The 55,013-nt window shown below is 68.9% G+C and carries 55 protein-coding genes (1 of these 55 only partly in view); 27 read left to right on the top strand and 28 right to left on the bottom strand.

Annotated features, from left to right (window positions below):
- Positions 1-51: 51 nt before the first annotated feature.
- The gene (locus CSX12_RS06865; protein WP_124895306.1) at positions 52-2,394 is read left to right on the top strand and encodes an arylsulfatase; all 2,343 of its coding nucleotides are present in this window, start codon (positions 52-54) and stop codon (positions 2,392-2,394) included.
- 18 nt (positions 2,395-2,412) lie between these two features.
- Here CSX12_RS06865 and CSX12_RS06860 read toward each other — a convergent pair whose 3' ends face one another.
- From CSX12_RS06860 to CSX12_RS06850, 3 genes are all read right to left on the bottom strand, one after another.
- A complete protein-coding gene (locus tag CSX12_RS06860; RefSeq protein ID WP_164479548.1) occupies positions 2,413-4,953 on the bottom strand; it encodes a LuxR C-terminal-related transcriptional regulator in 2,541 nt (846 codons plus the stop codon).
- A 140-nt stretch (positions 4,954-5,093) separates the two neighbouring features.
- Complete coding sequence (locus CSX12_RS06855; protein WP_124895304.1) at positions 5,094-6,119, bottom strand: FUSC family protein; 1,026 nt, start codon at positions 6,117-6,119, stop codon at positions 5,094-5,096.
- Positions 6,120-6,229: 110 nt separating this feature from the next.
- Complete coding sequence (locus CSX12_RS06850) at positions 6,230-7,837, bottom strand: SulP family inorganic anion transporter (RefSeq protein ID WP_124895303.1); 1,608 nt, start codon at positions 7,835-7,837, stop codon at positions 6,230-6,232.
- Positions 7,838-7,999: 162 nt separating this feature from the next.
- Between CSX12_RS06850 and CSX12_RS06845 the strand changes: the two genes are divergently transcribed.
- The 3 genes from CSX12_RS06845 to CSX12_RS06835 are packed head-to-tail and all read left to right on the top strand — an operon-like array spanning position 8,000 to position 9,923.
- A complete protein-coding gene (locus CSX12_RS06845; RefSeq protein ID WP_017203182.1) occupies positions 8,000-8,458 on the top strand; it encodes a MarR family transcriptional regulator in 459 nt (152 codons plus the stop codon).
- A gap of 27 nt (positions 8,459-8,485) precedes the next feature.
- Positions 8,486-9,463 (top strand): zinc-binding dehydrogenase, encoded by a 978-nt coding sequence (locus tag CSX12_RS06840; protein WP_124895302.1) that lies wholly within the window; start codon positions 8,486-8,488, stop codon positions 9,461-9,463.
- 58 nt (positions 9,464-9,521) lie between these two features.
- On the top strand, positions 9,522-9,923 hold the full coding sequence (locus CSX12_RS06835; protein ID WP_124895301.1) for a RidA family protein: 402 nt from the start codon (positions 9,522-9,524) through the stop codon (positions 9,921-9,923).
- A 21-nt stretch (positions 9,924-9,944) separates the two neighbouring features.
- Here CSX12_RS06835 and CSX12_RS06830 read toward each other — a convergent pair whose 3' ends face one another.
- The 5 genes from CSX12_RS06830 to CSX12_RS06810 form a co-directional block, all read right to left on the bottom strand.
- Positions 9,945-11,021 carry a DNA polymerase IV gene (locus CSX12_RS06830; RefSeq protein ID WP_192576739.1) on the bottom strand — a complete coding sequence of 359 codons (1,077 nt, stop codon included), beginning with the start codon at positions 11,019-11,021 and terminating at the stop codon, positions 9,945-9,947.
- A gap of 49 nt (positions 11,022-11,070) precedes the next feature.
- Positions 11,071-11,463 (bottom strand): DUF1304 domain-containing protein, encoded by a 393-nt coding sequence (locus tag CSX12_RS06825; protein WP_124895300.1) that lies wholly within the window; start codon positions 11,461-11,463, stop codon positions 11,071-11,073.
- Between the two features lie 204 nt (positions 11,464-11,667).
- Complete coding sequence (locus CSX12_RS06820; protein WP_124895299.1) at positions 11,668-12,522, bottom strand: CPBP family intramembrane glutamic endopeptidase; 855 nt, start codon at positions 12,520-12,522, stop codon at positions 11,668-11,670.
- Positions 12,519-13,244 (bottom strand): tRNA (guanosine(46)-N7)-methyltransferase TrmB, encoded by a 726-nt coding sequence (gene trmB / locus CSX12_RS06815; RefSeq protein ID WP_124895298.1) that lies wholly within the window; start codon positions 13,242-13,244, stop codon positions 12,519-12,521. Before trmB ends, CSX12_RS06820 begins: the two co-directional genes overlap by 4 nt.
- Before the next feature lie 56 nt (positions 13,245-13,300).
- Positions 13,301-14,140: a DUF3097 domain-containing protein gene (locus CSX12_RS06810; RefSeq protein WP_124895297.1), complete on the bottom strand. Its 840-nt coding sequence runs from the start codon at positions 14,138-14,140 to the stop codon at positions 13,301-13,303.
- A gap of 122 nt (positions 14,141-14,262) precedes the next feature.
- Between CSX12_RS06810 and CSX12_RS06805 the strand changes: the two genes are divergently transcribed.
- The 4 genes from CSX12_RS06805 to CSX12_RS06790 all read left to right on the top strand — a co-directional run bounded on the left by CSX12_RS06805 (position 14,263) and on the right by CSX12_RS06790 (position 18,407).
- Positions 14,263-16,296: a TPM domain-containing protein gene (locus CSX12_RS06805; RefSeq protein WP_124895296.1), complete on the top strand. Its 2,034-nt coding sequence runs from the start codon at positions 14,263-14,265 to the stop codon at positions 16,294-16,296.
- Positions 16,297-16,354: 58 nt separating this feature from the next.
- On the top strand, positions 16,355-17,098 hold the full coding sequence (locus CSX12_RS06800) for a PspA/IM30 family protein (RefSeq protein ID WP_017203190.1): 744 nt from the start codon (positions 16,355-16,357) through the stop codon (positions 17,096-17,098).
- 65 nt (positions 17,099-17,163) lie between these two features.
- Complete coding sequence (locus tag CSX12_RS06795; RefSeq protein WP_124895295.1) at positions 17,164-17,970, top strand: arginase family protein; 807 nt, start codon at positions 17,164-17,166, stop codon at positions 17,968-17,970.
- Positions 17,967-18,407, top strand: coding sequence for a hypothetical protein (locus tag CSX12_RS06790; RefSeq protein ID WP_017203191.1), 441 nt, complete (start codon positions 17,967-17,969; stop codon positions 18,405-18,407). Before CSX12_RS06795 ends, CSX12_RS06790 begins: the two co-directional genes overlap by 4 nt.
- A 4-nt stretch (positions 18,408-18,411) precedes the next feature.
- Here CSX12_RS06790 and CSX12_RS06785 read toward each other — a convergent pair whose 3' ends face one another.
- From CSX12_RS06785 to CSX12_RS06775, 3 genes are all read right to left on the bottom strand, one after another.
- Positions 18,412-18,882 carry an SIP domain-containing protein gene (locus CSX12_RS06785; protein WP_124895294.1) on the bottom strand — a complete coding sequence of 157 codons (471 nt, stop codon included), beginning with the start codon at positions 18,880-18,882 and terminating at the stop codon, positions 18,412-18,414.
- Between the two features lie 64 nt (positions 18,883-18,946).
- Entirely contained in the window at positions 18,947-19,660 is a 714-nt protein-coding gene (locus tag CSX12_RS06780) for a tyrosine-protein phosphatase (RefSeq protein ID WP_124895293.1), read from the bottom strand.
- Positions 19,657-20,133, bottom strand: a complete 477-nt coding sequence (locus CSX12_RS06775; RefSeq protein ID WP_017203194.1) for a carboxymuconolactone decarboxylase family protein — start codon at positions 20,131-20,133, stop codon at positions 19,657-19,659. The genes CSX12_RS06780 and CSX12_RS06775 overlap by 4 nt, the downstream gene beginning before the upstream one ends.
- A 171-nt stretch (positions 20,134-20,304) precedes the next feature.
- Here CSX12_RS06775 and CSX12_RS06770 point away from each other — a divergent pair, with 171 nt between their 5' ends.
- The 6 genes from CSX12_RS06770 (at position 20,305) to CSX12_RS06745 (ending at position 26,245) form a co-directional block, all read left to right on the top strand.
- Positions 20,305-21,228 carry an alpha/beta hydrolase gene (locus CSX12_RS06770; protein ID WP_124896828.1) on the top strand — a complete coding sequence of 308 codons (924 nt, stop codon included), beginning with the start codon at positions 20,305-20,307 and terminating at the stop codon, positions 21,226-21,228.
- Between the two features lie 90 nt (positions 21,229-21,318).
- Complete coding sequence (locus CSX12_RS06765; RefSeq protein WP_017203196.1) at positions 21,319-22,839, top strand: ABC transporter substrate-binding protein; 1,521 nt, start codon at positions 21,319-21,321, stop codon at positions 22,837-22,839.
- A gap of 16 nt (positions 22,840-22,855) precedes the next feature.
- The gene (locus tag CSX12_RS06760) at positions 22,856-23,806 is read left to right on the top strand and encodes an ABC transporter permease (RefSeq protein WP_124895292.1); all 951 of its coding nucleotides are present in this window, start codon (positions 22,856-22,858) and stop codon (positions 23,804-23,806) included.
- Positions 23,803-24,672, top strand: coding sequence for an ABC transporter permease (locus CSX12_RS06755; protein ID WP_124895291.1), 870 nt, complete (start codon positions 23,803-23,805; stop codon positions 24,670-24,672). The genes CSX12_RS06760 and CSX12_RS06755 overlap by 4 nt, the downstream gene beginning before the upstream one ends.
- Entirely contained in the window at positions 24,669-25,460 is a 792-nt protein-coding gene (locus CSX12_RS06750) for an ABC transporter ATP-binding protein (protein ID WP_124895290.1), read from the top strand. Before CSX12_RS06755 ends, CSX12_RS06750 begins: the two co-directional genes overlap by 4 nt.
- Entirely contained in the window at positions 25,457-26,245 is a 789-nt protein-coding gene (locus CSX12_RS06745; RefSeq protein ID WP_206427144.1) for an ABC transporter ATP-binding protein, read from the top strand. The genes CSX12_RS06750 and CSX12_RS06745 overlap by 4 nt, the downstream gene beginning before the upstream one ends.
- 16 nt (positions 26,246-26,261) lie before the next feature.
- On the opposite strand, the gene CSX12_RS06740 is transcribed toward CSX12_RS06745, so the two are convergent.
- From CSX12_RS06740 to CSX12_RS06730, 3 genes are read right to left on the bottom strand one after another with little or no spacing between them, the layout of a single operon-like run.
- The gene (locus CSX12_RS06740; RefSeq protein WP_017203201.1) at positions 26,262-26,879 is read right to left on the bottom strand and encodes a GNAT family N-acetyltransferase; all 618 of its coding nucleotides are present in this window, start codon (positions 26,877-26,879) and stop codon (positions 26,262-26,264) included.
- Positions 26,880-26,883: 4 nt separating this feature from the next.
- A complete protein-coding gene (locus tag CSX12_RS06735) occupies positions 26,884-27,597 on the bottom strand; it encodes a uracil-DNA glycosylase (RefSeq protein WP_124895289.1) in 714 nt (237 codons plus the stop codon).
- Positions 27,598-27,599: 2 nt separating this feature from the next.
- Positions 27,600-28,382: an SDR family oxidoreductase gene (locus tag CSX12_RS06730; protein ID WP_017203203.1), complete on the bottom strand. Its 783-nt coding sequence runs from the start codon at positions 28,380-28,382 to the stop codon at positions 27,600-27,602.
- 297 nt (positions 28,383-28,679) lie between these two features.
- Here CSX12_RS06730 and CSX12_RS06725 point away from each other — a divergent pair, with 297 nt between their 5' ends.
- The 7 genes from CSX12_RS06725 (at position 28,680) to CSX12_RS06695 (ending at position 33,662) form a co-directional block, all read left to right on the top strand.
- Positions 28,680-29,789 carry a site-specific integrase gene (locus CSX12_RS06725; RefSeq protein WP_164479547.1) on the top strand — a complete coding sequence of 370 codons (1,110 nt, stop codon included), beginning with the start codon at positions 28,680-28,682 and terminating at the stop codon, positions 29,787-29,789.
- A gap of 728 nt (positions 29,790-30,517) precedes the next feature.
- Positions 30,518-31,150 (top strand): hypothetical protein, encoded by a 633-nt coding sequence (locus tag CSX12_RS06720; protein ID WP_124895287.1) that lies wholly within the window; start codon positions 30,518-30,520, stop codon positions 31,148-31,150.
- Positions 31,147-31,344 carry a DUF3072 domain-containing protein gene (locus CSX12_RS06715; protein WP_124895286.1) on the top strand — a complete coding sequence of 66 codons (198 nt, stop codon included), beginning with the start codon at positions 31,147-31,149 and terminating at the stop codon, positions 31,342-31,344. The genes CSX12_RS06720 and CSX12_RS06715 overlap by 4 nt, the downstream gene beginning before the upstream one ends.
- Positions 31,345-31,696: 352 nt before the next feature.
- Positions 31,697-32,152, top strand: a complete 456-nt coding sequence (locus CSX12_RS06710; protein WP_124895285.1) for a hypothetical protein — start codon at positions 31,697-31,699, stop codon at positions 32,150-32,152.
- Positions 32,149-32,586 (top strand): hypothetical protein, encoded by a 438-nt coding sequence (locus tag CSX12_RS06705; RefSeq protein ID WP_124895284.1) that lies wholly within the window; start codon positions 32,149-32,151, stop codon positions 32,584-32,586. The genes CSX12_RS06710 and CSX12_RS06705 overlap by 4 nt, the downstream gene beginning before the upstream one ends.
- The gene (locus tag CSX12_RS06700; RefSeq protein ID WP_124895283.1) at positions 32,586-32,807 is read left to right on the top strand and encodes a hypothetical protein; all 222 of its coding nucleotides are present in this window, start codon (positions 32,586-32,588) and stop codon (positions 32,805-32,807) included. The genes CSX12_RS06705 and CSX12_RS06700 overlap by 1 nt, the downstream gene beginning before the upstream one ends.
- Before the next feature lie 279 nt (positions 32,808-33,086).
- On the top strand, positions 33,087-33,662 hold the full coding sequence (locus CSX12_RS06695) for a recombinase family protein (protein WP_124895282.1): 576 nt from the start codon (positions 33,087-33,089) through the stop codon (positions 33,660-33,662).
- A gap of 46 nt (positions 33,663-33,708) precedes the next feature.
- On the opposite strand, the gene CSX12_RS06690 is transcribed toward CSX12_RS06695, so the two are convergent.
- Both CSX12_RS06690 and CSX12_RS06685 read right to left on the bottom strand, forming a co-directional pair.
- Complete coding sequence (locus CSX12_RS06690; protein ID WP_124895281.1) at positions 33,709-33,897, bottom strand: hypothetical protein; 189 nt, start codon at positions 33,895-33,897, stop codon at positions 33,709-33,711.
- Positions 33,887-34,204 (bottom strand): hypothetical protein, encoded by a 318-nt coding sequence (locus CSX12_RS06685; protein WP_124895280.1) that lies wholly within the window; start codon positions 34,202-34,204, stop codon positions 33,887-33,889. The genes CSX12_RS06690 and CSX12_RS06685 overlap by 11 nt, the downstream gene beginning before the upstream one ends.
- 815 nt (positions 34,205-35,019) lie before the next feature.
- Between CSX12_RS06685 and CSX12_RS06680 the strand changes: the two genes are divergently transcribed.
- From CSX12_RS06680 to CSX12_RS06670, 3 genes are all read left to right on the top strand, one after another.
- Complete coding sequence (locus tag CSX12_RS06680) at positions 35,020-36,342, top strand: bifunctional o-acetylhomoserine/o-acetylserine sulfhydrylase (RefSeq protein ID WP_124895279.1); 1,323 nt, start codon at positions 35,020-35,022, stop codon at positions 36,340-36,342.
- Positions 36,343-36,459: 117 nt separating this feature from the next.
- Positions 36,460-37,398, top strand: coding sequence for an endonuclease/exonuclease/phosphatase family protein (locus tag CSX12_RS06675; protein WP_124895278.1), 939 nt, complete (start codon positions 36,460-36,462; stop codon positions 37,396-37,398).
- A 98-nt stretch (positions 37,399-37,496) separates the two neighbouring features.
- Positions 37,497-38,702 (top strand): homoserine O-acetyltransferase, encoded by a 1,206-nt coding sequence (locus CSX12_RS06670; RefSeq protein WP_124895277.1) that lies wholly within the window; start codon positions 37,497-37,499, stop codon positions 38,700-38,702.
- Between the two features lie 10 nt (positions 38,703-38,712).
- Here the strand turns inward: CSX12_RS06670 and CSX12_RS06665 are convergent, their stop codons facing one another.
- From CSX12_RS06665 to CSX12_RS06645, 6 genes are read right to left on the bottom strand one after another with little or no spacing between them, the layout of a single operon-like run.
- Positions 38,713-39,321: an NUDIX domain-containing protein gene (locus CSX12_RS06665; RefSeq protein WP_124895276.1), complete on the bottom strand. Its 609-nt coding sequence runs from the start codon at positions 39,319-39,321 to the stop codon at positions 38,713-38,715.
- A gap of 9 nt (positions 39,322-39,330) precedes the next feature.
- The gene (locus tag CSX12_RS06660; protein WP_124895275.1) at positions 39,331-40,560 is read right to left on the bottom strand and encodes an MFS transporter; all 1,230 of its coding nucleotides are present in this window, start codon (positions 40,558-40,560) and stop codon (positions 39,331-39,333) included.
- A 9-nt stretch (positions 40,561-40,569) separates the two neighbouring features.
- Positions 40,570-40,704 carry a hypothetical protein gene (locus CSX12_RS18840; RefSeq protein WP_017203208.1) on the bottom strand — a complete coding sequence of 45 codons (135 nt, stop codon included), beginning with the start codon at positions 40,702-40,704 and terminating at the stop codon, positions 40,570-40,572.
- Positions 40,697-41,041, bottom strand: coding sequence for a thiamine-binding protein (locus CSX12_RS06655; protein WP_124895274.1), 345 nt, complete (start codon positions 41,039-41,041; stop codon positions 40,697-40,699). Before CSX12_RS06655 ends, CSX12_RS18840 begins: the two co-directional genes overlap by 8 nt.
- Positions 41,042-41,045: 4 nt before the next feature.
- On the bottom strand, positions 41,046-42,281 hold the full coding sequence (locus CSX12_RS06650) for a hypothetical protein (protein WP_124895273.1): 1,236 nt from the start codon (positions 42,279-42,281) through the stop codon (positions 41,046-41,048).
- Positions 42,278-43,108: an ADP/ATP-dependent (S)-NAD(P)H-hydrate dehydratase gene (locus CSX12_RS06645; protein WP_124895272.1), complete on the bottom strand. Its 831-nt coding sequence runs from the start codon at positions 43,106-43,108 to the stop codon at positions 42,278-42,280. The genes CSX12_RS06650 and CSX12_RS06645 overlap by 4 nt, the downstream gene beginning before the upstream one ends.
- A gap of 56 nt (positions 43,109-43,164) precedes the next feature.
- On the opposite strand from CSX12_RS06645, the gene CSX12_RS06640 reads away from it, so the two are divergent.
- Complete coding sequence (locus CSX12_RS06640; protein ID WP_124895271.1) at positions 43,165-44,232, top strand: NADH:flavin oxidoreductase/NADH oxidase; 1,068 nt, start codon at positions 43,165-43,167, stop codon at positions 44,230-44,232.
- 65 nt (positions 44,233-44,297) lie between these two features.
- Here the strand turns inward: CSX12_RS06640 and CSX12_RS06635 are convergent, their stop codons facing one another.
- The 3 genes from CSX12_RS06635 to CSX12_RS06625 all read right to left on the bottom strand — a co-directional run bounded on the left by CSX12_RS06635 (position 44,298) and on the right by CSX12_RS06625 (position 48,239).
- On the bottom strand, positions 44,298-45,359 hold the full coding sequence (locus tag CSX12_RS06635) for a hemolysin family protein (protein ID WP_124895270.1): 1,062 nt from the start codon (positions 45,357-45,359) through the stop codon (positions 44,298-44,300).
- Complete coding sequence (locus CSX12_RS06630; RefSeq protein WP_017203213.1) at positions 45,356-46,672, bottom strand: hemolysin family protein; 1,317 nt, start codon at positions 46,670-46,672, stop codon at positions 45,356-45,358. Before CSX12_RS06630 ends, CSX12_RS06635 begins: the two co-directional genes overlap by 4 nt.
- Positions 46,673-46,784: 112 nt before the next feature.
- Positions 46,785-48,239, bottom strand: a complete 1,455-nt coding sequence (locus tag CSX12_RS06625; RefSeq protein WP_124895269.1) for a GuaB1 family IMP dehydrogenase-related protein — start codon at positions 48,237-48,239, stop codon at positions 46,785-46,787.
- A gap of 160 nt (positions 48,240-48,399) precedes the next feature.
- On the opposite strand from CSX12_RS06625, the gene CSX12_RS06620 reads away from it, so the two are divergent.
- Positions 48,400-52,083, top strand: a complete 3,684-nt coding sequence (locus CSX12_RS06620) for a multifunctional oxoglutarate decarboxylase/oxoglutarate dehydrogenase thiamine pyrophosphate-binding subunit/dihydrolipoyllysine-residue succinyltransferase subunit (protein WP_124895268.1) — start codon at positions 48,400-48,402, stop codon at positions 52,081-52,083.
- Between the two features lie 66 nt (positions 52,084-52,149).
- Here CSX12_RS06620 and CSX12_RS06615 read toward each other — a convergent pair whose 3' ends face one another.
- From CSX12_RS06615 to CSX12_RS06605, 3 genes are read right to left on the bottom strand one after another with little or no spacing between them, the layout of a single operon-like run.
- Positions 52,150-53,454: a GNAT family N-acetyltransferase gene (locus CSX12_RS06615; protein ID WP_124895267.1), complete on the bottom strand. Its 1,305-nt coding sequence runs from the start codon at positions 53,452-53,454 to the stop codon at positions 52,150-52,152.
- Between the two features lie 49 nt (positions 53,455-53,503).
- Positions 53,504-53,749, bottom strand: coding sequence for a zf-HC2 domain-containing protein (locus tag CSX12_RS06610; RefSeq protein ID WP_017203218.1), 246 nt, complete (start codon positions 53,747-53,749; stop codon positions 53,504-53,506).
- Positions 53,746-54,351: a sigma-70 family RNA polymerase sigma factor gene (locus CSX12_RS06605; protein WP_241160604.1), complete on the bottom strand. Its 606-nt coding sequence runs from the start codon at positions 54,349-54,351 to the stop codon at positions 53,746-53,748. The genes CSX12_RS06610 and CSX12_RS06605 overlap by 4 nt, the downstream gene beginning before the upstream one ends.
- Positions 54,352-54,478: 127 nt before the next feature.
- On the opposite strand from CSX12_RS06605, the gene aroA reads away from it, so the two are divergent.
- Positions 54,479-55,013, top strand: the 5' portion of a protein-coding gene (gene aroA, locus CSX12_RS06600; RefSeq protein ID WP_124895266.1) for a 3-phosphoshikimate 1-carboxyvinyltransferase. 782 nt of this gene lie beyond the right edge of the window; the window shows 535 of its 1,317 coding nt (coding positions 1-535); the start codon lies at positions 54,479-54,481; its stop codon lies off the right edge, out of view.

Genomic DNA, 55,013 nt, shown 5'->3' with positions numbered 1-55,013 from the left:
GCGGCAGTACCGTACGGGTAATGCACGTTCCGGAAGATGAAGGAGACCGTCATGACCCGTGATTTCCAGGGCAGGATCGAACTCGACGTCCGCGATTCCGTCGCGGACTGGGATGCTTTCCTCCCCGCGAAGCCCCGGCAGGGCGCTCCGAACGTGCTGGTCGTGCTCTACGACGACACCGGCATGGCAGCCTGGTCCCCGTACGGCGGACGGATCAACATGCCGACCATGGACCGCCTCGCGCAGAACGGTCTGACCTACTCCCAGTGGCACACCACGGCGCTCTGCTCGCCCACCCGCTCGACCTTCCTCACCGGACGCAACCACCACCTCAACGGCTTCGCGACGATCTCCGAGTCCTCGACGGGATTCCCCGGCTACAACTCCCACATCCCGGACTCGAACGCGACGATGGCGCACGTCCTCCGCGACGCCGGCTGGTCGACCTTCTGGGTGGGCAAGAACCACAACGTGCCGATCGACGAGTGGACGGCCGGCGCCTCGAAGAAGCACTGGCCTCTCGCCCAGGGCTACGACCGGTTCTACGGATTCATCGGCGGCGAGACCAACAACTGGTACCCGTCGCTCGCGGAGGACAACCACTACATCGACCAGCCGTACCTCCCGGAGGACGGCTACCACCTCTCGAAGGATCTCGCCGACCAGGCGCTGTCGATGATCCGCGATGTCAAGCAGACCGAGCCGGACAAGCCGTGGTACCTGTGGTTCTGCCCCGGCGCGAACCACGCCCCGCACCACGCACCGCAGGAGTACATCGACAAGTACAAGGGCGCGTTCGACGACGGCTACGAGGCGTACCGCGAGTGGGTGCTGGCGCGGATGGTCGAGAAGGGCATCCTCCCGAAGGACACGGAGCTCACCGCGCTGAACCCCATGCCGGAGGGCTCGTTCTCGCCTGCCGACGAGGTGCGGCCGTGGGACTCGCTGAACGACGAGGAGAAGGCCATGTTCTCGCGCATGGCCGAGGTCTACGCCGGTTTCAGCGAGTACACCGATGCCCAGGTCGGCCGCATCGTCGACTACCTCGAGGAGTCGGGGCAGCTCGACAACACGCTGATCATCTACTGCGCAGACAACGGCGCCTCCGGAGAGGGCAGCCCGAACGGCTCGGTCAACGAGGGCAAGATCTTCGGCGGGTACCCGGACGACGAGGCCGAGAACCTCCGTATGGTCGACAAGCTCGGCTCGCCCGACACCTACAACCACTACCCGACCGGGTGGGCCGCCGCCTTCTCCACGCCGTACAAGATGTTCAAGCGCTACACCTACCAGGGCGGCGTGTGCGATCCGCTCGTGATCCACTGGCCCGCCGGGATCCGCGCCCGCGGGGAGGTGCGCCATCAGTACCACCACTCCACCGACATCGTGCCGACGATCCTCGAGGCCTGCGGGATCGAGTTCCCCGACGTCTACAACGGAGTCGAGCAGACGCCGCTCTCCGGCGTCTCGATGAAGTACTCGTTCGATGCCGCGCCGGATGCCCCGACGCACAAGCAGACCCAGTACTACGAGATGTTCGGTCAGCGCGGGATCTGGCACGAGGGGTGGAAGGCGGTGACGGTGCACGGCCCGATCAGCGGCAAGGGCAACTTCGAGGAAGACGAATGGGAGCTCTACCACACCGACGTCGACCGTGCGGAGGCCGAGAACATCGCGGACCAGCACCCGGAGAAGGTCGAGGAGCTCAAGGCGCTCTGGATGGAGGAGGCGAAGGCGAACGCGGTCCTGCCCCTCAACGACCTGCAGATCATCGGCAACCCGAAGGACTTCGAGACGTTCGTCGCGATGGAGTTCCACCAGCCCGCGCCGCCCTCCGGTCAGTTCGTGTACTACCCGGGCACGAGCGAGGTCCCGGAGCGCTCAGCGGCGAACACGCACGGCGTCTCCTTCAAGATCGCCGCGGAGGTCGAGTTCACCGCGGAGACCGAGGGCGTCATCTTCGCTCACGGCTCCCGGTTCGGCGGTCATGCTCTCGTGGTCAAGGACGGCCAGGTGCACTACGTCTACAACTTCCTGGGGATCCCGCCCGAGGACCGCGTCTCGGCCCCCGTGCCCGTCTCCGGCACGCATATCATCGGCGTGGAGTTCACCAAGGAAGGCACGGGCGAGCACCGCGAAGGCGTCGGGCCGGTGAAGCTCTACATCGACGACCAGCAGGTCGGGGAGAAGCAGATCCGCACCGTGCTCGGCCATTTCTCCCTGTGCGGTGAGGGACTGACGATCGGCCGCGACAGCGCCGATCCGGTCTCGTCGCTGTACGGCTACGGGTTCGACTTCGCAGGCGGGGAGATCACCAAGGTCGTGTTCGACATCGCCGACGACGCGTACCTGGACCTCGAGGCGCACCTGGCCGCGGCGATGGCCCGCGACTGACGCCGCCCGCGCACGCACTCAGCCGATGCCGAGTGCGTGCGCGGCGGCGGTCACTGCCTCTCGATCCGAGACACCCAGCTTGCGGTAGATGTTCCGCACATGCGTCTTCACCGTGTTCGGCGAGATGAACTCCTGCTGGGCGATCTGGCGCAGCGTTGCGCGGCGGGTCAACGCGGCGAGGACCACGCGCTCGCGCTCGGTCAGCTCCTCCTCGACCAGCACCCCTGCCGTCGCGAGGCGCTCCCGCACCTCGTCGGCGAACCGCGTGCGCGAGCCCGGTGTGGCTCTGGCGGCGAGCAGACGGCCGATCACGGGGTCGGCCAACGCCACGCGCCGGGCGTGCCCCTCGGGCTCAGCGAGAGCGAGCGCGGTGGCTAGCGAGAGCTGGGCTCGATCCGGCTCCCCGGCATGGACATCGAGTGCCGCCTCGACGAGCCACGCGTCGATCAGGGAGGCCGGGAGCAGGCACGGTGCCGCTCCCTCGAGCACGGTCGCGAGCTCCTCGCGCGCGAGGCCGTGGCGGCGGTCGTGGAGTGCGGCCATCGCGCGCATCACACCGGCGTCTCCGGCGGCGCCCAGCCCGCGGGTCATCGCCTCCAGGAAGCAGTCGCGCAGGGTGGGCTCCTCCAGGCGGTGGAAGGCATGCACCGCGAACGAGCCCATCATGGCGTACCAGTGCACCGGCAACGGCGCGTCGTCACGCGGTGCGAGGGTGTCCAGCAGTTCCAGCGCGACGTCGTGCGGGCCGTCGGTCCTCTCCGCACGCACGAGCGAGAGCATGCCGCGGAGTCCTCGCGCGATCGCCGGCTCGCTGCCGTTGTCGATGACCGCAGCGGCGGCGATCAATGCGCACTCAGCGTCGTCCTCGCGCATCGCCTCGTACGGCACCCAGTACCGCCAGACGCGCGTGACCTCGTAGAACGGGCTCTCCGGACGACCCAGCGCCTGCCAGCGATCATCGAGCCGGGTGGCCGAGTCGACCACGTCGCGCAGGCGACCGCGGAAGAGGGCGCTGGTATTGAGGATCGCTCCGGCCTGCAGCTCCGCCGCCGCCATCCCCGTCGTGCGCGCCTGATCGGATGCGAGTCTGGCGAACTCGTCCGCGCGGTCCAGGCGCCCCACGTAGAGCTCGCCCATCGCCGCCTGCAGGTGGGCGTACGTGTCCAGCGGCGCTTCTCCGATGGGTTCGTCCAGATCCGGCTCGCCCCGGTCGAGCGCCTCGAGGAGGCCGCCGCGCCGCAGTGCCGTGTGCAGGTCGATCCCCGTCCGCCACCGTCGCGCAGCGACGGATTCGCCCGCTCCCGCGAGCGAGGGCAGAGCAGCCGCCGCAGCCGACGCGTCTCCGAGATCGAGTTCGGCCGCGGCCAGCAGCATCCGCACCGCCGGGTCCGCGCGCAACCGCGGCGACACGTGAGTGATCGCCTCGAGGACGGCGGCCGCGTGACCGGTCAGGATCAGGTGCATCCCGCAGCGCCTCAGGATCACCTCGATGCATTCCGGATCTCCGCTGAGGATCGCGTGACGGAGGGCGGCGGGATGGTCCTGCCGCCCGGCGAACCACTCCGCCGCGATCGCCTCGAGCGCCTCGACCGTCGACCGTCCTCGAGCCCGCAGCCGGGCGAGGAGGAACTCACGCAGCACCGGGTGGTAGTGGTACTCCACCGCCTCGTCGCCGGGCTGCGCCGCCACGACGCTCAGACGCACGAGGCGGTCGATCGGCATCGTCGTCGGCGTGCACTTCGACAGCGCCTGCGCGAGCTCGAGCGTGAAGACCTCGGGGACAGACGTCACCAGCAGGAACTCCCTCAGCTCTTCATCGAGGTCGGCGAGCACTTCCTCGAGGAAGTAGTCGGCCACCGCCTGCGCGTCGCCACGCAGGGGCAGGGGCGTGAGGTGGGACTCGTCGATGGCCGGCACGACCATCAGCTGCAATCCGGTCGCCCATCCCTCCGTGCGCCGCAGGATGGCGCTGATCTCCCCCTGCGAGACGCGGATGTCCCGCGCGCGGAAGAACGAGCGGATCTCGTCCGCCGCGAAGGCGAGGTCGCGGACCCCGAGTTCGAGGGCCACACCCGTGATGCGTCTTCTGGCCACCGGGACCGCTCCGGTGCCGCGCCCGGACAGGACGACGTGGGCGTTGCCTGGAACGGCCTGGACGAACGCGGAGAGCAGCAGACCGAGCTGCGTCGACTCAGCATGGTGCACGTCGTCGATGATCACCACCACACGGCGATCGGTCGCGCTCAGCGCGCGCGCGAGAGCACGCGCGGCGTCGGCCGTGGCCGCACCGGACACCCTCTCGAGCGCCGTGGTCAGGCGCCGGTCCGCGACCCGCGCGATGGCGGATCGCAGCTCGCCGAGGTCCACCGCCCCTCGCGGCAGCGCGAGCCAGACCACGTCCGTCACCGGATCGTCCCCCACCTCGTGCGCCCACTGGCAGAGGAGGCGCGTCTTGCCCGCTCCGGCCGGTGCGCTGACGAGGGTCAGCGTCCACGGCTGGTTCAAGGCGGCGGACAGCCGCGAGAGCAGAGCAGGTCGACGAACGTCGTTGTCGATCATGACGGGGATGCGAGTCCACGGCGCGCCGGAATCTCGATCGTCCTCATCCATCGGAACCCCCCGAATGAATTGACTAGAGCCTCCCCGCCCTTACCGGGCAGTATGGCATCTCGGACCGGGGCGCTCAACCCTGCGCGGGATCACGGGCAGGTCCGACCGCGACGGCGTGCCGCGAACGAGAGCGCGGCGGGCACGAGCGCGCCGAAGAACAGCGCGAGCGCCACGCCGAGCAGCGTCTCGACGGAACGTTCGACGAAGCGCTGAGACGGCGAGGAGGACGAGGTCGAGAGGATCAGCGTCAGCGCGAGGAAGGTGGTGAACCCCGGGGCGATGTACCAGCGGCTCTCCTGCGTCGCGGACAACGCTCCGACGACGAGCAGGATCAGGGCCGCGTTGAGCAGGGGGCCCGGCCCGACGAGCGCGAAGCACGCCGCGGCGAGCGCGCCGAGCATCACGGAGATCGCCCGTCCCGCGCTGCGCAGGATGAGCTGCCCGCGCACCGGGCGCATGACCAGCAGGACAGCGCCGGTCGCCCACCCGACGTGCTCGAGGCCGAGGGCGAATCCGACGGCGGCCGCCGTGGCCGCGGCCGTGCCGAGGAGGACGCCGTAGACGACCATCGCCCGACCGCGGGGCACCGGTGCCGGCGACAGTGCCGGCGAGGTCCGCTCGGGCCAGGCGAGCGCCACCAGCCAGGCGTACAGCGAACCGGCCGCCATGCAGCCCGCGAGCGCGAGCACCGCCGCTCCCCACGGGAAGCTCAGCCCGATCCCGAACATCGGCAGGCCGAGGAGGAGGAACAGCTGCGCGAGCCGGCCGCTGGTCGCGGTGATGCTCGCCGCGACGGCGAGGGCGAACACGGCGACCACGGCGATCACGGGCGTGGAGGCGACCAGCGAGCCCAGGAGGAGTCCCAGCGCGCTCAGGGCTCCCACGACGGGGATGACCGCGCGCCCCGGGCGCCGCGGCGGCAGACCGAAGGCAGCGGCGGGAAGCACGCCCACCGCGACCGCCAGGCCCAGCGTCGGAGACCACGCGGCCACGACCACGGCAGGGACGGCGTAGGCGGCACCGAGTCCGAACCGGGACCAGCGCCAGGTGATGCCGCCGTCCGGCACGAGGCGCCCCCCTTCCCGACGTGCGTGGTTCGGCGCGCCGTCCGGCATGGTGTCCCCCGTTCGGTGTGTTCGCGGGCGCGACCCCGCCGTGCCGGTCAGCCTAGGCACCGCCTCGCCGATCGTCACGGCGCGTCGGCGAGTTCACCAGGGTGAACGGCTCAGGCGGGTGCGCCTTCGGACGCCGCCGTCATCCCCGCCCGAACGGAGTCGTGCACGCGACCGCTGGAGGCGAGGCGAGCGAACCAGGCCGTGCGCCCCGCGACGTCGGTCGCGGCGGAGGGAAGCGCCGCGAGGTGGAGCACGACTCCGAGCTGGGCGAGTTCGCGATCGAGGTTCTCCAGCGCGTCGAGCACCGTGATGGTCACGACCTCCTGCTGCGCCAGTCCCAGGACCACGGCCCGCACCGGAGGCGACTGCGCCGCGACCAGGTTCAGGATCACGCGTTCGTTGGCCAGGGCGTTGGCGGTGTACAGGCCGCGCTCCAACGCGATTCCGAGGACGCCGTCGGTCGGACCGACGACCGAGGTTCGGGGGATGTTCAGCTCCCGCAGGACGAGCACCAGCGTCACCACCACGCCGACGGCCACGGCCGGGAGCAGACCGGCGGTGAGTCCGATGACCGCCACCGCCAGCGCGACCCAGAAGTCCACCCGACTGATCCGCGCCCAGCGCACGAGCTCGGGGATGTTGATGAGGCTCGCGACCGCGACGAAGACCATCGCGGCCAGCGTCGCCTCGGGCAGCAGGCTCAGCACGGGCCCGAGGTAGAGCGCGACCAGCACCGCCAGCGCCACCGTCACCACGGTCGCGAGCTGGGAGCGGGCGCCCGCGCTCTGGTTCACCGCGCTCTGCGAGAAGCCTCCCGCCGCCGGCATCGTGCCGAAGAATGCGCCGACGGTGTTCGCTGCCCCGGTGGCCATGAGTTCCTGGTCGCTGTCGATCTGCGGTTCCGTCGCGACGCGGAGGCTGCGTGCCACCGCTGCGGACTCGAGGAACGCCATCACGGCGATCGCCAGGGCCCCGGGGACGAGGGCGGTGGCCTGCGCGAGATCCGGGATGGCCGGGACGGGCAGCCCGCTCGGCACCGCGGAGATGAGATCGACCCCGAGGGCGTCGATGTCGGCCAGCCACACCAGGAGGATGCCCCCGACCACCACCACGAGCGTGCCGGGGACCTTCGGGGCGAAGCGCTTGAGCAGAAGGAGCACGACGATCGATCCGGCCGAGAGCAGCACGGTCGGCCCGTTCACACTGTCCAGGGACTGTCCGACCGCGGCGATGGATCGCAGGAAGCCGTGCCCGGAGAAGTCGAACGTCTCGCCGAGGAGCTTCGGCAGCTGACCGACCGCGACCGTCGCTCCGACGCCGATCTTGAGCCCGAGAACCGTCGCGCCGCTGATGTTCTCGACGAGGGACCCGAGCCGGCACAGCCGCGCCACCAGCAGGACCGCGCCCACGAGAAGCGTCAGCATCATGAGCGAGCCCATCGCATCGTCCGCACCCGCCGCCACGCCCGCCGACACCAGCGTGGTCGCAGTGAGGGTCGCGATCGTGGAGGTCGTCGAGACGCTCATCGCACGGCTGCCGCCGAGCACCGCGTACACGAGCATCGGCACGATGCAGGTGTAGAGCCCCACCTGCACCGGCAGGTTCGCGATCGTCGCATAGGCCATCGCCTGCGGGACGACGACCGCCCCGGCGGAGAGCCCCGCGACGACGTCGCCGACGATCCACTGCCGCCGATAGCCGTCGAGCGTGCTGAACATCCACCGCGGCCTGCCCCGTGCACTCATATCGCTCCCTGTCGGATGGCCTGAAGCGTACTGCCTGGAGATGCTCGTCGGCAGCCGGGTCCTGTACCGCGGTCTGGAGTCACCCTGGTGAACCTTCGTATTGTGCACAATTGAATTGTCTGCAATGCTTAGCGCATGTCCGTGACCGATGAGATGGTGTGCTTCTCGCTGTACGCAGCCGCACGAGCGACGACGCAGGCGTACCGCACGCTTCTCGCCCCCTGGGGCCTGACGTACCCGCAGTATCTGGTCCTGGCCGTGCTGTGGATCGACGGCGAGCAGTCCATCGGCTCGCTCGGACAGGCGATGCAGCTCGACTCCGGCACGCTCTCGCCGCTCGTGCGGAGACTGGAGCAGGCGGGCCTGGTGTCGAGGAGCCGGCGCAGCGACGACGAGCGGGTCGTGCTCGTGCAGACGACCGAGAAGGGGGCGGCGCTGCGTGCCGAGCTCGCGCCGCTGCACCGCAGGATCACGGAGCTCTCCGGGATACACGACGACGCACACCGTCGACAGCTCATCGCCGAGCTGCAGGACATCACCACCCGCCTCCAGCACAGTTCCGACACCACCGCGGCCGCACACCCGGCCCACTGACACCGCACCTCGAACGGAGCACACATCATGCGCGCACTCATCCATCCCGCCTTCGGCGACCCGGAGCGGGTCCTCCACGTCGAGGACCGCCCCCTCCCGGAGCCCGCCGCCGGCCAGGTCCGCCTGCGGATCCTGCTCTCCCCCATCCACAACCACGACCTCTGGACCGTGCGCGGCACCTACGGATTCAAGCCCGAGCTTCCGGCCCCGTCGGGCACGGAAGCGCTCGGCGTCGTCGACGCGCTCGGCGAGGGCGTCGACCATCTGACGGTCGGACAGCGTGTCGCGACGGGCGGTACCTTCGGCGCATGGGCCGAGTACATCGTGGCGGACGCCGCGGGCCTGGTGCCGGTTCCGGATGCGGTGCCGAACGAGGTCGCCGCGCAGCTCGTCTCGATGCCCTTCAGCACGATCACGCTGCTCGACTTCCTCGGCGCCCGCGAGGGCGACTGGATCGTCCAGAACGCCGCGAACGGGGCCGTCGGGCGGATGCTCGCCCAGCTCGGTGCCGCACGCGGCGTGAACGTCCTCGGGCTCGTGCGCCGCAGCGCCGGCGTCGAGGAGCTGCGCGAACAGGGCATCGACCGCATCGTCGCCACGGACCAGGACGACTGGCAGGCTCAGGCCGAGGCGATCACGGGCGGCGCTCGCATCGTCGCCGGCGTGGACTCGGTCGGCGGTGCAGCGTCCGGTCAGGTGCTCTCGCTGCTCGCCGAGGGAGGCACCCTGGTCGCGTTCGGCGCCATGGACTCCCCCACGATGGAGATCGCCTCCTCGGACGTGATCTTCAAGCAGGCGATCGTGAAGGGCTTCTGGGGCAGCAAGGTGATCCCCGCGCTCGATCAGGCGACACGCGGTTCGCTGTTCGGCGAGCTCTTCCAGCGCCTCGGCGACGGCACGTTGACCCTGCCCGTCGCCGGCATCTTCGACGCCGCGGACATCGCCGACGCGGTGCGCGCCAGCAACACGCCCGGCCGGGTGGGCAAGGTCCTGCTGCGCTTCTGACGTCCCGCCGCCGACATCGCCCTTCCGCGATGTCGGCGGCCAGGGGCAGAGTGTGGTGATGGAGATCACACTGACACAACCGGCGGGGCTCGTCGTCAGCCCCGCGTTCAGTCACGTCGCCGTCGTGCCGCCCGGCGCGACGACCATCTACGTCGGCGGCCAGAACGGCGTCGACGCCACGGGAGCGGTCGTCTCCGCGGACGCCGGGGAACAGTCGCTGCGCGCCCTCGAGAACGCGCGCATCGCTCTGGAGTCGGCGGGGGCGGGCCTCGACGATGTCATCAGCTGGAGTGTGCTGATCCACCAGGAAGCGGATCTGCGCGCCGCCTACGGCGCTGTCGCGTCCACACTCGCCAGAGAAGGCGCCCCTCCTCTGGTCACCGCCGCGATCGTCGCGGGGCTCGGCGTGCCTGGCGCACTGATCGAGGTGAGCGCCGTCGCCGCTGTGATCCGGGACTGACCTGCGCGAGGCGATCCGGACTCAGATGCGTCCGCGCACGGGAGTGCGCTCGACCGGGTCGGATTCTTCCGGCATCGTCATCTCCGCCCTGACCCCGAGCAGGCGCACCTCCCGCGCTGCGTCGAGCGTCGCACAGAGAGCCAGCGCGGCGGCGACGAACACCTCACGCTCGGTCGTCGGTTCCGGCAGCTTCCGACCGAACGTCCTGGTCTCGAAGGGGGCGTAACGGACCTTCAGGTGAGCCCGGACCACGGGTCGTCCCTCGGCGGCGCAGTCGTCGAACGCCTGGCCGGCGAGCTCCCGCAACGCCGACTCGATCTGCGCGGGATCGACGAGGTTCTGCGGAAAGGTCGTCTCCCGGCTGTGACTGCGGGCCACCCAGGGCGTGTCGTCCACCACGCTCGGACCCAGGCCCGAGCCCAGTCCGTGATACCACACCCCCATCCGCGGACCGAACTCCCCGATGAGCTCCTGCTCGTCGGCGTCGGCGAGCTCCTGCACGGTCGTGATCCCGTGCTGCGCCAGTCGCTTCTGCACCTTGGGTCCGACGCCCCACAGATCCCTCGTCGCTCGGTCGCCCATGACCTCGAACCAGTTCTCCGCCGTGAGCCGGAACACGCCGCGCGGCTTGCCGAACTCCGTGGCGATCTTCGCCCGCACCTTGTTGTCGCCGATTCCGACGGAGCAGTGCAGGCCGGTGGCATCCCGCACGGCGGACTGCGCGGCGCGGGCGACGGCTTCCGGGTCGTCGCTCGTGACCCCGAGGAAGCACTCGTCCCAGCCGACCACTTCGAGCACGATGCCCGGGAGCGCCCGCAGCGCCGTCATGACCTCCGCCGATGCCGCCTCATACGCCTCGTGGTCCACCGGCAGGAACACCGCATCGTCGGGAGCCTTGCGCGCGGCGATCTTGAGCGGCATGCCGGAGCCGATCCCGAAGGCGCGCGCCTCGTACGAGGCCGTCGACACGACCGCGCGCTCGGAGGGATCACCGCGTCCCCCGACGATCACCGGTAGCCCGGCGAGTTCGGGGCGTCTCAGCACCTCCACCGCCGCGATGAACTGATCCATGTCCACGTGCAGCACCCAGTCGCCCATGCACCGAGTGTGGCGCGTGCAGGCGCAGAAGTCACCCCATGCGGGCGCGTCAGGCCGCCGCGACGCCGATCGCCGTCACGATGACGGCGAGGAGCGGGAGGGTGCCCTGCATCGCGGCCGCGCGCAGCTTCGACCGGTCGGACAGCACCAGCACGAGCGCCGCCGCGAGCATCATCCCCGTTCCCGCGAAGACCAGCGTCAGACCCACCGTCTGCCCCCCCACGATCACCAGACCGATGCCGAGCAGAGTCGTCAGAGCGAGGAACAGGTTGTAGAAGCCCTGGTTGAAGGCGAGCTGCTTCATCGTGACGGCGTCGGCCTCACTGGGGACGCCGAAGATCTTCCTCGTCTCGGGCTCGGTCCATCGGAGCGACTCGAGCGCGAAGATGAAGACGTGGAACGCAGCGGCCGCTGCGGCGAGGATGAGTCCGACGATGAGCATGGGCCGATTCTCCCGTTCCCGAGGGCCGAACGGCAACCCGAGCAACGACCGCCCCTCGACGACGAGCACGCCACCAGGCCACCTGTCGGACCATTTCCCGGATGTCGGACGGCTCCCCGGCGATCCGCCCGACATCCGTTGATCCGCCCGACATCCGTCCCGGATCTCCGCCCGACATCCGTCCCGGGTGCGCGTCCGGGGTGCTCAGACGAGGAAGACCGGCAGGAGTCCCGGATTGTGCGCGTGCACCAGCACGGCGAACACCACGGCGTCGAACAGCAGGTGCACCGTGACGACGTACGCGAGCGAGTGCGTCCGGAGGAAGATGTAGCCCTGGAGCAGCGCGAACGGGATCGTGAGCAGGGGTCCCCATTCCCGGTAGCCGAGCTCCCACAGGAACGAGACGAAGACGATGGCCTGCAGCAGATTCGCGACCAGATCGGGGAAGTGCCGGCGAAGCAGGGCGAACACGGTGCAGATGAAGAACAGTTCGTCCCAGATCCCGACCGCGCCGACACCGACGAACAGCCGCGCGATCAGCTCGGGCGTGTCCACGACCGGCCAGTTCTGGTACACCCCGCTGGTGATGAAGTAGAAGGGCAGGATCAGCCACCCGAGGACGAGCACCGCGACCAACCAGCCCCACTGCAGGCGTCCCCAGCGTCGATGGGTCCGCCAGGGGAACGCGATCGCGCGGTCGCGATACAGGAACCGCGAGATCGCGTACGGCACCGCGACGGCGCCGCCCAGCGCCAGGGTGAACCGCAGCATCGCCAGGTTGTCGAGTTCGGCGGCGAGCGGGATGATGCTGACGATCAGCATGCCCAGCGCGATCAGGGACAGGTCTCGGGTGAGCGACGGGGCGCGGCCGATCGCTCCCCCGGGCGCCTCGACAGGTCGCGCGCGCTCGATCAGCCATGCGGTCAGGATGCCGGCGGCGAGCAGCAGCCACCCCAGCCACGGGATCTCCAGCACGAAGAACGCCGGCGCGGCGGCGCACACGAGCAGGGCGGGGATCACGCCGACGTGCGCGGTCGCCGCACGCGGCAGGTCCGTCACGCCCGCGCCCTGCGTCGGTAGACGAGGTCGCGGATGTCGCGCCCCTTCGCGATGCCCTTCCGCTCGAACGCGGTCATCACGCGGCCGTCGAACCGCTCCGCCCACTCCCCGTCGAAGGCGCGTTCGAGCAGCGGCTCGGCGTCCAGGACCTCGCGCATCTGCAGCGCGTAGTCCTCCCAGTCCGTGGCCAGGCGCAACAGGCCCCCGTCACGCAGGGCGCGGGCCGCCGTGTCGCCGAATCCGGGGCGAACGAGACGCCTCTTGGTGTGCTTCTTCTTGTGCCAGGGGTCGGGGAAGAAGATCCACACCTCCTGCGCCGACGCCTCGGGGAGGTACGACGACAGCACCTCGGGGGCGTTCGCCTCGACCACCCGGAGGTTCCGGGCACCGGCGCGGTCGGCGTCGAGCATCGTGCGGGCGAGCCCCGCCCGGAACACCTCGACGGCCAGGAAGTCATCCTCGGGGCGCGAGGATGCGGCGGACACGATCGCGTGTCCCTGTCCGGAGCCGATCTCGACGTACAGGTCGGCCGAACGGCCGTATTCGGCGGCGGGGTCGAGGCGCGCCTCGGGGTGGACGGACGTCCATGCCACGTCACGCGGCACATCGAGCAGGTAGTGCGGCCCGAGCTCGGCGAACGCGCGCTCCTGGGCATCGGACATCCGGCCGCTGCGGCGCACGAACGACACCGGTTCTTCGCGGAAGGTACGGGGTTCGGGCATGTTCCCAGGGTAGCCGTCGGCGCCGAGGCGTCCGCTCGGGCCCGGTCTCGCCGCGCTCAGCCGGCGGGCGCCGTGACGAAGTCGATGAGTTCCTCGACGCGGCCCAGCAGCGCCGGCTCCAGATCGCGATAGGTGGTGACCCTGGAGAGGATGTGCTGCCACGCCCTCGCGATGTCGGCCTGCGTCTCGTGCGGCCAGCCGAAGGCACGGCAGATCCCGACCTTCCACTCGATGCCGCGCGGGATCTCGGGCCACGCCGCGATCCCGAGCGCGCGGGGCGTGACGCACTGCCACACGTCGACGAACGGATGCCCGACGATGCGCAGATGGCGTCCGTGCGGGCCGCGGGCGACGGCGTCGGCGATGCGGGACTCCTTCGACCCCGGAACGAGGTGGTCGACGAGCACCCCGTAACGGCGGGTGGCGTTCGGGGGCTCCGCGGCGAGCAGCTCATCGAGCAGGTCGACGCCCTGCAGGAACTCCACGACCACCCCCTCGACGCGAAGGTCGGCGCCCCACACCTTCTCGACGAGCTCGGCATCGTGCTTGCCCTCGACGAGGATCCGGCTGGGAAGGGCGACGCGCGCGCGCTGGTCCGCCACGACGAAGGACCCGGACGCTGTGCGGCGCGGGCCCTGCTCCTTCGCCGCAGGAACCACCAGCCGGACGGGGGCGCCGTCGATCAGGAAGCCGCCGCCCAGCGGGAAGAGGCGTCGTCGCCCGAGACGGTCCTCGAGCTCGACCGTGCCGCCGTGCACACGGGTGACGGCGCCGCAGAATCCGTCGTCGGCCACCTCGACCACGAGGTCGGTCTCGGCCGCGACCTGCGGCACCTGCTTCGCGCCGCGCTCGCGCCAGCCCGCTGCCAGCACGTCGGAGCCGTACATGTCATCCATGCCTTCCAGCGTATGTGTCTCCGCTGACGGCGAACGGCGAACCCGGATCGAGTGCTGTCGCGTGTCGGGCTCTGTGCATAGACTCGTGACATGGGGAGCACCGGTCTGTCGGAGGAGACACGATGAGGTCTCGATGGCTCGCGCCGATCGTGATCCTGGCAGCGGCCCTCACCGGCGCGTTGAGCGCCGCAGCGGCCTCCGCGACGGATCCCCTCACGCTCGACCCGGGCTATGTCACCGACAGCGCCGGCGTCCTCAGCGCGCAGGAGAAGGAGACGGCGGAGGGCCGCCTTCAGGAGCTCACCGAGAACTCCACAGCCGACCTGTTCGTCGTCCTCGTCGACAGCTTCACGTCGCCGAGCGACCGCGTCGAGTGGGCCGACACCGTCGCGGAGGACAACGGACTCGGCCCCGACCAGTACCTTCTCGCGATCGCCGTCGAGCAGCGCAGCTATTACATCTCGGCGGCCGAAGGCGGCCCGCTCTCGGGCAGCAAGCTGGACGACGTGGAGCAGCAGATCCAGCCGCTTCTCGCCCAGGAGGACTGGGAGGGCGCGATCGTCCTCGCCGCGGACGAGATCCAGGGCGACGGCGGCGCCGGGGCCCTCCGCGTTCTCCTCATCGTTCTCGGGGGGATCGCCGCGCTCGTGGTGATCGGACTGATCGTCATCCTCGTCCGCCGGAGCCGGCGCCGGGCGGTCGCCCGCAAACGCGGTGCGATGCCGGAGAAGCCGGACCCGAACGACCCGTTCTCGACGCTGACCGACGATCAGGTCGCCACGCAGGCAGGGCTCGCCCTCGTGCAGGCCGACGACGCCATCACCTCGAGCCGTGAGGAACTCGGATTCGCCATCGCCCAGTTCGGCGACGCCGCGACCGAGGAGTTCACGCGCGCCGTGGAGACCGCGAAGACCAAGATCGCCGAGGCGTTCGAACTCCGGCAGAAGCTCGACGACGAGATCGAGGACACCGTCCACGATCGGCGCGCCTGGAACATCCGCATCATCCGGATCGCCGACGAGATCGATGACGTGCTCGACGCCAACACGGAGGCCTTCGACGCGCTGCGCAAGCTCGAGCAGAACGCCCCGCAGGAGCTCGAACGCGTCCGCGGTGAGCGCGCAGCCCTGGAGCCGGTGCTCGCCGAGGCCGACGCCGCGCTCTCCGCACTCTCCGGGGTGTACGACGCCGACGCATTGACCACCGTCGCCGACAACCCCGCCCAGGCGCGGGAGCGCGCCGCTCTCGCCGATCGATCCATCGAAGCCGCGGCGACGGCGATCGCGGCGGGCAAGTCCGGTGAGGCGGCGTTCGCGATTCGCACGGCCGAGCAGTCGGTCGCGCAGGCATCCCAGCTCGTGCACGCGATCACCTCGCTCGGGTCGGACCTGTCGGCCGTCGACAGTCGGGCGCGAGCACTCGTGGCGGAGCTGCAGGCCGACGTGTCGACGACGCAGCAGCTTCCCGACCCGGATGGCAGCATCGCGCAGGCCGCCGCTGCGACGATCCGTCAACTGCAGGCTGCGGAGACCGATCTGACCGGCGCCGGCCGCAATCCCCAGCGTGCCTTCGACGCCCTCACCGCGGCGAACGCGCAGATCGATGCGGCCATCGCTCGAGGACGCGAGAGCATCGACCGCGCGCGTCGTGCGCAGCAGATGCTCGAGCAGACCCTCGCCCAGGCGGGCGCGGAGATCCGCACGGCGCGAGAGTTCATCGAGACGCGCCGCGGCACGGTCGGCTCGACGGCACGCACTCGACTCGCCCAGGCGGAGGCGAGCCTCACCCAGGCCCTGACCCTCCGCAGCACGTCGCCGGAGTCGGCGCTGGCGGAGGCCGGGCGGGCGCTCGAGCTCGCCAGGCAGGCCACGTCGTCCGCCTCTGCCGACGTCTCGTCCTACAACGCCCGCTCCTACGACGGCGGCTGGGGCGGCGGACCCTTCAGCGGCGGCGGTGGCGGATCTGGGATCGGCGGGGACATCCTCGGCGGCATCATCGGCGGTCTCCTCGCCGGCGGTGGCGGTGGCGGCAGATCCTCGTCCCGCGGTGGCGGCTGGCGCTCGAGCGGGAGCGGAGGCTTCCGCAGCTCGGGCTTCGGCGGCGGCGGACGATCCGGCGGCGGCCGCAGCGGTCGATCCGGGGGTGGACGCTTCTGATCCCCTCCACAGACACGTACGACAAGCTCTTGAAGACGCCCTCTGAAAGGAATCACGCATGACCAAGCAGTCCATCTTCGGACGTATCTCCACCCTCGTCCGCGCGAACATCAACTCCCTGCTGGACTCTGCGGAAGACCCGCAGAAGATGATCGACCAGCTCGTTCGCGACTACACGAACAGCATCGCCGACGCCGAGTCCGCGATCGCCGAGACCATCGGCAACCTGCGCCTGCTCGAGCGCGACCACGAAGAAGACGTCCAGGCCTCGACCGAGTGGGGCAACAAGGCTCTCGCCGCCAGCCGCAAGGCCGACGAGATGCGCGCGAGCGGCAACACGGCCGACGCGGACAAGTTCGACAACCTCGCCAAGATCGCTCTGCAGCGTCAGATCAGCGCCGAGCGCGAGGCCACCGGTGCCGAGCCGCAGATCGCGGCGCAGACCGAGATCGTCGACAAGCTCAAGAGCGGCTTGAACGGCATGAAGGACAAGCTGGTCGAGCTCAAGAACAAGCGCAGCGAACTCCTCGCCCGTGCCAAGGTCGCCGAGGCGCAGACCAAGGTGCAGGATGCCGTGGGCTCGATCAATGTGCTCGACCCCACCAGCGAGCTGGGCCGGTTCGAAGACAAGGTCCGCCGCCAGGAGGCCATCGCCCAGGGCAAGATCGAGCTCGCGGCGTCGAGCCTCGACGCCCAGTTCGAGAGCCTGGAGGACCTCGGCGAGCTGACCGAGGTCGAGGCTCGTCTCGCCGAGCTGAAGGCCGGTGGCAACGCTCCCCGTCAGGCCATCGAAGGCTCCTGACACCACCCGCGGATGGTCCGGGCCTCGTGCCCGGGTCGTCCGCGCTCTTCTTTCCGGAGGCACCCATGGTGCGATTCCTCGTGATCCCGCAGTGGCAGGGGTCCCCTGCTGCGCGGGCGATGCTGCTCGTCGACGGCGCCTCGGCGATCGCGGGAGACCTGCCGCGTGCCGCCACGACCGTCCTGGAGGTGCCGGTGGAGGCCGGCGAGTCGCTGGGAACCGGCGTGCGGAGGCTGAGCGCGCTGCTGCGGACACGCGAGCTCGTCCACGGTCACATCGATGCCGGCAACACCGTCGTGATCGGCGGCGACTGCAGCGTGACGGTCGCGGCACTCGACGCGCTTCCCGGTGGCACCGACGACCTGGCTCTGGTGTGGTGCGACGCTCACGGCGACCTGCACACCCCCGACACCTCCCCCTCCGGCGCGTTCTCCGGGATGGCGTTGCGCGCTGTGCTCGGCGACGGCGAACCGCAGCTCGTCCTCTCTCCCGCCCTCGCCCCCGATCGGGTGGTCACCGTCGGCATGCGCGCCCTGGATGACCCGGAGGTCGAGCAGCTCCAGCCGCTGAGGAACCTCACGGTCGCGGACCTCGAGCGCCCGGAGTCCCTCCTCGATGCCGTGCGGGCGACCGGGGCGACGCGCGTCTGGGTCCATATCGACGTGGACGTGCTGGACCCTGCCGAACTCGCCGGCGTCTCCTCCCCCGCGCCGTTCGGACTCTCCCCCGCCGCGCTGAGCGCCGCGATCCGCGCCCTGCGCTCCGAGATCCCGCTCGCGGGCGCGACCATCGCCGGCTTCGCGCCTCGCTCGCCCGCCGACGCGGTCGACGATCTGGGCGCCCTGCTGCGACTGGTCGGAGCCGTGGCATGACGACGGACGCGGACAACCGCGCCGCGGATGAGGCACTGGCCCGAGGACGGCGTCTGGATCGCCGCATCCCCTCGTTCCTGCTCCGCTCGCCGGTCAGCCGCCTCGGCTATGCGTGGGGCACGGCCGTCGGCTGGTTGTGGGGGTCGCTGTGGAGCACCGGGCGTGTGGAGCGGCGCGCGGGGCTGTGGGTCTTCCGCGGCATGCCCTCCTGGACCTTCAACCGCGGCGGCGTGTGCGTCGGCGGCTGCTTCCTGACCGGTGACGAAACCCCCAGCGAGGCGGTGCTCCGGCATGAGGCGGTGCACAAGGCGCAGTGGCTCCGGTACGGCTTCCTGATGCCCGTGCTCTACTTCTTCGCCGGACGGGATCCGCTGCGCAACCGCTTCGAGATCGAGGCCGGCCTCGAGGACGGCAACTACGTGCGACGGTCGCGCTGACCGCTCAGCGGTCGGCCGGGAGGAGCCCGAAGCGCTCTGGCGCGTGGATGCGAGCGGCGGAGATGCCCAGCGAACCCGTGAGGTGCTCGATGATGTCGGCCGTCCCGAGGTATCCGCCGAGGAGCGTGACGTTCGTCTCGATCTCGTCGTCGCACATCATCTCGTCGGCCCAGGCGCAGGTGGCCCGCGCCAGCGCCTGACCGGGCGCGCAGGCGCGGCCGCTGCCGGGGACTCCCGAGCGGGATCCGCGAGCGAGCCACGTGACCGTCATACGTCCTGGAGCATCGATCACACCGATGTCCGAGACCTCCGGCACCTCGATGAAGATGCGGCCCGATGCGCACAGCGGCAGTGTCGTCAGGAACACCTCGAGCTCGGTGAGAGACTGCTCATCGGCGGTCACCAGGTGGTGCGCGCGCTGACGTGCCGCGCGGCGCTCGGCACGCGAGCTGCGGGTCTCGACGGGGGTGCTCATGATGATCTCATCGTACACCAAGTAAAGGCTTGCCTAACCTTTGCCGCAGCCGCAGGGAGACTCGTCAGGAGACGGGCTCGACGAGAGCCGCCGTCAGCGCATCCAGCTCCTCGTCCGTCATCCCGTTCGCACGGAGGTAGTCCGCCGCCGAGCCCCAGCGTTCGTCGACCTGCGCCAGAAGGCGACGCATCACGTCGGCCGGCGACTGGGTGGCGAGCGCCACGGCGTGGACGGCATCAGGGTGGTGCGCCCGCAGATACTCCGCGATGCGCTGATTGCGCTGCGCCGGCAGCTGCGACTCGGTGAGGGCATAGTCCGCGACGACGGCCTCACGCTCGGCGCCGACGGCGGAGAGGGCGAGCGCGACGGTCACTCCGGTGCGATCCTTGCCGACTGTGCAATGGACCAGCGTGCGCTGCCCGGAAGCGATGATGCGGATGGCCTCGACCAGGCGCTCCCCGCTCTCCTCCAGCAGATGCAGGTAGAGCTCGTCGAGACTGGTATCGGCCTCGAAGAAGGACCGTACGGAGCCGAGGAACAGCGGCAGGTGCGTGGTGTCCGGGCCTTCGATCTCGGTGGGCTCGGCGGCGACCTCCTCGCCGTCACGCAGGTCGACGATGTGCTGCACGGCTGCCCGCAGCGCGGCCGCACCGGCGGTCGTCGCCCCCGACAGCTGCCCGGAACGCAGCAGCACACCGGAGCGGATACGACCACCCGCGGCCGGAATGCCGCCGACGTCGCGCACGTTCGTGACGCCGTCGACGTCGAGGACCGTCATGCCTGCGCCCGCGGGGCGCGTGGCGGAACCGGGTACCGTCCCGCGATAACGATCCGGTTGAACGCGTTGATCGAGACACAGGCCCAGCTGAGCGCCGCGTACTCCTTCTCGGTGAACACCCCTCCGACGAGGTCGTACACCTCGTCGGAGATGCCGTCTTCGGCGATGAAGGTGAATGCCTCGGCCAGTTCGAGCGCGGCGCGCTCCCGATCGCTGAAGACCCCGCTCTCGCGCCAGGTCGGAATCTGGGTGATCGTGTCCGTGTCGATGCCCGCAGCGGTCGCCCTGTCGACGTGGATGCGCGTGCAATAGCTGCAGCCGTTGAGCTGGGAGCAGTGGATCATCACGATCTCCTTGAGCCGATCGTCGATCCCGTTCGCCGCACAGATCTGCCCCACGGTCTTGGAGAACGCATCGAGTGCCTGGTAGGCCGCAGGCTCGGTCTTGGACAGGTGCACACGCGTCTCGCTCATGGCTCCATGATATTCGGAGCACGCCGACGCGCGGCCCGCCTTCGCTCGCGGCGTCGAATGCAGATTGCGAAGTGACTTGAGTAATTCAACGTCATAAAGCGAAGCATGCGGTCGTCAAAGATGAGCAAATCGCTCTCGCATTTCCGCCGGGTCTCTCGAAGGGCGCAGAATGTGGACGTGGCGATCGACAACAGCGAGTTCAGCTATCTTCCCGCACAGGCCGAAGCTCTCGGCGTACCGCTCCCCCCGGTGGAGCGTCTCGCCCTCCCCCTCCCCGACGGCCGCACGCTGAGCGCCCTCCGCTTCGGGACGGAGGCGCCCGAGGTGACGCTCCTGCACGGAGCCGGGTTGAACGCGCACACCTGGGACACGACGGCACTGGCGCTGCAGCGCCCGCTCCTGGCGATCGATCTCGCCGGGCACGGCGACTCGTCGTGGCGCGAGGACGCGGACTACGCACCGCGCACACTCGCCGAAGACGTCGCGCACGCTCTCGACGTCTGGACGACGCAGCCGCAGCTCGTCGTCGGGCAGTCGCTCGGAGGCCTCACGGGCGCGGCCCTGGCGGCGACCCGTCCCGACCTGGTCTCCGAACTCGTCATCGTCGACATCACGCCGGGTGTCGACGTCTCGGCAGGACCGGCCGCGCTGCGGGCGTTCTACGCCGGACCGACCGACTTCGCCTCGCGCGACGAGCTCGTCGAGAAGGCCATGTCGCTCGGCTTCGGGGGCACGCGCTCCGAGACCGAACGCGGCGTGTTCCTGAATACGCGTGTGCGTGCGGATGGACGCGTCGAGTGGAAGCACCATTTCGCGCATCTGGCGGCCCAGACCCTCGCCGCGCACGATCCTGGAACCTCCGCTACGCCATCCGCGCTGCACGAGACCGGGTGGGATGACCTGGCCTCCGTCACGGCGGCGACCACGCTCGTACGCGCCGAGCGCGGATTCGTCAGCGAGAGCGATGCCGCGGAGTTCCAGCGCCGCCTGCCCGAGGCTCATGTCGTCGTGCTCGATGCGACGCACAACGTGCAGGAGACGGCCCCGGTCGCGCTGGCCGCCCTCCTCGCCTCGACTCCCGCCCGCGGAATATGACGTTCCGTTCCGGCGCAGGCCCCACCCTCTTCCCGCATCCCTAGGCTCAGTTCCACGGCACACAGCATCTGCCGCACCGAGAGGAAATCCATGTTCCGACGCACCCGACGTCTCGCCCTGATCTCCGCCGTCGCGGCCGCAGCGGTGATCCTCAGCGCCTGCTCCGGCACTCCCGCCGAGGATCCGTCGACCGCTCCGAGCGCTCCCGACCCCGACGCCACGCTCCACGTCGGCCTCGTGCTGGAGCCCACCAACCTCGACATCCGACACACCAGCGGCGCCGCCCTCGAGCAGATCCTCATCGACAACATCTACGAGGGACTCGTCAGCCGCACCCAGGAGAACGAGATCGTGGCGCGCCTGGCGTCCGACTACGAGGTCTCGTCGGACGGCCTCACGTACACGTTCACCCTGAACGAGGGGATCGCGTTCCACGACGGCACCCCGCTCACGTCCGCCGACGTCGTGTCGTCCTACGAGACCGTACGCACGGATCCGACCGTGCAGGGCAACGCGGAGTTCGCGTCGGTCTCCTCGATCACGGCCCCCGATGCCACCACGGTCGAGATCGTCCTGTCGGAGCCGAACCAGAACTTCCTGTTCGCGCTGACCGGTCCGGCGGGGCTCGTCTTCAAGCAGGGCGACACGACCGACCTCAAGACCGCGGAGAACGGCACGGGACCCTTCACGCTGACGCGCTGGAACAAGGGCAGCAGCATCGCCTTCGCACGCAACGACGCCTACTGGGGCGAGAAGGCCGGCGTCGCGCAGGTCGAGTTCCAGTACATCCCGGACTTCACGGCCGGTGTCAACGCCGCCCTCGCCGGCGACGTCGACGTCCTCACGGCGGTGGACCCCAACCTCGCTCCGCAGCTGGAGGACTCCGGCGACTTCACGCTCACGACCGGCCGCACGACCGACAAGGCGACGCTGGCGTTCAACAACAAGAAGGCGCCGCTCGACGACGTCCGCGTGCGGGAGGCCCTGCGCCTCGCCATCGACCACGAGGCGCTCATCGACGCCGTCGGGGCCGGAACGCCGATGTACGGACCGATCCCGGAACTCGACCCCGGTTACGAGGACCTGTCGGACGTGATCTCCTACGACCCGGAGAAGGCCAAGGAGCTGCTGGCCGAGGCGGGCCAGGAGGATCTGGAGCTGACGCTCACGATCCCCTCGTTCTACGGCACGACCGTGCCGAAGGTGCTGATCTCGGACTTCAAGAAGGTCGGCGTGACCCTCGAAGTGGACGCGGTCGAGTTCCCGACGTGGCTGGAGGACGTGTACACGAACCACGACTACGATCTCAGCTTCGTGCTGCACGTGGAGCCCCGCGACTTCGGCAACTTCGCCAACCCGGACTACTACTTCGGGTACGACAACCCGAAGGTGCAGGACCTGTACGCGCAGGCCCTGGCTGAGGTCGACGCGGATGCGTCGGCCGAGCTCCTCGCCCAGGCCGCCCGCCTCGTCTCCGAGGACCACGCCGCCGACTGGCTGTACAACGGCGAGACCCTCACCGCTGTGAGCCCGATCGTGGTCGGCTTCCCCGAGGACTCGATCAACTCGCGCATCGATCTAGCCGGCGTCACCGTCTCCGCAGAGAACTGATCAGCGGCGACCCTTCGTGATCCGCTACGCGCTCGTCCGAGGAGCCCTGCTCATCGCAGGGCTCCTCGTGTCGAGCGTGCTCATCTTCCTCACGCTCCGCGTGTTCCCCGGTGACGTCGCTCAACTCATCGCCGGCACGCAGGCGTCGCCGGCGGAGGTCGGGGCCCTCCGGGAGTCGCTCGGTCTGAACCGCCCGCTGTTCGCGCAGTACGCCGACTGGATCGGCGGCATCTTCCGCGGAGATCTCGGGACGTCGCTGCTGTCCGGGGCGTCGGTCGGCGAAGAGCTGCTCCTCAAGGCGCAGGTCACCGTCCCCCTCGGCATCATGTCGCTCCTCATCGCCGTGCTCATCGCCGTCCCGTTCGGCATCCTCGCCGCCCTGCTCCGCAACCGCCGCGGCGGCACGGCGCTGAGCGTCGGCGCTCAGACGCTCGCCGCCGTCCCCGTCGTCTGGGCGGGGATGATGCTCGTCGTCGTCTTCTCCGTCTGGCTCGGATGGCTGCCACCGCAGGGCTTTCCGCGCACCGGATGGGCGACCCCGGGGCGGGCGATCGAGTCGCTCCTGCTGCCGGCGCTCACGATCGGCATCGTCGAGGGTGCGATGCTGATGCGGTTCGTGCGCAGCGCGACGCTGCAGGCCGCGGGCCAGGACTTCGTCCGCACGGCCGCGGCGAAGGGCCTCACCCGCACCAGGGCGCTGATCCAGCACGGCATCCCTGCGGTCGGGCTCTCGATCGTGACGGTGCTCGGTCTGCAGGTCGCCGGGATCATCGTGGGCTCGGTCGTGATCGAGCAGCTCTTCACCCTTCCCGGGATCGGGCGCATGCTCGTGGCCGACGTCGGGACCCGCGATCTCGTCAAGGTGCAGAGCGAGCTCCTCGTGCTGACCGGGTTCGTGCTCGTGGTGGGCTTCCTGGTCGATCTCGTGCACCGGGCGATCGACCCTCGGCAGAGGGAGGCCGCATGATCCCCCGCTGGCTCCGCCGACTCTGGGACACCGCCACCGGGCGGTTCGGGCTGATCGTGGTGCTCCTCGTCGCCCTGACGGCACTCGTCTCGCTGTTCTGGACCCCCTTCGACCCGCAGGCGTCCGACATCGGGGATCGCTGGCTGGCGCCGAGCTGGCCGCATCTGCTCGGCACGGACGACACCGGCCGCGACATTCTGAGTCTGCTCATGGCCGGAGCGCGGACGACGGTCTTCGTCAGCGTCGGCGCCGGCATCGTGGCGACCGCGGTGGGCATCGCGCTGGCAGCCCTCGGCGCGCTCACCGCCCGCTGGATGCGGGAGACCGTCGCCGTGCTCGTCGACATCCTCATCGCCTTCCCCGTGCTGCTGATCGCGATGATGATCTCGTCGGTCTGGGGCGGCTCCCTCTGGGTCGTGATCTGGGCTGTCGGCATCGGCTTCGGCGTGAACATCGCCCGTGTCACGCGGCCCGAACTGCGACGGGTGCAGCAGAGCGACTTCGTGCTCGCCGCCAGAGCCTCCGGACTCACCCCCGCTCAGAGCCTCGTCCGTCACCTCCTGCCCAACGTCGCGCCGGTGTTCATCGTGCAGCTGTCCTGGTCGATGGCGGTGGCGGTGCTCGCCGAGGCGGGGCTGTCGTACCTGGGCTTCGGGGCCTCCGTCGTCGAACCGAGCTGGGGCCTGCTCCTGGCCGACCTGCAGCGGTACATCGGCGTGCACCCGCTGTCCGTGATCTGGCCGGGCCTGACGATCACCCTCACCGTCCTCGCCCTGAACCTCCTCGGCGACGGGCTGCGCGAGGCCACCGACCCCACGCTGCGGCACCGTGCCGCGGAGACGCACACGCCGGCGGTGGTCGCATGAGCCTCGTGGTGGAGGACCTCGTCATCGAGATCGATGGACGGCGGGTGGTCGACCGCATCTCGTTCGAGGTCCCGGACGGCGCGCGGCTGGGCCTGATCGGCGAATCCGGCTCCGGGAAGTCGCTCACCGCCCTCGCGGTCCTCGGTCTGCTGCCCGACGGGGCGACCGCGCGCGGCAGCATCCGCTGGAACGGCACGGAGCTGATCGGCATGCCGGATCGAGAGCTGGCCCGACTCCGCGGCGACGACATCGGCATCGTGTTCCAGGAACCGCGCACCGCGCTGAACCCGATCCGAACCGTGGGACGGCAGATCGCGGAGTCCATCCGCATCCACGAGGGTCTGGGACGCCGGGAGGCCAGGACCCGTGCCATCGCCGAGGCGGCTCGAGTGCGTCTGCCGGATCCGGAGTCGATCGTCGACCGCTACCCCCACCAGCTCTCGGGCGGACAGCGGCAGCGCGTCGCGATCGCGATGGCGCTCGCGTGCCGTCCGCGCCTGCTGATCGCCGACGAGCCGACCACGGCGCTGGACGTCACCATCCAGGCGGAGATCCTGTCCCTGCTGCTGTCCCTCGTCGAGGACGAAGGGATGTCACTGGTGTTCATCACCCACGACCTGGCGGTCCTTGCGCAGGTGGCGACCGAGGGCGTCGTGCTCGAGCACGGCCGCGTGGTCGAAGCGGCGCCCGTGTCGACGCTGCTCACGACACCGGCGTCTCCCGTCACGCAGGGTCTGCTGCGCGACGCGACCGCGACCCTCTGGCGCCCCGAGGGAGAAAGCCGATGAGCCTGATCGAAGCGCGCGGGCTGAGCCGTGACTTCCCCGTCCGGAAGCGGACGGCTTTCGAGCGCACCCGCACGCAGACCGCGCTCGCCCCCACCGACCTCGACGTGATCGAAGGATCGTCCGTCGGGATCATCGGCGAGTCCGGATCAGGGAAGTCGACCCTGGTGCGATTGCTGCTCGGTCTGGATCGGCCGACGTCGGGGACCGTCTCCGTCGACGGCCGCCGCGTCGACGCCCGAGCATCCGCGCGGTCGCTGCACTGGCTGCGGCGGCAGACCGGCCTGGTGTTCCAGGATCCCTACGCCTCGCTCGACCCGCGGATGACGGCCGGCCAGATCGTCGGGGAGCCCCTGTGGGCCCTCGACATCCCCGGGGACCGACGCGCCAGGGTGCGCGAGGTGCTCGCCCAGGTCGGCCTGGAGCCCGAGGCGGTCGACCGCTATCCGCACGAGTTCTCCGGCGGGCAGCGTCAGCGGATCGCCCTCGCCAGGGCCATCGCGCACCGCCCCCGGATCCTCGTGGGCGATGAGCCGCTCTCCGCACTGGACGTCACGGTGCGCGCGCAGATCCTCGAACTCCTCGTCGAGCTCCGACGGACGAGCGACCTCACCCTCGTGTTCGTGTCGCACGATATCGGTGTGGTCCAGAGCCTGTGCGACACGGTCGTCGTGATGAAGGACGGCGCCGTGGTCGAACGGGGGTCTACGCGCGACGTGCTCCTGCACCCGACGCAGGATTACACGAAGGCGCTGCTCGCGGCGATCCCGGTGATCCCGGGTCGGTGACGGGGAGGACGTCGGCTCAGCGTCGAGCGCCGAACAGGCTCCCGCGCCGCCTTCCGATCGGAGTGAGCTGTCGGCGCATGTAGACGGTGCCGAGGTCGCGGCCGAACTTGTGCCCGACGCGTCCCATCCGCCCCGCCTCCACGAAACCGAGCTTCGCGTGCAGCCGGATCGACGCCTCCGCACCCTGGTCGCTGATCACGGCGACCATCTCCCGGAGCCCGATCCGCTCGCACGCGTCGATCAGCGCCTGGAGCAGGGCCGCACCGAGCCCCTTGCCGCCGGCGCCGGGTCCGAGGTAGATCGAGTCCTCGACGGTGTACTTGTAGGCGTTCTTCCCCGCCCAGGGCTGCGCGAGGGCATAGCCGATGACGACGCCCGCCGGCGAGACCGCCACCAGGAACGGCAACTGCAGACGCTCGAGCAGGGCGAACTTCTCGCGCCAGTACGGGATGCTGCTGCGCCGCTCGTCCAGCGTGACCGCCGAGTTGCTCACGAAGTGGTTGTAGATCTCGCGGACGTGCGGAAGGTCCGCGGCACGCGCCGGTCGGATCGTGTAGGAGAACACCTCGGGTGAGATCGTGGGGCGCAGATGGCGCGGAAGGACCCGGCGACGGTCCCCCGGCTCGAACTGCATGCGCTCAGCTTAGGGAAGCAGCCGCCTCGCCATCCACCCTCCAGTCCACCGGCGCCGCTCCCTGCTCCCCGAGCAGCGCGTTGGCGCGCGAGAACGGGCGCGAGCCGAAGAAGCCGCGACTCGCCGACAGGGGTGAGGGGTGAGCCGAGGCGATCACCGGTGTGGCCCCGAGCATCGGCTGGAGGTTCGCCGCATCCCTCCCCCAGAGCACGGCGACGAGCGGCTGATCCCGGGCGACCAGAGTGCGGATCGCGAGTTCGGTGACCGTCTCCCACCCCCACCCGCGGTGCGAGGCGGCGGCGCCGGGACGGACGGTGAGGACGCGGTTGAGCAGCAGCACGCCCTGGTCGCTCCAGGCCGTGAGGTCACCGTGCGGGGCCGGCGGGATGCCGAGGTCGCTCTGTCGCTCCTTGTAGATGTTGGCAAGGCTGCGCGGCAGCGGCCGCACGTCGCGATCGACAGCGAACGACAGACCGATCGGGTGACCGGGTGTGGGGTACGGATCCTGTCCGGTGATCAGCACCCGCACATCCGAGAGCGGACGCTGGAAGGCGCGGAGGACGTGCTCCCCCGCCGGCAGATAGCCGTGACCGGCCTGCTGCTCGGCGCGCAGACGCTCGCCGAGTCCCGTGATCACGTCCTGGACCGGAGCGAGCGCCTCCGCCCATCCCTGGTCGATGAGGCCGTCTTCGGCGAGTTCGGCGAGACCGCGGGGCATCGTCACTCGGTGGGCCGCGCGCGGAGGGGTCCGCGCGCCAGGAGGTGCTGGGCGGACTGCGCCACGGGACGCATGGTGATGAGGTCGAGGTTGACGTGGCCGGGCGATTCCAGGGCGTAGGCGATGACGTCGGCGACGTCGTCGGCGACGAGCGGGGCCTCCACACCGGCGTACACGGCCTCGGCGGCCACGGCGTCCCCGCCCAGCCGGTTGAGCGTGAACTCCTCGGTGTGGACCATGCCCGGCGCCACTTCGACCACGCGGATCGGCTCGCCGTTCAGCTCCTGCCGGAGCACTCGCACCAGCATCGCCTCCGCCGCCTTGGCCGCGTTGTACCCCGCGCCGCCGGCATAGGCGTTCTGGGCGGCCGTGGACGTCACGAAGACGGTGTCGGCGTGGCCGTCCGCGGTCGCGGCACGGCGCAGCAGCGGGAGGAGACCGGCGACGAGACGCTGGCTCGCCAGCACGTTCGCGTCGAACATCCACTGCCAGTCGTCCGCGGAGGCGTCTTCGATGCGGTCCGTGCCACGGGCGCCTCCGGCCACCTGCACGAGTGCGTGCACCGGCCCTGACTGCTCGAGCTGCGACACGAGCGCATCGACCGCCGTCGGGTCCGTGAGGTCGCACGCGATGGCGGACGCCCCCGTCTCGGCGGCGAGCGCTGCCAGTCGGTCCTCGCGCCGGGCCACGCCGACGACGTCCCATCCGCGTGCACGGAGAGCGCGCACCGTCGCCGCGCCGATTCCCGAACTCGCACCTGTCACCACTGCACGTCTGATCACCATTCCTCCACCGTACGATGTTCCTCCCACGGATTCCCGGGTCCCCGTCGGAGATGTGCCGGAATGCCGCTCCCGGTCGGTCGCGCAGGCTCCGCACCGAGCTGCCTGCCGCGCCGCGAGCCCGTGTTTCCGGCCCTCGACCGTGTTACGTCACATTTCCCGGCTGTGTAAGCCGATCCGCAGAACGACGCGGCTGAGCGAACCACTGTCGGGAGTCGTGCCACATCGTGCCAACACATGATGACTGAGTTTTCTTGGAATCAGCCCCTCTCATCCGTATAGATGCGAAGAGGGGCACCCATGCCGTACACCCGCACCAACACCGCCGCCTCTCAGAGAGAGGTACCCACGATGTCAACTTCAACCCCACGCATCAGACAACTGAAATCCGGACGCTGGCAGGTCAGAGTTTGGGATGGCACTGCATACGCGAGCCTGGGTACGTATCCCACAGAAGACGAAGCAAAGATAGTCGTGCTCAAGTTCCGAGCGGGAGTGTTCTCCGAGCCGAAGCAGACGCCTGCACCGATCCCTCGGGGACGGGAGAAGTTTGGCAAGTTCGCCCTGGAGGTCATCCAATCCCGTAAGCACACCCTCTCCCCCAGCACGTACCACTTCCACTTGTGGAACCTTGACGCTCACCTGAAGCCATTCGAGAACGTGGCCCTGGCAGATGTCACTTACAGCGCCATCGTCAAGTGGTGGCACTCCATGGACGACAAGCCGAACAGCCGGAAGAGTGCCTACGGCACACTCTCCACCGTGATGAAGAGGGCTGTGAAGCTCGGCAAGATTCCGTCATCGCCCTGCATGATCGAGGGCGCATCGAAGGACTTCTCGAAGCCCCGCCCGCTCGTGCCAACGGACGACATCAAGATGATGATGTTGGTTTGCACCGATCAGCAGATGCTCGCCAGCCTCTGGGTTCTTCTCGGCACGGGGTGCCGCATCGGAGAACTCCTTGCCCTCACGTGGGCGGACGTAGACCTCAATGAAGGAACGATCCGGATCGACAAACATTTGACCATCCACGGTATCCAGCGTGGCACCAAGGCACACGCGGACGGGAAGCGAACTCTCATCATGCCGGAGGAAGCCACAGACGCCCTCAGGACGCTCTCTCGGTCGCGCGTGCCTATGCCGGACGTTCCGGTGTTCCTCAACGCCCGCGGAGGACGCTTGACCTACCACAAGTACAGGCAGCGCTTCACTGCTCTTCGCGATTCTGTCGGCCTTACCAACGTCAACATCCATGACCTGAGGCACATCCATCTAACCGAGTATGCGAGACACGCCACCCTTCGAGAAGTGATGGATAGAGCGGGTCATACCGACGTCGCATCCGCAATGCGCTACCAGCACGCTTCCCCTGAACGAGAACGCGCCATCGTGGAGAAACTGAAGCTCTAACAGGATGTTCATCACTGCATTGGGAGCCGACACGCCCGACTTTGAGCCTCGGCGGGCGGTTCGAGCGATAAGTAAAGTGTGAAGATTCAAACCGCTCTCGCCATCCTCCGCACGCTTGACACTCTCCCTGAGGCCCGGAGGAAGCACCTGTGCGCGCTTGCGGTAGCCGCACTAACCGATGCTGACCGCGCGCGGATCGTGCTTGAGGCGCGGGCCGAGTGTCGCAGGGTAAGCGCAAACCTGGAGCGCGATCTACGGGCCGAACTTGATGCACGCGCGCAGTCGGCCAGCAGCGCCCCTCCCAAGCCGTCTAACACCCCTCAGGGGCCTTCCCGTCGCCGTTACGTCATGGCGGAGGGCGTCCGGTTCCCCGCACCGCGCGCGGTTGCTGTGAGATACGTCGAACCGACCAAGACGGCGACAGAAGCTCAACAGTCCGAGCGCCGCCCGCTGATGGGAAAAAACCGCGTCTACGAGAAGGAGACCCCCGAGCCGAAGGCTGAGCCGCTGCGAGAACCAAAGCCCACCTTCATTCCGGAACACGGGACGTTGACTCGTTATCAGAAGCCTCACTATTGCCGCTGCGCACGGTGCCGACGCGCTAAAAGCGAGTCGAACGCGCGCCACACTGCGCGCCGCGCGGAGCGTTCTAGAAATTCACCTACGTAATACGTATACATAGATGACCCCCGCCTGCCAGGAAGTAAGCGGGGGTCAAGGGAGATGCAATGACAATTGTACAGGACTTGTACCCTCATGAGGCTGATACTTCTACGCTCTTTGTTGATATGCAACAACTAACACTATCCAAAAGAGAAGAGGATGAGGCGTGGGAAAAGCTAGCCCACCAGGTGGCGCATAGCCGCAGACGGAATACAAACTTCACAACCAAGCCTTTGAAGTACGATCCTCAGCTCACCTTGGCGCAGAACTACTTCCGGATTCTATTCCAGAAGCTCATCAAGGCAGGAATGCGCGAGCTTGGTCAAGGGTGCACCCACGCATACCTGAGGTACCACCTGTGGGGAGATGTCTACAAAGATGCTCAACGCGAAGCGATGGCCGAGTGCGGGATTACTAGGTATACGGGCGATTACCTGTCATCCGAAGCGCTGTACCAATGCACCCGCGCCGCAGAGAAGTGCATCCAGAACTTCAGTGCTGAAACGTACCGGGAGAAGCAGGAGTGTGGACGGAAAGGTGGGCAGGCGTACAGCACGTACACTTTGGCGGATTTTCTAGAAACTCAGGGCATGACAGCGAAGCAGGCCGCAGAGCACCTAGGGATCAAGATCAGGAACGTCTACAACATGCGCAAGCGATACCAGCACATCAACACCGAGACAGGAGAGGTCACATGACCCATAACAACTGGCCAGCGACGGCGAAGCAACGGGCGTACGGGCTGGCGCTCGAAGACCAGCTGGACGAACCGGAATCGTCGTGGCACTCGATGACGGTCTCTGAAGCATCCCTCCGCATTGACGAACTGGTGACGCTGAAGCAGTTCAGGCAGATCGTCAATGCCCTCCCAGAGGTCACAGAAGCCCCGTAGAGCGCCTATCTACCCTTTCCTGGTACCTGCGGACCTGGACGCAATTCCAGCCGCGCAGAGAGCATTGCCCTCTTTGTGACCGCAGAAATGCTTCCCGAATTAATTCGAGAAATCCATGCATTCTGGGTGTCCGGCGAGCATTCTGGGTGTCCGGCGAGCGATAGTAGTAGTTAAGAGAATGAGGGTTCTTATTGGTAGTCGGTTCCTCATCCTTCAAGTGGGGGGAATGTCGTGGGGTAGACCCCAGCCCGCACAAAGTCCGCGACATTCCACAGGTTTTTAGTAGAAATTGCATCGAATGAGTAGACAGAGCACCGTAGCGCTTCACCCTCAGGTGGTCCGCATTAACAGCATGCTTGACGACGGCGTACCGTACGCAACCATCGCTCGTGAGATGGGCCTTAAGACATCGAGTGTCGGAAGATACGCTCTTGCCAGAAAAGGCCAGCTTGCACCGATGCTCGACGGGGAGCCGACGACGGCGAACGTCATCATTCGACTCGTTGAGGCCGCTGACCACGCCCGCGATGCCCGCCGCCTGGCGAAGGCGACCGGCTCGCCCGTGCACCAAGCACGGATGCTCAAGGCGGAGACAGACGTACTAACGAAGCTCGTGGAAGCGCTCGGCATCACGGACACGTCTGTCTCGGAATACATGGAAGAGGCGGAGCAACTGATGGCGGCTGTAAAGGGAATGGTCCACCACGACCGCCAAGCAGGGCTAGCCCTCCTGAACGAGACCTACCGAATCCCAGAACTCGCACCGTTCGCCCGAACGCTCGAAACCCTCCTTGGAGTACGACGATGACCAATCACAACTTCCCGTTCACGGCTCATGCGCGTTCCAGCGGATTCACTCTGCCCGGCATCCCCTCCGCAGTGGGAGGAACCGCGACAGGTCGAGTCTTGAGGGCTGGCGAAGAGTTTGAAGTGACCGCCGAACTCTATGCCGAGACTTTGGACCGTAACCAAAATTCCTTCCTGGACTTGGACGAAGCCGCCCAGGTCAAGAAATGGGGGAAGGTGCTCTGGGCACGCGGCCCAGCCCCAGAGGGCATGGGTATCGGTCAGGATGACGAAGGGTATAGGTACCGCAAGGGGCTCAAGGCCCGTGAGTACGCTCTAGCCATCTCTGATCCCATGGAGCGCGCCCGATCGCTTAAGCAGGTGCAGGCAGAGTACGCGGACGCCCTCAATCCGATTGCCCAAGGCCCACAGCACATCCCGGCGGGGAGAGTCTGATGGTGAACGACGATTACGTGAGAGCGGTGATCGCGTCAAACCACGAAGCCGAACGCGCCGCCATCGAAGAGAAGAAGCAGTTCACTTCTTGGACTGAGGCAGACATCGCCAAAGCGCTGGACCCGAACAACACTGAAGTGCGACGCCTGACCTCTGGCCCTGCCGCGAATCCCGAAGTCGAACGGCTGGCCGGATTGCTCGGCGACATCCTCAAGCCCTAACTAGACCTCTGATTGCGGCGACAACCCGCGATCAGACCCAGTCGCTCCGTGTCAGGCCGGGGCGACGCCCTCCACGGCCCTCCCGGCAGAGTTCACTCCAATTGCTCACCGGGAGGGCTGTCTCATGCGCGGAGCGTTCTCAAAAACGATGCTCACTTAAGAATCCAGACGGTCAAGCTCAGCCCCCGAGATTCCGGCAGTAGCTTACGGGATTCGTTGCCTCAGAACTCAGACCTTACTGAGTTGCAGAAAGGCACGAGTACATGCGACACTCAAGCCATGACGACCTCGACGGGCACCAAGCTTGGATACCTCCGCGTATCGACCGGCAAGCAGGACGAATCCCTTCAGCATGAAAAGCTTGATGAAGCTGGAGTCCTGAAGAGAAATAGGTACATCGATCACGGGGTATCCGGATCGAAGACCTCACGCCCCGGCCTGGATGCCCTCCTCGCAGACGCACAGCCGGGAGACACGATTGCGGTGTACAAACTGGATCGACTGGGACGCTCTACCGCTCACGTGGCCAAGATGATCGCAGACCTGACAGAGCAGGGTATCTTCATCGAGTCCGTCAGTGATGGCCTGAACTCCAGCACCCCGACAGGCCGGGCGATGCTGAACATGCTTGCGATTTTCGCAGAGATGGAACGTAGCTTCATCCAGGAGCGCACTGTCGCCGGTCTACAGGCCGCAAAGGCTCAGGGCCGCACCGGGGGACGCCCGAAGGTTACCGACAGCGCACAGACTCGCCAGGCGCAGAAGCTGCGGGATGCAGGAGAGAGCGTGCCTGACATCGCGAAGGCTCTCGGTGTCAGTATCGCCACGGTATACAGGATCACGAAGAGCAAATAGATCGACAGAACCCTTGGCTCATCACCGGGCGTCTCGTCGCGGACGGTCAGTTGTGATAGCGGATGATGATGTCCGTCGTGGACGTGATGTAGAGCTGATAGTGGTGGCTCCCCTGGTCGTAGGCGAGCCACCCACCTCCACCGTCGATGTGCTTGCGAACCGTCATGTCGAAGTGACTCACGTCACCGGACAAGATGTCGAGCTGAACTCCACCCACGTACACTTCATTCGCCATCGGTTTCTCCTTCGTCGGCCCAGCGGATGCTGAGGTTCTGCCAGTGAACAATCGACAGCGCTTCACTCCAGTCGCGCCCGCCATTGCCTGTCGCGATAAGGTCGCCCGATGCCCCGTCGTAGACGTCCACGTTGTACTTGTATGCGGGGTGAGACTCGTTGTCAGTGAAGTCAACCCGGATAGGGTGCCCTCGGAAGCTCGCCTTCGCCCGCCCGCGCTGAAAGTTGGGTTCGTTGGTCTCGAATACAAGCCCGGTCGCGCCACGCACTTCAGCCTGGCGGGCCGCTTCGTCCTTGATCGTTGTCATGGGTTCAAGCTAGCGCATCGATGGAAGCTTGATATTCGATAAGTTTCGAATGTCACCGGCGTGTCGGGCTAGTTTCTTCGGCATTTCGTCGTATGGTCTGGTACAGGTCGAAGTGACCTAGAAGGCCGTCAGGCGGAAAGCTGAGGTAAGAAACTACGCGAGCACAGTGCAGTACATGCCATCGAGTCGCAGGAGTCAGCGACGAAGGCGCACTACTGAGCCATGAGAATGGCACGGGGAAGAGATGCCCCGCCACCGGATCGATTGCAAGCGATCCATTCGAAGCCGCTCCTATCGAGAAGCGGAGACCCCGACACAGGAAGCCGCTCCCCCAGCCAGTCTCTGAGTACTGGCTCAAGCAGAGGGTGAAGCCTAAGGCGTCAGTTCCAGTAAAGAAGGCTACTGCGGAGTGGCCGCCTGGTACGCCGTACTGGCAGAAGGCCGGTTTCGCTAGCGAAGAGGCATGGTACCTGTCGCTACAACCGAGGAAGACCGAGAAACTAGTCCTTCCTCGCATCAGGATCGTCAGTGGTGGACTGCCAGGGTTAGGCCGCAGACGCTAGCGCTCAATCTCTAACAGACACAGGACCCACCTTCTCCAGTCGGAGGTGGGTCCTTCTGCGTAGGACTCCGTGCCAACTCGCGCCAACTCCCGTACCCTTGAGCCACCTGGAGAGGGTCTGAGTTTCTAGAAAATAGAGACATCCGGGTGTTACGTCACATTTCCCGGCTGTTGTTGACAAGCTCCGATATTCCGTACTCTCGCTGCAACGGCATCCGCCATCCGACCTTCCGACCACTTCTGGGGGAATCACATGTCCGCACCCGAGTCCTGGCGCTTCGAGACCAAGCAGATCCACTCGGGCGCCGCCCCCGACCCGGTCACCAAGGCGCGGGCCACGCCGATCTACCAGACCACCTCATACGTGTTCGACAGCGCAGACCACGCGGCCAACCTCTTCGCCCTCGCGGAGTTCGGGAACATCTACACCCGCATCCAGAACCCCACGCAGGACGTGCTCGAGCAGCGCCTCGCCGCGCTCGAAGGCGGCACCGGCGCCCTCGTCCTGGCCAGCGGTCAGGCGGCGTCGACGTTCGCGATCCTCAACATCGCCCAGGCCGGCGACCACTTCGTGGCGTCGAGCTCGATCTACGGCGGCACGTACAACCTCTTCAAGTACACGCTCGCGAAGCTCGGCATCGAGGTCACGTTCGTGGAGAACCAGGACGACGCCGAGGAGTGGCGCCGCGCGGTCCGCCCGAACACGAAGCTGTTCTTCGCGGAGACCATCGGCAACCCGCAGATCAACATCCTCGACATCCGCACCGTCGCCGACATCGCGCACGAGAACGGCGTTCCGCTCATCGTGGACAACACGATCGCCACGCCGTACCTGATCCGGCCGTTCGAGTTCGGCGCCGACATCGTCGTCCACTCGGTCACCAAGTTCCTCGGCGGTCACGGCACCACGATCGGCGGCGTCATCATCGACGGCGGCTCCTTCGAATGGTCGAAGAACGTCGACAAGTTCCCGGGTCTCACGGTGCCGGACCCCTCGTACCACGGTGCGAGCTACACCGCAGCGGTCGGCGACCCGCTCGCCTACATCATCAAGGCACGTGTGCAGCTGCTCCGCGACCTCGGCTCGGCCATCGCCCCGCAGAGCGCCTGGAACCTCATCCAGGGCGTCGAGACCCTCTCGCTGCGCATCGAGCGCCACGTGCAGAACGCGCAGGAGATCGCCGAGTGGCTGGACAGCCGTGACGACGTCGCGACGGTCAACTACTCGGGTCTGCCCTCCTCGCCGTGGTACGCCAAGGCGAACGAGTACGCCCCCAAGGGTGTCGGCGCCGTCCTGTCGTTCGAGCTCAAGGGCGGAGTGGAGGCCGGCCGGGAGTTCGTGAACAGCCTGTCGCTGTTCAGCCACCTCGCCAACATCGGCGATGTGCGCTCGCTCGTCATCCACCCCGCCTCGACCACGCACGCCCAGCTCACCCCCGAGCAGCAGCTCACGGCCGGCGTCACCCCCGGTCTCGTCCGGCTCTCGGTCGGCATCGAGAACGTCGAAGACCTCAAGGCCGACCTGGACCAGGCGCTCGCTGCCGCACGCGCCGTGTCCGAGGCCGCCCGCGCCTGACACGTCCGCACGACGACGCCCCGGCCCGCACGGTCCGGGGCGTCGTCGTGTGCGGGGGACATCCGGCGGCTCCACAGGCGAGGTCGTCGAGAATGGAGCCCTTGCCGTGAGGAGAGCATGATCGACGCCGAACCGCGCCCGCCGGGCCTCCGACGACGCACGACGCGCCAGGCGAGAGGGATCGCCGCCGTCAGCCTCCTGCTGACGATCGTGGTGGCGTGCGGCTGGATACCCGGCGTCGTCGGCACCGCGGTCGCGGCCGTCCTCCCCTGGCTCGGTCTGGTCCTGCTGGCCCTGCTGCTCACGGCGCTGCTCCGTGCGCGCCGTGTCATGGTCCTCATCCTGGTTCCGGCGCTGCTGTGGCTGCTCGCTCTCGCCCCGGCGCTCCCCGCCCCGGCGACCCCCGCGCCCGGCCCCTCGGCTTCCACGCTGACGGTGATGAGCCAGAACGTGCGCGCCCACTCGGGTGGAGCGGCGGCCTCGGCGACCGAGCTCGCGGCCGGCGGCGCTGATGTGATCGCGCTCACCGAGCTGGACGGCGACAGCCTCTCCGCGGCGCAGCAGGCCCTCGCCGAGGAGTATCCGTACGCGTACGCCGTCGGCACCGTCGCGGTCTGGAGCCGTTACCCCTTCTCGACCACGGAGCCGCTCACGCTCGGGCTCGGCTGGAAGCGCGCCCTCCGCGTCGAGGTCCAGTCCCCGCAGCGACAGGTGGCGGTGTACGTGCTGCACGCGGCCTCCGTACGGCCGGGACACCAGCACGACCGCGACACGATGCTGCAGGGCATCGCCACACAGGTCGCCGCCGACCCGGCCGCCGCGATCATCGCGGTGGGCGACTTCAATGCGCCGTCGACGGACCCGAGCCTGGCGGCGATGCGCTCTGAAGCCGACTGGGTGCGACCGACCGACGGCACCCTCGGGTTCACGTGGCCGGCCGCCTTTCCCGTCGTCCGCATCGACCACGTGTTCGTCCGCGGACTCGACGTGATCGCCTCCCGCACCGTGCGCGCCGGGAGCAGCGACCACCTCGCCACCGTCACCACCGTCCGCTGACGCTGCGCCGGCGCTCGCCCGCATCATCGCCGTCCGTCGATGCGACATCGGGTCGTAACCTGCCGCCCGCGCCCTCCGGTCCACGCGAGAATGGGGGGATGGACTGGCAGACGACCTCGGAGGACACGGTGCCTTCCGCGCCCGTGACGGAGGCCGACGTCCGGCTGCTCCGGGCGCGCCCTCCGGCGACGGGAGCCTGGCGAGACGGCGATCCCGTCGGCGGCCGTCGGTTCGCGGCCTTCGGCTCCTTCGCGACCGAGAGCGGCGCCGAGCTTCCCGGCATCCGGATCGCCTATGAGTCCTGGGGCGAGCTGAACGCCGCTCGGGACAACGCGATCCTGGTGCTGCATGCCCTCACCGGCGACAGCCACGTCCGCGGCCCTGCCGGGTCCGGTCACCCGACGGCCGGCTGGTGGGAGGACATCACCGGTCCAGGGGCCCCGCTCGACACCGACCGCTGGTTCGTGATCGCTCCGAACATGCTCGGCGGCTGCCAGGGCTCAACGGGGCCGGCCAGCATCGCGCCGGACGGCTACGAGTGGGCATCGCGATTCCCCTACCTGACGATCCGCGACCAGGTGGCGGCGCAGGTGCGGCTCGCGGACGCGCTCGGCATCGACAGCTGGGCCGCGGTCATCGGCGGTTCGATGGGCGGCATGCACGCCCTGGAATGGGCGGCCACTCATCCCGACCGCGTGCGGCGGCTCGCGGTGCTCTCCTCTCCCCCGGTGACCACCGCCGACCAGATCGCCCTCAACACGGTGCAGCTGGAGACCATCCGGATGGATCCGCGGTTCCAGGGCGGCGAGTACTACGACCTGGGCGACGGCGACGGGCCGCATCGAGGGCTGGCGCTCGCCCGCCGCATGGCGCTGCTGAACTACCGCAGCCCCATCGAGCTCAATCAGCGATTCCAGCGCTCCTGGCAGTCGGACGTGTCACCGCTCGGCCACGGCGGACGCTTCGCCGTCGAGTCGTACCTCGACTTCCACGGGAACAAGTTCACCCGGCGTTTCGATGCCAACAGCTACATCACGCTCGTCGAGGCCATGAACTCGCACGACGTCGGTCGGGGACGCGGCGGCGTCGAAGAGGCGCTGCACAGCGTCACCGCCACGACCCTCGTCCTCGGGATCGACAGCGACCGCCTCTTCCCCGTGGACGGGCAGCAGCGCATCGCGCGCAGCATCCCGAACGTGATCGACGGGGACGCGGTCGTCGTCACGAGCGACTTCGGGCACGACGGCTTCCTCATCGAGACCGAAGCCGTCGGCACGAATCTGCGCCGCCTGCTCGACAGCTGAGCCGTCGTCCTCAATCGGTCAGGAAGCGCCAAGGCAGCGCGCCCGCCTCGAGGCGCGCGTGGTCCCACACGAAAGCACGCCCCGATTCCGAGTCGACCACCCGGGTCTGGAACAGCTGCGCGGCCCCGGCCGAGGACACCGCCGAGGACACGTCGAGGAACGCCGACAGCTGATGGAGAGTGACCCAGGTCGGCGGGAAGAGCGTCCACTCCCCCGCCGCGTGTCGTGCGAGAGCCGAGGACGGCGTCACCCAGGCGATCTCCGCGACCTCAGCGGGCGACGGCGAGAGCTCGCCGACCGGAGCCTCGCCGAGGAAGAACCAGGCGCGGATCCGTGTCGGCGCCTCGATCGGCGGTCGCCACTCCGACAGCACCGTGAGCTCGGGGACCACGAGCCCCACCTCCTCGCGGGTCTCCCGGATCGCCGCCCGCCGTGCGGCGTCGACCTCATCGCCGTCCTCGCGGCGGTCGCTCTGCTCCACCTTGCCGCCGGGGAACACCCAGGCGCCGGCGAACGAACCGCGATCAGGGCGGCGCATCAGCAGCACCTCGAACCCCGGGTCCGCGGTGCGCAGCAGCACCGCGGTACCGGCGAGGGGCAGGGACTCCGGGGCGCTCACCCCGTCACTCTACGACGCGACGAGCTCCGCCTGCGCCGGACGACGCGCTTCGACGCGATACGACAGCAGAGCGATTAGCAGACCCGCCGCGGCGAGCGCGGCACCGGTCCATGCCGGGGCCGTGAAGCCCCAGCCCGCCGCGATCACGACACCGCCGAGGAACGCGCCCAGGCTGTTGCCGATGTTGAGCGCCGAATGGTTCATCGCGGCCGCGATGGACTGGTTGTCACCGGCCACGTCCATGAGCCGCGTCTGGATCGTCGGACTCAGCACGGAGGAGACGAAGCCGACCACGAGCACCGTCACGGCCAGGCTGATGATCCAGAACGACAGGAAGGCGAGCAGCGCGAACACGACAGCCATCGTCGCGAGGCCGAACAGCAGCGTGCGACGCAGGTCGATGTCGGCGAAGTGGCCGCCGACGAGGTTTCCGGCCGTCATCCCCAGGCCCATCAGCACGAGGACGATCGGGACCACCCATTCGGGCGAGCCGGCGACCTCGGTCACGAGAGGCGCGATGTAGCTGTAGACCGCGAAGAAACCGCCGAAGCCGATCGCTCCGACCCCGAGCGTGAACCACACCTGCGGGATGCGGAAGACCCGGAGCTCCTGCCGCATCGTCCGCCCGGGCTCACCGGGGTGCCGGGGGACGAACAGCGCGATGCAGAGGGTCGCGAGAGCGAAGACGAGAGCCACGACCGCGAAAGCCGACCGCCAGCCCCACTGCTGACCGAGGAACGTGCCCAGCGGCACTCCCACGACGTTGGCGACGGTGAGACCGGTCAGGATGAAGGCCACGCCCTTCGCGCGGTTGCCCGGTCCCATCACGTCGGCGGCGACCAGCGCGCCGATGCCGAAGTACGCGCCGTGCGGGAGTCCGGCGAGGAACCGCGATGCGGCGACGAGCTCGAACGTGGGCAGCACGACCGTGAGCGCATTGAACACCGTCAGGGCGAGGGCGAGCACGATCATCACCCGATGCCGCGGGAAGCGCGCCACGAAACCGGCGATGGTCGGCGCTCCGACGACGACGCCGAGCGCATAGAGGGAGATGAGCCAGCCGGCCTGGCTCAGCGCTTCCTCCGGACGGGCGGCCCAGAGGGACGGCAGAAGGCCGGCGGCGATGTCGGGCAGCAGGCCCATGACCACGAACTCGGTCATGCCGATGCCGAAGCTGCCGATGGCGAGAGAGAGGAGCGCCCACTTCGCCGCACCCCTCGATGGCGTCGAGGGATTCACCGGTACAGCCTACCGGGCGTCGGGCTCCTCGATCGCCTGCCCGGTCCCTGACCGCCCGGTGCGGTCGAGGCTCATGAACACATCCACGTCCGCCGCGAACGTAGCTCGGAGCGTGACCGAGGCGGACGACAGGAGATCAGTCATCCGACTCCTCGACGGCCGCCCCGTCGATGGCCGCCTCCAGACGCTCGATCTTCGCGTCGAGCTCTCCGGAATACCCCGGCCGGATGTCGGCCTTGAGCACCAGAGAGACCCGCGATCCGAAGGGCATGACGGCCTCGGTCGCACGCTTCACCACGTCCATGACCGAGTCCCAGTCCGGACCCTCGATCTCGGTGAACATGCTCGTGGTGCGGTGCGGCAGCCCCGATTCGCGCACCACGCGAACCGCGGCTGCCACGGCGTCGTGCACGGAGGCGTCGGTGCGCTCTGCACCCTCGGCGGGTGTGCCGCTCGGGGCGACGGAGAAGGCGATCAGCATGGTTTCACTCCCTGGTTTTCGGTGGCGAGACAGGCACCCGCACGAGAGCGCGGATACCCAGGACGAGAAGGACGAGAAGCAGAGCGTTGCGCATCGTCAGCACCCCGACCGCGAGCGCATCGGCGCGCAGCAGGGCGTCGTAGCCCAGGGGGTAGACGAGGCACGTGAGCAGGCAGAGAGCGAGGACGACGACCACGGGGACACGCGCTCGCACACGGTCGAGGACGACCCACAGGATCACCGGCGCGATCAGCCAGGTCTGGAACTGCGGGGATCCGACCTTGTTCGTCACGATGAGCAGCACCACCAGGGTGAGGGCGAGCGGCGGGAAGAGCCGAGCGAAGGACGCCCCGCGCACGGCCTTCATCGCTCCGATCCCGGTGACGGCCAGCACGCAGAACGCCATGAGCGGAGTGAGCGCCGCAGCGACGGTCTCCACCCCTGGCGCGGTGATCTGGAACGTGAGGATCTCGAAGCTGTAGTCGATGCGTGCCGCCCCGGCTGCGGCGAGCCACAGGAACGGCGTCGCGGCCACCGCCTCGATCTGGAGCCCGCGGCCCGCCTGCTCGGTCAGGAAGCCGAGGATCTCGGTATCCGCACCGAGCAGGAGCAGCGCCACGACGACGCCTGCAGCGACCAGGACCGCCGTGAGCAGCACCCGCACACGTGCCCGGAGTGCGACCACGGCGGCGAGCACGAGCGCTCCGGGCCAGATCTTGATCCACGCTCCGACCGTGAGCAGGGCGGTCGCGACGACCGGCCGGGAGGCCAGCCAGAGCCCTCCGATCACCGCCAGCGGCACGGTGATCGCATCGATGCGGTAGAGCGCGATCGGTCCCAGGAGAAGCAGCGCACCGCACCAGAACCAGGCGGCGGCGCGGCGCGCACGGGACGGCGCGCCGCCCACCAGGACCCCGAACGCCACCGCATCGAGGACGAGGACGAGCGTCGCCCATCCCACCAGATAGGCGCCCGAGACCCCGAGCAGCGCGACCAGCGGTGCGGCAAGACCTGCGGCGAGCAGCATCGGCAGAAGCGCCAGCTGCGGATACACCCAGGTCTCGGTGATGCCGACGATCGATCCGCCCCCGAGCGCCGACGACGCCCAGGGTTCGTACACGAGCACCACGTCGCCCATGGGCTGGTTCGGGTAGACCCAGCCCAGCCACGCCGTGACCAGATGCACCACGAGGAAGGCGCACCACAGCGCGAGTACCCGGAGTGTGGAGGTGCGGGTCACGCCAGGAGGTCCGCGATCGCGGGCGGAAGGGCATGCGCGACATCCAGCGCGACGATCGGCTGCCCGGGAGACCCGTCGAGGACGCCCGCGGCGATCCGCGCGGCGTGTCCGTGCAGCCACGCGCCCGCTGCGGCGGCCTCGGCGGGTTCGGCGTCCGGGTTCGCGGCGAGCACCGCGCCCAGCACACCTCCCAGCACGTCGCCGGTCCCCGCGGTCGCGAGCCAGCCGGTGCCCGCCTCGACGGCGAGCGCCGGTCCGTCCGGACCCACGATCAGCGTACGGGAGCCCTTCAGCAGCACGACACCGCCCAGTTCGACAGCCGTCCGGCGCGCAGCCTCAGCCCGATCCTCCAGGAGAGAAAGTCCCAGCTGCTGCTGCAGCCGTTCGAACTCCCGCGCGTGCGGGGTCGCGACGAACGGCGCACGCGCGTCCGCCGCCAGGTCGAGGGCTCCCGCGTCGACGATCACCGTCACGGCGCCGGAGAGGATCTCCCGCAGAGCAGCGGTCTCGGCGTCGTCGCGATGCGCCGGGTCGGTGCCGGAGCCGATCACCCAGGCGCCGATCCGGGAGTGGCCGACGTCCGCGCCGCCGACGGTCTCCGGCCTTCGTGCGAGCACGGCGTCGATGACCGGCTGCTCGCCGACGTACCGCACGAAGCCCGCTCCGGCACGCCATGCGGCGTCGACTCCGAGCACGGCGGCGCCCGGGTACGCGGGCGATCCGGTGCGCAGAGCCACCACTCCGCGGGAGTACTTGTCGTCGTCCGCCGTCGGCGCGCGGAAGAACCGCGCGGCATCGCTGCGTGACCATTCCCGCACCTCGACCATGACTCCACGTTAGTGCGGTGGCCGTCCGGAAGCCTGCACGGGAGTACCGTCGAACGGTGAGTCTTCTCTTCTCCCCGCTGACCATCCGCTCCCGCACGTTCCGCAACCGACTGTGGGTGTCGCCCATGTGCATGTACAGCGCCGTGGACGGCATCGTGCAGGAATGGCATCACGGGCACCTGACGCCGTTCGCTTCCGGCGGCGCCGGCCTGATCGTCGCCGAGGCGACGGCTGTCGTTCCTGAAGGCCGCATCTCCCCGCGCGACGCGGGACTGTGGAACGACGAGCAGCGCGACGCCTGGGCACCGATCGTCGCGGCCATCCACGGTCGAGGAGGCCTCGCCGGGATCCAGCTCGCCCATGCCGGACGGAAGGCCTCGACGTGGTGGCCCTGGGCTCCGGAGCGGGGCTCGGTGCCTGTGGCCTCCGGGGGCTGGACCACCACGGCTCCCTCCGCCGTCGCGTTCGACGGGTTCGCCGAACCGCTCGCCCTCGACCTCGCCGGGATCGAGAGGATCGTGGCCGCCTTCGCCGCGGCCGCGAGACGAGCTCTCGAGGCGGGCTTCGACGTGCTCGAGCTGCACGGCGCGCACGGCTATCTCCTGCACCAGTTCCTGTCCCCGCTGTCGAACCGCCGCGACGACGACTACGGCGGGACGCTGGAGAACCGCGCACGACTGCTGCTGCGCGTCATCGATGCCGTGCGCGCGGTGGCCGGGGAGGATATCCCCCTGTTCGTCCGGATCTCCGCCACCGATCACGCGGAGGGCGGCTTCACCCCTGAGGAGGCCGCGGTCGTCAGCACCTGGGCCACGCAGCGCGGCGCCGACCTGATCGACGTGTCCAGCGGCGGCCTCGTCGCACACCAGAGCATCGATGTGTTCCCCGGCTACCAGGTGCCGCTCGCGGAGTCCGTGCGCCAGAGCGGGCGGATCCCGGTCTCCGCCGTCGGGCTCATCACGGCCGCAGCACAGGCGGAGCAGGTGCTCGCCGACGGCGCGGCGGACGCGGTCTTCGCCGGGCGCGAGTGGCTGCGCGACCCGCACTTCGCGCTCCGCGCGGCCCACGAGCTGGGTGTCGAGGTCCCGTGGCCTCCGCAGTACGATCGCGCCCGCTGGCGCTGATCGACACCGACGACGACGGCCGCCGCCCCATCCGGGGTCGGCGGCCGTCGTCGAATGAGCCGGACTCAGCGCCCGCGGAAGCGACGGGTAGCGTCCTGCACCTCACCGACCAGTTCCTCCAGGATGTCCTCCAGGAAGAGCACCGCGGTCGTGTTGCCCTGGGCGTCCCGCACCTTGGCCAGGTGGCGACCCGCCCGGCGCATGACCGCCAGCGCGTCCTCCAGATCCGTGTCCTCCTGCACCGGCACCATGTGGTGGATGCGCTTGGCCGGGATGGGCTCGACCATCTTGACCTCCGCATCCGGCCCCTCGGACGCCCGGAGGATGTCCTTCAGGTGCACGTAGCCGATCGGTGCGGCATCCTCGTCCACGATCACGTACCGCGAGAAGCCGTAGCGCGCCACCGCCTTCTCGATGTCGTCCGGAGTGGTCGACTGCGGCAGGGTCACCAGGTCGCTCAGCGGCACGGCCACATCCCTGGCCTTCTTGTCGGTGAACTCGACCGCCGCCGTGACCGTGCCGGCGGTGTCCATGAGGACACCCTCGCGACGGGACTGGCTGACGATGGTCGCGACCTCGTCGAGGGTGAACGTGGACGCCGCCTCGTTCTTCGGTTCGACGCGGAACAGCTTCAGAACGCCGTTCGCCGCCGCGTTGAGCACCCAGATCACCGGCATGAACACCTTCGACACCCACACCAGCGGGGGTGCGAGGAGCAGCACCGCACGGTCGGGGACCGAGAACGCCAGGTTCTTCGGCACCATCTCTCCGAACACCACGTGCAGGAACGACACGATGAGCAGCGCGATCGTGAATGAGACCGCATCGACCGCACCGTCCGGCCAGCCGAGGGCGTGCAGCGGCACGGCGAGCAGGTGGTGGATCGCCGGTTCCGACACGTTCAGGATCAGCAGCGAGCAGATCGTGATGCCGAGCTGCGAGGTGGCGAGCATGAGCGTCGCATGCTCCATCGCGTACAGCGCGGTCTTCGCCGCGCGCGACCCCTGCTCCGCGCGGGGCTCGATCTGCGACCGTCGCGCGGAGATGACGGCGAACTCCCCGCCGACGAAGAAAGCGTTCGCGACCAGCAGCACGACCAGCCAGGCGAGTCCTCCCCAATCGTTCATCGGGTGGCCTCCTCTTCGGCGTCGACGGGTCTCGGAACGTAGCGCACCCGATCCACGCGGCGGCCGTCCATGCGGACCACCTGCAGGGTGCCGCTGTCGAGGGGGACCTCGTCGCCGACCGACGGGACCCGCTCGAGGACGCTCATGACGTAGCCGCCGACCGTGTCGTAGACATCACCCTCCGGCACCTCGACGCCTGCGCGACGTCGCAGCTCGTCCGGACGCAGTTCGCCGGGGAACGTGATGCCCTCGCGGTTGCGGATGACGCCGGCGCGCGTGCGGTCGTGCTCGTCGGAGACCTCCCCGACGAGCTCCTCCACGAGGTCCTCGAGAGTCACGAGTCCGGCGGTTCCGCCGTACTCGTCGACCACCACGGCGAGCTGGTAGCCCCGAGCTCTGAGTTCCGCGATGAGGCCGTCGACGTGGGCGGTCTCGGGAACCCGGAGCGGCTCCGTGGCCAGGGCGCCGACGGGCACCTCGCCGCGGCGTTCGCGGGGCACCGAGATCGCGGCCTTGAGGTGCACGACCCCCATGATGTCGTCGAGGTCGTCGTCGTACACCGGGAAGCGGCTGTGCCCCGTGCGGCGGGCGAGCTGGATCACGTCGTCCACCGAGTCGCCGGCGGCGATCGCGTGCATGCTCGGGCGGGCCGTCATGACGTCCGCGGCGGTGAGCCGGGAGAACGACAGCGTGCGATCGAGGAGGGTGGCCGTATCGGCTTCCAGCACGCCGGCGCTGGCCGAGCGACGGACGAGGGACGAGAGCTCCTCAGCGCTGCGCGCGCCGGAGAGCTCTTCCTTCGGCTCGATCCCCATGCTGCGGAGAACACCGTTGGCGCTGCCGTTGAGCACGACAACGGCCGGCTTGAAGATCGTGGTGAAGGCCGTCTGGAACGGGACGACGAGCTTCGCCGTCGCGAGCGGCAGCGCCAGCGCGAAGTTCTTGGGCACGAGCTCGCCGAGGATCATCGACAGCACCGTCGCGACGAACATCGCCACGACCGTCGCGATGGGCGCGACCGCCGCCTCGGGGATGCTCCAGGCGACGAGGGTCGGACGGAGGAGGTTCGACAGTGCCGGCTCCATCGTGTATCCGGTGAGCAGCGTCGTCAGCGTGATGCCGAGCTGGGCTGCCGAGAGATGCGTCGAGGTGTGCTTGAGGGCGCTGATCGTGAGCGAGAGCCGCGATTCGCCGCGAGCCTGGCGAGCCTCGAGGTCGGCGCGGTCGAGGTTCACCAGCGCGAACTCACTGGCGACGAAGAGACCGGTGCCGACCGTGAGCAGGAGCCCCACGCCCAACATGATGTAGTCCATCAGCGGTTCCCCTCCGAGGAGAGAGGCGGACAGTGGGGCGATGTTCTACAACTGGGAGGGTCGTCCATTATGCGGACGATTGTACAGAACGCGGCTGGGTCTGCGCTCGCGATCACCAGCTGACCGGCAGCGCCTTGCCCTCCTCGTATCCGGCCGCCGACTGCAGACCGACCAGTGCTCGATCGTGGAACTCCGGCACGGAGGACGCGCCGGCGTAGGTGAAGGAGGAGCGCACGCCCGAGGTGATCATGTCCAGCAGGTCCTCGACGCCCGGCCGCAGGGGGTCGAGGTAGATCTTGGACGAGGAGATGCCCTCGGCGAAGAGCTCCTTGCGCGCGCGCTCGTACGGGTCCAGCCGCCCGAAGCGCGCCTGCACGGCCTTGGTCGACGCCATTCCCCAGGACTCCTTGAACAGCCGCCCCTCGGCATCGCGCTGGAGTTCGCCCGGCGCCTCGATCGTCCCGGCGAACCACGAGCCGACCATGACGGACGCCGCACCCGCGGCGAGGGCGAGCGCCACATCGCGGGGGTACCGCACGCCGCCGTCGGCCCAGACATGCGCGCCGACCTCTCGGGCGGCCTGGGCGGTCTCGAGCACGGCGGAGAACTGCGGCCGACCGACCGCGGTCATCATGCGGGTCGTGCACATCGCACCGGGCCCCACCCCGACCTTCAGGATCGTGGCGCCGGCGTCGACGAGGTCGACGACGCCGTCGGCGGTGACGATGTTGCCCGCCACGATCGGCAGACCCAGGTCGAGATCGGCGACGGCGCGCAGTGCCCGCAGCATGCCCTCCTGGTGGCCGTGCGCGGTGTCGACGACCAGGACGTCGACACCGGCTGCCGCCAGCGCCTTGGCCTTCGCGGCGACATCGCCGTTGATGCCGACGGCTGCCGCGACCGCGAGGCGACCATCGGCGTCCACCGCCGGCGCGTAGAGCGTGGACCGGAGGGCGCTGCGGGCGCTGAGGGTGCCGACGAGGTGACCATGGTGCACGACCGTCACCATCTCGACGTCCGCGTCGGTGATGACGTCGAACGCGTGGCGCTCCGAACCGATGTCGTCCGCGTCGATGGACGGCGTGCCGCGGTGCACGAGGTCGCCGAGCTGCGCGTCGGGCAGAGCGGTCGCGAGGCGTGTCGCGGGCAGGACGCCGACGATGCGGTCCACGTCGAACGGCGCGGAGCCGTGCGCGACCACGATCCCGTGCCCCGGCGCCGCGGGCAGCAGGCGCAGCGCGTCGGCGACCGAGGCCTCCGGCGGGAGGACCAGCGGGGTGTCCCACAGCACCGGCTGCGCCTTCACCTCGCGGATCGCGGAGTCGAGGTCCTGCAGCGGCAGGTCCTGGGGCAGCACGCCGAGCGCACCGCGCCGGGCCAGCACCGCGGCGATGCGGGGCCCGGTGACCGAGTTCATGTTGGCGGCGACCAGCGGAAGGGTGGCCGGGGTGCCGTCGAGCGGTGCGAGGTCCACCTGGAGACGGCTGGTGACGCCTGAGCGGCGCGGCACCAGGAACACGTCAGAGTAGGTCAGATCGACGGTCGGCTGCGCTCCAGAGAACTCCATGTCTCCACGGTACTCAGAACACGCGCGGGCGGGCGCACGGCTTCGACGATTCCCTCCGGGAAACACGTTAGGCTTGGTGGTCGAGAGCGTGCGGACCCGAACGCATCCTGCGTCGACGGCCGCATCAGAGAGCTTCAGCGATGAAAGAGGGCGATAGAGCGTGTCGAACCAGGTGACCGGCGTCGGCGGCGACGGGGGGTTCGGAGCCAATTCCTGGCTCGTCGAAGAGCTCTACGAGCAGTTCAAGGTGAACCGCGACTCGGTCGACAAGGAGTGGTGGCCGATCCTCGAGAAGTACCACTCGGAGGTCTCCGCTTCAGGATCGGGCGCCCCCTCCACGGGTGAGCAGCCGGCGCACCCGGTGACCGCCCCCATTCCCGTGATCGGCTCGCAGCCGGTGGCTCGCACGACGGCGAAGCCCGCGGCGTCCGCTCCGATCCCGGCCCAGGCGCCCAAGCCGGCGCCGAAGGCCGAGGCAAAGGAAGCACCGGAGCCCGCCGAGGAGGACAAGGTCACTCCCCTGCGCGGCCTGCCGAAGACCCTCGCCGCGAACATGGACGAGTCCCTGACCGTCCCGACCGCGACCAGTGTGCGCACGGTCCCGGCGAAGCTGATGATCGACAACCGCATCGTCATCAACAACCACATGGCCCGCACCCGCGGCGGCAAGGTCAGCTTCACCCACCTCATCGGCTGGGCGCTCATCCGCACCCTCGACGAGTTCCGCAGCCAGAACGTCTTCTACGCAGAGATCGACGGCAAGCCGTCCGTCGTGGCGCCGGCGCACGTGAACCTCGGCATCGCGATCGACCTCCCCAAGCCGGACGGCACCCGCGCCCTCATGGTGCCCAGCATCAAGCGCGCCGACACGATGACCTTCACCGAGTACCTCTCCGCGTACGAGGACCTGGTCACCCGCGCGCGGGGCAACAAGCTCACGGCCGCCGACTTCCAGGGCACCACCGTCTCGCTGACCAACCCGGGCGGGATCGGCACCGTGCACTCGGTGCCCCGTCTCATGAAGGGCCAGGGCTGCATCATCGGCGCCGGCGCCCTCGAGTATCCCGCCGAGTTCCAGGGCGCGAGCGAGAAGACGCTCAACGAGCTCGCGATCGGCAAGACGATCACCCTCACCAGCACCTACGACCACCGTGTCATCCAGGGCGCCGGCTCCGGCGAGTTCCTGAAGAAGGTGCACGAGCTGCTCATCGGCCAGCGCGGCTTCTACGACGACATCTTCGCTGCGCTCCGCATCCCGTACGCGCCGATCCGCTGGAACCCCGACATCGCCGTGGACCTCGCCGAGCGCGTGGACAAGCAGTCCCGCGTCCAGGAGCTCATCAACTCCTTCCGCGTGCGCGGACACCTGATGGCCGACATCGACCCGCTCGAGTACCGGCAGCGCTCGCACCCCGACCTGGAGATCGAGAGCCACGGGCTCACCTTCTGGGATCTGGACCGCGAGTTCGTCACCGGCGGTTTCGGCGGACGCCGCGTCGCCAAGCTCCGCGACATCCTCGGGGTGCTGCGCGACTCGTACTGCCGCACGCTCGGCATCGAGTACATGCACATCCAGGACCCGGAGCAGCGCCGCTGGTTCCAGGAGAAGGTCGAGGTCAAGTACCAGAAGCCCGGCCACGACGAGCAGCTGCGCGTGCTGCGCAAGCTCAACGAGGCCGAGGCGTTCGAGACCTTCCTGCAGACCAAGTTCGTCGGCCAGAAGCGCTTCTCCCTCGAGGGCGGCGAATCGCTGATCCCGCTGCTCGACGAGGTGCTCCAGGGGGCGGCGACCGCCGGACTCGAGGGCGCCGCGATCGGCATGGCCCACCGCGGTCGCCTGAACGTGCTCACCAACATCGCCGGCAAGACCTACGGACAGGTATTCCGCGAGTTCGAGGGCACGCAGACGCCGGGCAATCAGCGCGGCTCGGGCGACGTGAAGTACCACCTCGGGACCGAGGGCACTTTCGTCGCCGACGACGGCTCCTCCCTCCCGGTGTACCTCGCCGCGAACCCCTCGCACCTCGAGACGGTCGACGGCGTGCTGGAGGGCATCGTCCGCGCCAAGCAGGACCGCAAGCCGATCGGCACATTCGCCTGGCTGCCAATCCTTGTGCACGGCGACGCGGCCTTCGCCGGCCAGGGCGTCGTCGTCGAGACGCTGCAGATGTCGCAGCTGCGCGGCTACCGCACCGGCGGCACGATCCACGTGGTCGTGAACAACCAGGTCGGCTTCACCACGACGCCGAACGACGGTCGCACCTCGATCTACTCGACCGACGTCGCCAAGACGATCCAGGCCCCGGTGTTCCACGTGAACGGCGATGACCCCGAAGCCGTCATCCACGTGGCGCAGCTCGCATTCGAGTACCGCGAGCGCTTCCACCGCGACGTCGTGATCGACCTCGTGTGCTACCGCCGACGCGGCCACAACGAGGGCGACGACCCGTCGATGACGCAGCCGCTGATGACCGACCTGATCCAGGCCAAGCGCTCCGTCCGCCGGCTGTACACGGAGTCCCTCGTCGGCCGCGGCGACATCACCGAGCAGGAGTACGACGAGGCGAAGGCCGACTTCCAGAACCGCCTCGAGATCGCCTTCGCCGAGACGCACGCCGCCGAGACGGGCGCAGTCCCGGTGACCTCGGAGGAGCAGCCCGCCGAGGAGCAGGTCGGTGCCCCGGACGTCACCGGCGTCCCCGGCGAGGTCATCCGACTGATCGGCGACGCCTTCGTCAACAAGCCGGAGGGCTTCACGGTCCACCCCAAGATCCAGCAGCTGCTCGAGAAGCGGCTCGACATGAGCCGCAACGGCGGCATCGACTGGGGCTTCGGCGAGCTGCTCGCCTTCGGGTCGCTGCTCGTCGAGGGCACGCCCGTGCGTCTGGCCGGACAGGACGCGCGCCGAGGCACCTTCGTGCAGCGGCACGCCACGCTGCACGACCGCGCCAACGGCCAGGAATGGCTGCCGCTGTCGAACCTCTCCGACGCGCAGGGCCGGTTCTTCGTGTACGACTCGCTGCTCAGCGAGTACGCCGCGCTCGGCTTCGAGTACGGGTACTCCGTGGAGGCCCCCGAGGCCCTCGTGCTCTGGGAGGCGCAGTTCGGCGACTTCGTGAACGGTGCGCAGTCGGTCATCGACGAGTACATCTCCGCGGCCGAGCAGAAGTGGGGCCAGCAGTCCAGCGTCACCCTGCTCCTCCCCCACGGATACGAGGGCCAGGGACCGGACCACTCGTCCGCCCGTATCGAGCGCTTCCTGCAGCTGTGCGCGCAGGACAACATGATCGTGGCGCGGCCGTCCACGCCGGCGTCGTACTTCCACCTGCTGCGTCGCCAGGCATACGCCCGCCCGCGCAAGCCGCTCATCGTGTTCACACCGAAGGCGATGCTGCGTCTGCGCGGTGCGACGAGCCCCGTCGAGGCCTTCACCCAGGGCCGCTTCGAGCCGGTGATCGACGACGATCGCGGTCTCGACCGCTCCGCCGTCCGGCGCGTGCTCGTGCACTCCGGCAAGGTGCACTGGGATCTGCGCGCCGAGCTCGAGAAGAACCCGAACCCGGCGGTCGCACTCGTCCGCCTCGAGCAGATGTACCCGACGCCGATCGATGAGCTCAAGGCGATCACGGACTCGTACCCGAACGCGGAGCTGGTCTGGGTTCAGGAGGAGCCGGAGAACCAGGGCGCCTGGCCGTTCCTGGCTCTGGCCTTCGCCGACGTCCCGGGCGACCGGTCGTTCCGTCCGGTGTCGCGTCCCGCTTCGGCATCGCCGGCGACCGGATCCTCGAAGGTCCACGCCGCCGAGCAGGCCGCACTGATCCGCGCGGCGGTCACGGTCGACTGACCCTCTCCCACGACGAAGGGCGCCCCGGCTTCGGCCGGGGCGCCCTTCGTCGTGTCGGGACCGAGGTCAGTACCAGATGTCCAGTGACGGAGCAGGGAAAGCGGCGAAGGCACGGTCGAGGGCGACCACGGACGCCGGAGACGCGTCGATGCGGCCGGCTCCGTGGAGGGCAGCGGCCCGCACACCCCCGACGTACAGCGCCGAGAGCGCGGACACGTCGAGGGTGATGTCCGGCTCGGAGCCTTCCTCCCCCGCCTCGACCGTCGCCGCGCCCGCTCCGTCGACCCGCAGACGCCACGTCCCCGCGGTGAAGCCGAGCGCGTCCTCGACGCGCAGGATCGTGTCGATCGGCGCCGAGTAGCGGCGCGCCATGAGTGCGGTGGGGAGGTCGAGGATGCGCAGCCATCCGTGGTCGTGCACCACCTGCACGACCCCGCGCGGATCGGTCACCAGCCACGGCAGCGGATCGTCGACCGGACGCAGGTCCGCCGTGACCTCGTCCACCAGGTCGTGCTGCACCGCGAAGCGCCACAAGGCCGCGACGGCCTCCGGCGTCTCGCCGACGAGCAGACGCACGTGCAGGGAGAACCGGAACGAGTCGCCCCGCTCGCTGAGCGCGAAGCTCAGGACACCCCGGACCTCTCCCTCCGCGTCGAGGTAGCGCACGCCGCGCACCTTGTCGCGATCGGATTCGTTCGAAGCGAGGCCGCCCAGCCCTGCCCAGCGGGCGGCCCAGCCCGGAACCTGTCCTGCACGGGTCGTCCGGGCGCGCTCATGCACGGCGCTCAGCTCTTCCGCGAGCCGCTCGCGCTCCACGTACTCCACCCGCCCCGGGGGCACCGGTCCCGCCCATCCCGCGCGCCGGACGTCGACTGTGAAGTGCGAGACAGGCACCGCGGCCCCGAACCCGTAACGGCCGTAGATGGTCGCCTCGGAGACGGTGAGACCGGCGACCGCGACCCCGCTGTCGGAGGCGGCACGGAGCTCTCCCTCGAGCAGGGAACGAGCGATGCCGCGCCGTCGGTGGGTGCCGGCGACCGTCACGCCGCTGATCGCCCACATGTCGATCTCGCCACCGGGGATCGTCAGCGGCGTCACCCAGGAGTCGATCGTCGCCACCGGGAGCGCACCGCTGTCCGCACCGCGTTCGTACACGCCGATTCCCCGGCGGCTCCGCACGGTGGGAGCTCCTTCGGCGAGCACCGCCTCAGTCGGGTCGCCACCCAGGAACCCTCTCGCCATCGCCCGCTGGAAGGCGGTCAGTCGAGCGGAGTCCTCGGTATCGACGACGCGATAGTCGAGCCCCTCCGCGGCGAGCCGGTCGACGGAGGTCTGGTCGGCGGGGATCCCGCGTGCATCGATGAGGGCCATGAGGACAGCCTACGGTCGTCCACGGACACCCTCCGGCGCACGCCGGGGGTCAGTGCTGGGCGGCCTGGACCTCGCGGAGGCGGGCGAACACCTGATCGCGCAGCTCTTCGGGAGCCGTCTCCTTGCACGCGCGGGCGATCACCTCGGTCAGCGTGGTGGCGACGAGAGCCTCGTCCCGGCAGGACGGGCAGTTCTCCAGGTGCTCGCGGATCTCGGTGTGCTCGGTCTTGCACACCTCGTTGCGGAGGTACTCCTCCAGATCCTGACGGGCCTTGTCGCAGCCGCAGTCGCTCATCTCTTGCTCCTCGTGTCAGCCGCGGCGATGCCCCGCTCAGCGGCGTACTCTGCCAACAGCTCCCGCAGCATGCGCCTGCCACGGTGCAGACGGCTCATCACGGTGCCGATGGGGGTCTTCATGATGTCGGCGATCTCCTGGTACGCGAAGCCCTCGACATCGGCGAGGTACACGGCCAGACGGAAGTCCTCGGGAACGGCCTGCAGCGCATCCTTGACCACCGACGCCGGCATGCGGTCGATCGCCTCCGCCTCGGCCGAGCGGCTGTGCGACGCGGTCGTCGACTCCGCCCCGCCCAGCTGCCAGTCCTCGAGCTCGTCGATCGTGCCCTGGAACGGCTCGCGCTGCCGCTTGCGGTAGATGTTGATGTAGGTGTTCGTCAGGATCCGGTAGAGCCACGCCTTCAGGTTGGTCCCCTGCGAGAACGTGGACCACGAGCCGTACGCCTTGACGAACGTCTCCTGGACGAGATCGGCGGCGTCGGCCGGATTGCGCGTCATGCGCATGGCCGCCGCGTAGAGCTGGTCCATGAAGGGGAGCGCCTGCTCCTCGAACTCGCGCCGAGGGTCGCCGACGGTGTCTGCGGTTGCGGTGTCATCCATCACCGGCCAGTCTAGGCCGCTGAGGTCGATCACCTCGCGCTCCAGCGTCGCCGTCATTCGCTCTCCTTCTGGTCGGAAGCCTCGTCTTTCGCGACGAAGCTCCGTGCGTTTACTAAGGTGAGAACCGATGAGCGCTGACAGGTATTCCCCCACCCGAGTGCAGGGCGCCTACTCCGCGCCCACGATCGACGAGCCCCTGCACGCGGAGCTCACGATCCCCGGCTCGAAGTCGCTGACGAACCGCGAACTGATCATCGCCGCGATCGCCGACGGTCCCGGTCGACTGATCGCCCCGCTGCACTCCGACGACTCCGCCCGCATGGTCGACGCCCTCCGCGCTCTCGGTGTCGGCATCCAGGAGGTGGACGCCGGCAACGAGTTCGGGCCCGACCTCGTGATCACGCCGGCGAAGCTGCACGGCGGCACGACCGTCGACTGCGGACAGGCCGGCACCGTGATGCGCTTCATCGCCCCGCTCGCCGGCCTCGCCGAGCACGACGTGCACCTCACCGCGCACGAGACGGCTCTGCACCGTCCGATGGGCGGCCTGATCAGCGCGCTGCGCGACCTGGGCGTCGACATCGACGACGAAGGCACCTGGGCGCTCCCGTTCACGATCCGCGGTCACGGTCGGATCCGCGGCGGTCGCGTCGAGATCGACG

This window comes from Microbacterium sp. Y-01 (genome assembly GCF_003856715.1).
GTDB lineage: Bacteria > Actinomycetota > Actinomycetes > Actinomycetales > Microbacteriaceae > Microbacterium > Microbacterium algeriense.
This window is presented reverse-complemented; position numbering and strand designations above follow the sequence as displayed.

What these genes read in the sequence shown, in the direction of transcription:
- CSX12_RS06630 (WP_017203213.1), bottom strand. Translation starts at nt 46,672, where the DNA reads ATGGACTACATCATGTTGGGCGTGGGGCTCCTGCTCACGGTCGGCACC.
- CSX12_RS06735 (WP_124895289.1), bottom strand. Translation starts at nt 27,597, where the DNA reads ATGCCCCGCGGTCTCGCCGAACTCGCCGAAGACGGCCTCATCGACCAG.
- CSX12_RS06615 (WP_124895267.1), bottom strand. Translation starts at nt 53,454, where the DNA reads ATGGCCCTCATCGATGCACGCGGGATCCCCGCCGACCAGACCTCCGTC.
- CSX12_RS06720 (WP_124895287.1), top strand. Translation starts at nt 30,518, where the DNA reads ATGACAATTGTACAGGACTTGTACCCTCATGAGGCTGATACTTCTACG.
- CSX12_RS06670 (WP_124895277.1), top strand. Translation starts at nt 37,497, where the DNA reads ATGGACTGGCAGACGACCTCGGAGGACACGGTGCCTTCCGCGCCCGTG.
- CSX12_RS06645 (WP_124895272.1), bottom strand. Translation starts at nt 43,108, where the DNA reads ATGGTCGAGGTGCGGGAATGGTCACGCAGCGATGCCGCGCGGTTCTTC.
- CSX12_RS06840 (WP_124895302.1), top strand. Translation starts at nt 8,486, where the DNA reads ATGCGCGCACTCATCCATCCCGCCTTCGGCGACCCGGAGCGGGTCCTC.
- CSX12_RS06715 (WP_124895286.1), top strand. Translation starts at nt 31,147, where the DNA reads ATGACCCATAACAACTGGCCAGCGACGGCGAAGCAACGGGCGTACGGG.
- CSX12_RS06850 (WP_124895303.1), bottom strand. Translation starts at nt 7,837, where the DNA reads ATGTTCAGCACGCTCGACGGCTATCGGCGGCAGTGGATCGTCGGCGAC.
- CSX12_RS06780 (WP_124895293.1), bottom strand. Translation starts at nt 19,660, where the DNA reads ATGACGGTCCTCGACGTCGACGGCGTCACGAACGTGCGCGACGTCGGC.
- CSX12_RS06740 (WP_017203201.1), bottom strand. Translation starts at nt 26,879, where the DNA reads ATGCAGTTCGAGCCGGGGGACCGTCGCCGGGTCCTTCCGCGCCATCTG.
- CSX12_RS06845 (WP_017203182.1), top strand. Translation starts at nt 8,000, where the DNA reads ATGTCCGTGACCGATGAGATGGTGTGCTTCTCGCTGTACGCAGCCGCA.
- CSX12_RS06830 (WP_192576739.1), bottom strand. Translation starts at nt 11,021, where the DNA reads ATGGGCGACTGGGTGCTGCACGTGGACATGGATCAGTTCATCGCGGCG.
- CSX12_RS18840 (WP_017203208.1), bottom strand. Translation starts at nt 40,704, where the DNA reads ATGACTGATCTCCTGTCGTCCGCCTCGGTCACGCTCCGAGCTACGTTC.
- CSX12_RS06750 (WP_124895290.1), top strand. Translation starts at nt 24,669, where the DNA reads ATGAGCCTCGTGGTGGAGGACCTCGTCATCGAGATCGATGGACGGCGG.
- CSX12_RS06700 (WP_124895283.1), top strand. Translation starts at nt 32,586, where the DNA reads ATGGTGAACGACGATTACGTGAGAGCGGTGATCGCGTCAAACCACGAA.
- CSX12_RS06865 (WP_124895306.1), top strand. Translation starts at nt 52, where the DNA reads ATGACCCGTGATTTCCAGGGCAGGATCGAACTCGACGTCCGCGATTCC.
- CSX12_RS06795 (WP_124895295.1), top strand. Translation starts at nt 17,164, where the DNA reads ATGGTGCGATTCCTCGTGATCCCGCAGTGGCAGGGGTCCCCTGCTGCG.
- CSX12_RS06605 (WP_241160604.1), bottom strand. Translation starts at nt 54,351, where the DNA reads ATGGATGACACCGCAACCGCAGACACCGTCGGCGACCCTCGGCGCGAG.
- CSX12_RS06835 (WP_124895301.1), top strand. Translation starts at nt 9,522, where the DNA reads ATGGAGATCACACTGACACAACCGGCGGGGCTCGTCGTCAGCCCCGCG.
- CSX12_RS06675 (WP_124895278.1), top strand. Translation starts at nt 36,460, where the DNA reads ATGATCGACGCCGAACCGCGCCCGCCGGGCCTCCGACGACGCACGACG.
- CSX12_RS06825 (WP_124895300.1), bottom strand. Translation starts at nt 11,463, where the DNA reads ATGCTCATCGTCGGACTCATCCTCGCCGCAGCGGCCGCTGCGTTCCAC.
- CSX12_RS06745 (WP_206427144.1), top strand. Translation starts at nt 25,457, where the DNA reads ATGAGCCTGATCGAAGCGCGCGGGCTGAGCCGTGACTTCCCCGTCCGG.
- CSX12_RS06690 (WP_124895281.1), bottom strand. Translation starts at nt 33,897, where the DNA reads ATGGCGAATGAAGTGTACGTGGGTGGAGTTCAGCTCGACATCTTGTCC.
- CSX12_RS06730 (WP_017203203.1), bottom strand. Translation starts at nt 28,382, where the DNA reads ATGGTGATCAGACGTGCAGTGGTGACAGGTGCGAGTTCGGGAATCGGC.
- CSX12_RS06785 (WP_124895294.1), bottom strand. Translation starts at nt 18,882, where the DNA reads ATGAGCACCCCCGTCGAGACCCGCAGCTCGCGTGCCGAGCGCCGCGCG.
- trmB (WP_124895298.1), bottom strand. Translation starts at nt 13,244, where the DNA reads ATGCCCGAACCCCGTACCTTCCGCGAAGAACCGGTGTCGTTCGTGCGC.
- CSX12_RS06805 (WP_124895296.1), top strand. Translation starts at nt 14,263, where the DNA reads ATGAGGTCTCGATGGCTCGCGCCGATCGTGATCCTGGCAGCGGCCCTC.
- CSX12_RS06725 (WP_164479547.1), top strand. Translation starts at nt 28,680, where the DNA reads ATGCCGTACACCCGCACCAACACCGCCGCCTCTCAGAGAGAGGTACCC.
- CSX12_RS06695 (WP_124895282.1), top strand. Translation starts at nt 33,087, where the DNA reads ATGACGACCTCGACGGGCACCAAGCTTGGATACCTCCGCGTATCGACC.
- CSX12_RS06610 (WP_017203218.1), bottom strand. Translation starts at nt 53,749, where the DNA reads ATGAGCGACTGCGGCTGCGACAAGGCCCGTCAGGATCTGGAGGAGTAC.
- CSX12_RS06810 (WP_124895297.1), bottom strand. Translation starts at nt 14,140, where the DNA reads ATGGATGACATGTACGGCTCCGACGTGCTGGCAGCGGGCTGGCGCGAG.
- CSX12_RS06765 (WP_017203196.1), top strand. Translation starts at nt 21,319, where the DNA reads ATGTTCCGACGCACCCGACGTCTCGCCCTGATCTCCGCCGTCGCGGCC.
- CSX12_RS06755 (WP_124895291.1), top strand. Translation starts at nt 23,803, where the DNA reads ATGATCCCCCGCTGGCTCCGCCGACTCTGGGACACCGCCACCGGGCGG.
- CSX12_RS06635 (WP_124895270.1), bottom strand. Translation starts at nt 45,359, where the DNA reads ATGAACGATTGGGGAGGACTCGCCTGGCTGGTCGTGCTGCTGGTCGCG.
- CSX12_RS06655 (WP_124895274.1), bottom strand. Translation starts at nt 41,041, where the DNA reads ATGCTGATCGCCTTCTCCGTCGCCCCGAGCGGCACACCCGCCGAGGGT.
- CSX12_RS06705 (WP_124895284.1), top strand. Translation starts at nt 32,149, where the DNA reads ATGACCAATCACAACTTCCCGTTCACGGCTCATGCGCGTTCCAGCGGA.
- CSX12_RS06710 (WP_124895285.1), top strand. Translation starts at nt 31,697, where the DNA reads ATGCTTGACGACGGCGTACCGTACGCAACCATCGCTCGTGAGATGGGC.
- CSX12_RS06800 (WP_017203190.1), top strand. Translation starts at nt 16,355, where the DNA reads ATGACCAAGCAGTCCATCTTCGGACGTATCTCCACCCTCGTCCGCGCG.
- CSX12_RS06775 (WP_017203194.1), bottom strand. Translation starts at nt 20,133, where the DNA reads ATGAGCGAGACGCGTGTGCACCTGTCCAAGACCGAGCCTGCGGCCTAC.
- CSX12_RS06790 (WP_017203191.1), top strand. Translation starts at nt 17,967, where the DNA reads ATGACGACGGACGCGGACAACCGCGCCGCGGATGAGGCACTGGCCCGA.
- CSX12_RS06860 (WP_164479548.1), bottom strand. Translation starts at nt 4,953, where the DNA reads ATGATCGACAACGACGTTCGTCGACCTGCTCTGCTCTCGCGGCTGTCC.
- CSX12_RS06855 (WP_124895304.1), bottom strand. Translation starts at nt 6,119, where the DNA reads ATGCCGGACGGCGCGCCGAACCACGCACGTCGGGAAGGGGGGCGCCTC.
- CSX12_RS06685 (WP_124895280.1), bottom strand. Translation starts at nt 34,204, where the DNA reads ATGACAACGATCAAGGACGAAGCGGCCCGCCAGGCTGAAGTGCGTGGC.
- CSX12_RS06625 (WP_124895269.1), bottom strand. Translation starts at nt 48,239, where the DNA reads ATGGAGTTCTCTGGAGCGCAGCCGACCGTCGATCTGACCTACTCTGAC.
- CSX12_RS06680 (WP_124895279.1), top strand. Translation starts at nt 35,020, where the DNA reads ATGTCCGCACCCGAGTCCTGGCGCTTCGAGACCAAGCAGATCCACTCG.